This window comes from Mesorhizobium sp. M0909, from assembly GCF_040319515.1.
Taxonomy (GTDB): Bacteria; Pseudomonadota; Alphaproteobacteria; order Rhizobiales; family Rhizobiaceae; genus Mesorhizobium.
The window spans coordinates 57,672-103,052 of sequence record NZ_JAMYOA010000019.1 but is presented as its reverse complement, the minus strand read 5'-3'; the positions used below and the strand labels follow the sequence as shown (position 1 = coordinate 103,052).

The 45,381-nt window shown below is 60.8% G+C and carries 35 protein-coding genes and 10 pseudogenes (1 of these 45 cut by a window edge); 26 read left to right on the top strand and 19 right to left on the bottom strand.

Annotation, left to right across the window (positions count from 1 at the left end; translation table 11 throughout):
* Positions 1-256 precede the first annotated feature (256 nt).
* Positions 257-421 (top strand): annotated as a pseudogene (locus tag NKH83_RS25100) (LysR family transcriptional regulator); the annotation flags it as partial.
* Here NKH83_RS25100 and NKH83_RS25095 read toward each other — a convergent pair.
* Both NKH83_RS25095 and NKH83_RS25090 read right to left on the bottom strand, forming a co-directional pair.
* Positions 408-1,613 carry a beta-ketoacyl-[acyl-carrier-protein] synthase family protein gene (locus tag NKH83_RS25095; protein WP_352453892.1) on the bottom strand — a complete coding sequence of 402 codons (1,206 nt, stop codon included), beginning with the start codon at positions 1,611-1,613 and terminating at the stop codon, positions 408-410. The pseudogene NKH83_RS25100 and the gene NKH83_RS25095 overlap by 14 nt on opposite strands.
* Positions 1,614-1,889, bottom strand: a complete 276-nt coding sequence (locus NKH83_RS25090; protein ID WP_352458906.1) for an acyl carrier protein — start codon at positions 1,887-1,889, stop codon at positions 1,614-1,616. It abuts the gene before it with no gap.
* A gap of 575 nt (positions 1,890-2,464) precedes the next feature.
* Between NKH83_RS25090 and NKH83_RS25085 the strand changes: the two are divergent.
* Both NKH83_RS25085 and NKH83_RS25080 read left to right on the top strand, forming a co-directional pair.
* A pseudogene (locus tag NKH83_RS25085) lies at positions 2,465-2,566 on the top strand (LysR family transcriptional regulator); the annotation flags it as partial.
* Positions 2,567-2,663: 97 nt separating this feature from the next.
* A pseudogene (locus NKH83_RS25080) lies at positions 2,664-4,003 on the top strand (IS1380 family transposase).
* 693 nt (positions 4,004-4,696) lie between these two features.
* Here NKH83_RS25080 and NKH83_RS25075 read toward each other — a convergent pair.
* The 8 genes from NKH83_RS25075 to panB form a co-directional block, all read right to left on the bottom strand.
* Complete coding sequence (locus NKH83_RS25075; protein ID WP_352453550.1) at positions 4,697-4,912, bottom strand: helix-turn-helix domain-containing protein; 216 nt, start codon at positions 4,910-4,912, stop codon at positions 4,697-4,699.
* 460 nt (positions 4,913-5,372) lie between these two features.
* Entirely contained in the window at positions 5,373-7,196 is a 1,824-nt protein-coding gene (glmS, locus tag NKH83_RS25070) for a glutamine--fructose-6-phosphate transaminase (isomerizing) (RefSeq protein ID WP_352807984.1), read from the bottom strand.
* An 815-nt stretch (positions 7,197-8,011) separates the two neighbouring features.
* On the bottom strand, positions 8,012-8,323 hold the full coding sequence (locus tag NKH83_RS25065) for a DUF2285 domain-containing protein (RefSeq protein WP_245278728.1): 312 nt from the start codon (positions 8,321-8,323) through the stop codon (positions 8,012-8,014).
* A gap of 157 nt (positions 8,324-8,480) precedes the next feature.
* The gene (locus NKH83_RS25060; RefSeq protein WP_352484151.1) at positions 8,481-8,855 is read right to left on the bottom strand and encodes a transcriptional regulator domain-containing protein; all 375 of its coding nucleotides are present in this window, start codon (positions 8,853-8,855) and stop codon (positions 8,481-8,483) included.
* Positions 8,856-8,877: 22 nt separating this feature from the next.
* On the bottom strand, positions 8,878-9,510 hold the full coding sequence (locus NKH83_RS25055; protein WP_352807983.1) for an acyl-homoserine-lactone synthase: 633 nt from the start codon (positions 9,508-9,510) through the stop codon (positions 8,878-8,880).
* Positions 9,511-9,603: 93 nt separating this feature from the next.
* Positions 9,604-10,329, bottom strand: a complete 726-nt coding sequence (locus tag NKH83_RS25050; protein WP_352474702.1) for a LuxR family transcriptional regulator — start codon at positions 10,327-10,329, stop codon at positions 9,604-9,606.
* A gap of 94 nt (positions 10,330-10,423) precedes the next feature.
* Positions 10,424-11,284 carry a pantoate--beta-alanine ligase gene (panC, locus tag NKH83_RS25045; protein ID WP_352807982.1) on the bottom strand — a complete coding sequence of 287 codons (861 nt, stop codon included), beginning with the start codon at positions 11,282-11,284 and terminating at the stop codon, positions 10,424-10,426.
* Complete coding sequence (gene panB, locus NKH83_RS25040) at positions 11,281-12,141, bottom strand: 3-methyl-2-oxobutanoate hydroxymethyltransferase (protein WP_352807981.1); 861 nt, start codon at positions 12,139-12,141, stop codon at positions 11,281-11,283. Before panB ends, panC begins: the two co-directional genes overlap by 4 nt.
* 173 nt (positions 12,142-12,314) lie before the next feature.
* Between panB and NKH83_RS25035 the strand changes: the two genes are divergently transcribed.
* From NKH83_RS25035 to NKH83_RS31720, 11 genes and pseudogenes are all read left to right on the top strand, one after another.
* Positions 12,315-13,283 carry an NUDIX hydrolase gene (locus NKH83_RS25035; protein ID WP_023722073.1) on the top strand — a complete coding sequence of 323 codons (969 nt, stop codon included), beginning with the start codon at positions 12,315-12,317 and terminating at the stop codon, positions 13,281-13,283.
* A 66-nt stretch (positions 13,284-13,349) separates the two neighbouring features.
* A complete protein-coding gene (gene nadA, locus NKH83_RS25030) occupies positions 13,350-14,324 on the top strand; it encodes a quinolinate synthase NadA (RefSeq protein ID WP_352610560.1) in 975 nt (324 codons plus the stop codon).
* Positions 14,321-15,862 carry an L-aspartate oxidase gene (locus tag NKH83_RS25025; protein ID WP_352807980.1) on the top strand — a complete coding sequence of 514 codons (1,542 nt, stop codon included), beginning with the start codon at positions 14,321-14,323 and terminating at the stop codon, positions 15,860-15,862. The genes nadA and NKH83_RS25025 overlap by 4 nt, the downstream gene beginning before the upstream one ends.
* Positions 15,862-16,716 (top strand): carboxylating nicotinate-nucleotide diphosphorylase, encoded by an 855-nt coding sequence (gene nadC / locus NKH83_RS25020; RefSeq protein ID WP_352807979.1) that lies wholly within the window; start codon positions 15,862-15,864, stop codon positions 16,714-16,716. The genes NKH83_RS25025 and nadC overlap by 1 nt, the downstream gene beginning before the upstream one ends.
* A 95-nt stretch (positions 16,717-16,811) precedes the next feature.
* A complete protein-coding gene (gene bioB, locus NKH83_RS25015; RefSeq protein ID WP_352807987.1) occupies positions 16,812-17,810 on the top strand; it encodes a biotin synthase BioB in 999 nt (332 codons plus the stop codon).
* A complete protein-coding gene (locus NKH83_RS25010) occupies positions 17,807-18,946 on the top strand; it encodes an 8-amino-7-oxononanoate synthase (protein WP_352807978.1) in 1,140 nt (379 codons plus the stop codon). The genes bioB and NKH83_RS25010 overlap by 4 nt, the downstream gene beginning before the upstream one ends.
* 11 nt (positions 18,947-18,957) lie before the next feature.
* A complete protein-coding gene (gene bioD, locus NKH83_RS25005; RefSeq protein WP_031194973.1) occupies positions 18,958-19,593 on the top strand; it encodes a dethiobiotin synthase in 636 nt (211 codons plus the stop codon).
* A complete protein-coding gene (locus NKH83_RS25000; protein WP_352807977.1) occupies positions 19,593-20,858 on the top strand; it encodes an adenosylmethionine--8-amino-7-oxononanoate transaminase in 1,266 nt (421 codons plus the stop codon). The genes bioD and NKH83_RS25000 overlap by 1 nt, the downstream gene beginning before the upstream one ends.
* Positions 20,855-21,838, top strand: a complete 984-nt coding sequence (bioZ, locus tag NKH83_RS24995; RefSeq protein ID WP_352807976.1) for a 3-oxopimeloyl-[acyl-carrier-protein] synthase BioZ — start codon at positions 20,855-20,857, stop codon at positions 21,836-21,838. Before NKH83_RS25000 ends, bioZ begins: the two co-directional genes overlap by 4 nt.
* Positions 21,839-21,898: 60 nt before the next feature.
* Positions 21,899-22,205, top strand: a pseudogene (locus NKH83_RS24990) (aspartate 1-decarboxylase); the annotation flags it as partial.
* Positions 22,206-22,234: 29 nt separating this feature from the next.
* Positions 22,235-22,441: pseudogene (locus NKH83_RS31720) on the top strand (NrtR DNA-binding winged helix domain-containing protein); the annotation flags it as partial.
* A 722-nt stretch (positions 22,442-23,163) separates the two neighbouring features.
* Here the strand turns inward: NKH83_RS31720 and NKH83_RS24985 are convergent.
* Positions 23,164-24,204, bottom strand: a complete 1,041-nt coding sequence (locus tag NKH83_RS24985) for a S46 family peptidase (RefSeq protein WP_502895618.1) — start codon at positions 24,202-24,204, stop codon at positions 23,164-23,166.
* Positions 24,205-24,479: 275 nt separating this feature from the next.
* On the opposite strand from NKH83_RS24985, the gene groES reads away from it, so the two are divergent.
* The 6 genes and pseudogenes from groES to NKH83_RS24950 form a co-directional block, all read left to right on the top strand.
* The gene (groES, locus tag NKH83_RS24975) at positions 24,480-24,776 is read left to right on the top strand and encodes a co-chaperone GroES (RefSeq protein WP_352453535.1); all 297 of its coding nucleotides are present in this window, start codon (positions 24,480-24,482) and stop codon (positions 24,774-24,776) included.
* A 64-nt stretch (positions 24,777-24,840) separates the two neighbouring features.
* Positions 24,841-26,496: a chaperonin GroEL gene (groL, locus tag NKH83_RS24970; protein ID WP_352566725.1), complete on the top strand. Its 1,656-nt coding sequence runs from the start codon at positions 24,841-24,843 to the stop codon at positions 26,494-26,496.
* Between the two features lie 435 nt (positions 26,497-26,931).
* Positions 26,932-27,090 (top strand): hypothetical protein, encoded by a 159-nt coding sequence (locus NKH83_RS24965; protein ID WP_352492851.1) that lies wholly within the window; start codon positions 26,932-26,934, stop codon positions 27,088-27,090.
* Positions 27,091-27,919: 829 nt separating this feature from the next.
* On the top strand, positions 27,920-29,002 hold the full coding sequence (locus NKH83_RS24960) for an HPP family protein (protein ID WP_352452638.1): 1,083 nt from the start codon (positions 27,920-27,922) through the stop codon (positions 29,000-29,002).
* 1,584 nt (positions 29,003-30,586) lie between these two features.
* Positions 30,587-32,242, top strand: a complete 1,656-nt coding sequence (locus tag NKH83_RS24955; RefSeq protein ID WP_352807975.1) for an MFS transporter — start codon at positions 30,587-30,589, stop codon at positions 32,240-32,242.
* A gap of 32 nt (positions 32,243-32,274) precedes the next feature.
* Positions 32,275-32,825: pseudogene (locus NKH83_RS24950) on the top strand (ABC transporter transmembrane domain-containing protein); the annotation flags it as partial.
* On the opposite strand, the gene NKH83_RS24945 reads toward NKH83_RS24950, so the two are convergent.
* From NKH83_RS24945 to NKH83_RS24935, 3 genes and pseudogenes are all read right to left on the bottom strand, one after another.
* A complete protein-coding gene (locus NKH83_RS24945) occupies positions 32,800-32,952 on the bottom strand; it encodes a cold-shock protein (RefSeq protein ID WP_352807985.1) in 153 nt (50 codons plus the stop codon). The pseudogene NKH83_RS24950 and the gene NKH83_RS24945 sit on opposite strands and share 26 nt — an antisense overlap.
* Positions 32,901-33,398, bottom strand: a complete 498-nt coding sequence (locus NKH83_RS24940) for a cold-shock protein (protein WP_352807974.1) — start codon at positions 33,396-33,398, stop codon at positions 32,901-32,903. The genes NKH83_RS24945 and NKH83_RS24940 overlap by 52 nt, the downstream gene beginning before the upstream one ends.
* Positions 33,399-33,677: 279 nt before the next feature.
* Positions 33,678-33,894 (bottom strand): annotated as a pseudogene (locus tag NKH83_RS24935) (3-methyl-2-oxobutanoate hydroxymethyltransferase); the annotation flags it as partial.
* A gap of 147 nt (positions 33,895-34,041) precedes the next feature.
* On the opposite strand from NKH83_RS24935, the gene NKH83_RS24930 reads away from it, so the two are divergent.
* Positions 34,042-35,004, top strand: coding sequence for an NUDIX hydrolase (locus NKH83_RS24930; protein ID WP_352469024.1), 963 nt, complete (start codon positions 34,042-34,044; stop codon positions 35,002-35,004).
* A gap of 25 nt (positions 35,005-35,029) precedes the next feature.
* Here the strand turns inward: NKH83_RS24930 and NKH83_RS24925 are convergent.
* Positions 35,030-35,356, bottom strand: a pseudogene (locus NKH83_RS24925) (transposase); the annotation flags it as partial.
* Positions 35,357-35,496: 140 nt separating this feature from the next.
* Here NKH83_RS24925 and NKH83_RS24920 point away from each other — a divergent pair.
* Positions 35,497-35,697, top strand: a complete 201-nt coding sequence (locus NKH83_RS24920; RefSeq protein WP_352807973.1) for a hypothetical protein — start codon at positions 35,497-35,499, stop codon at positions 35,695-35,697.
* A 251-nt stretch (positions 35,698-35,948) separates the two neighbouring features.
* On the opposite strand, the gene NKH83_RS24915 is transcribed toward NKH83_RS24920, so the two are convergent.
* The gene (locus NKH83_RS24915) at positions 35,949-36,635 is read right to left on the bottom strand and encodes an isopentenyl transferase family protein (RefSeq protein ID WP_352807972.1); all 687 of its coding nucleotides are present in this window, start codon (positions 36,633-36,635) and stop codon (positions 35,949-35,951) included.
* A 730-nt stretch (positions 36,636-37,365) separates the two neighbouring features.
* On the opposite strand from NKH83_RS24915, the pseudogene NKH83_RS24910 reads away from it, so the two are divergent.
* Positions 37,366-37,706, top strand: a pseudogene (locus NKH83_RS24910) (PIN domain-containing protein); the annotation flags it as partial.
* Between the two features lie 170 nt (positions 37,707-37,876).
* Here the strand turns inward: NKH83_RS24910 and hemN are convergent.
* Entirely contained in the window at positions 37,877-39,271 is a 1,395-nt protein-coding gene (hemN, locus tag NKH83_RS24905; RefSeq protein WP_352807971.1) for an oxygen-independent coproporphyrinogen III oxidase, read from the bottom strand.
* Between the two features lie 1,060 nt (positions 39,272-40,331).
* Between hemN and NKH83_RS24900 the strand changes: the two genes are divergently transcribed.
* Positions 40,332-41,483: a porin gene (locus NKH83_RS24900; protein WP_352807970.1), complete on the top strand. Its 1,152-nt coding sequence runs from the start codon at positions 40,332-40,334 to the stop codon at positions 41,481-41,483.
* A gap of 440 nt (positions 41,484-41,923) precedes the next feature.
* Here the strand turns inward: NKH83_RS24900 and NKH83_RS24895 are convergent.
* Positions 41,924-42,870 (bottom strand): annotated as a pseudogene (locus NKH83_RS24895) (IS110 family RNA-guided transposase); the annotation flags it as partial.
* 381 nt (positions 42,871-43,251) lie between these two features.
* On the opposite strand from NKH83_RS24895, the gene NKH83_RS24890 reads away from it, so the two are divergent.
* Positions 43,252-43,878 carry a hypothetical protein gene (locus tag NKH83_RS24890; protein ID WP_352807969.1) on the top strand — a complete coding sequence of 209 codons (627 nt, stop codon included), beginning with the start codon at positions 43,252-43,254 and terminating at the stop codon, positions 43,876-43,878.
* Positions 43,879-43,968: 90 nt separating this feature from the next.
* On the opposite strand, the gene NKH83_RS24885 is transcribed toward NKH83_RS24890, so the two are convergent.
* On the bottom strand, positions 43,969-44,910 hold the full coding sequence (locus NKH83_RS24885) for a restriction endonuclease (RefSeq protein ID WP_352509341.1): 942 nt from the start codon (positions 44,908-44,910) through the stop codon (positions 43,969-43,971).
* A 157-nt stretch (positions 44,911-45,067) separates the two neighbouring features.
* On the opposite strand from NKH83_RS24885, the gene NKH83_RS24880 reads away from it, so the two are divergent.
* A protein-coding gene (locus tag NKH83_RS24880; RefSeq protein ID WP_352509343.1) for a DUF4238 domain-containing protein crosses the window boundary here: on the top strand, positions 45,068-45,381 show its 5' portion. The gene runs 130 nt beyond the window's last position; the window shows 314 of its 444 coding nt (coding positions 1-314); it begins with the start codon at positions 45,068-45,070; the stop codon falls past the right edge of the window.

The following is a 45,381-nucleotide window of genomic DNA, read 5'->3' as shown; positions in this document are numbered from 1 at the left end:
GGATCTGGAGGCCAGCACGACGGCGCGCTTCGAAGCGTCGGCCAAGACAGGCAAGGTCCGCAGGTTCAAGGAGTTCGTTGACGGCCCCCGCGGCGCGGCCGGGCCGGCAGCACTCAGGCGACTGTAACGGGCGCAGAGCCGACCCTGCGGCTTCCAGACATTGTCGTGTACAGCTTCAGACCCTCAAGCCGAGCCCGCAGGGCCTCGCTTACCTTTTACGGGGCGGCGGTACGTCCAAGCCGCTTCAACAGTTAAGAATTTCGCAAAGACGATACCCCCGGATCGTCGAGCTTCCGCTGCCACTTCCCGCATTCGCCGAGGCGGTCAATCACCCGCCCTTCACAATAGTTATCCGGCAAGCATCTGGATGCGAGAGATAATGTTGCCGGAGGCATCTCTCATGGCTTCTACACCTGCCTGAACGCCAGAACCGCGTTCGTGCCGCCAAAGGCGAAGGAGTTGCTCAGTGCCACGCGCACCTTGCGCTCGCGTGCCACATTGGGCGTGACGTCGAGATCGCAATCGGGGTCCAGCTCACGATAATTGGCAGTCGGCGGCACGACGCTCTCGCGGATAGCCATCACGCAGGCGATCAACTCGAGCGCGCCGGACGCGCCGAGGCAATGCGCGTGCATGGACTTGGTAGAAGAAATGGACATTGAGAAGGCGTGCTGACCGAAGACGCGCTTGATCGCCGCCGTCTCGATCTGGTCGTTGGCCTTGGTGCCGGTGCCGTGCGCGTTGAGATAGTCGACATCCTCGGCGTCCAGCCTGGCATCGGCAAGGCAGGCCCGCATTGCTGCCTCCGGCCCCTCGACAGTCGGCGCGACGATGTCGGACGCATCGGCGGAAAGGCCGGCACCGGCAATTTCGGCAAGGATGGTGGCGCCCCGAGCCAGGGCATGCTCGTAGCTTTCCAGCACCGCCATGCCGGCGCCTTCACCAAGCGACAGGCCCTGGCGATCGGCCGAGAATGGCCGGCAAGTATCGGGCGAAAGCACGCGGATCGCTTCCCATGCCTTCAGCACACCCCATATGAGCGGCGCTTCGCTGCCGCCGGCAAGCATCACGTCGGCCCGGCCGAGCCTGATCTGGTCCACCGCGCAGGCAATCGCATGGTTTGCCGAGGAACAGGCGGACGTGACGCCGAACACCGGCCCGCGCAGACCAAGACTCATGCTGACCTGGCCGGCAGCGGCACCCGGCATCGCCTTGGGTACAGTCAAGAGAGCGGCACGCTTACCGCCCAGAAGGATGGCGCGGTAGGTTTGCTCGATCGCATCCCACCCGCAGCCGCCAACGCCCACCGTCGCACCGAAGCGATAGCTATTTCCCTCTTTGGAGGAAAGTCCGGCCTGACGCATGGCTTCGCGCGCCGCAAGCACAGCGAGCAGGCTGAAGCGGTCCATGGAGATGAGTTGCTTGCCGTCGATGTCATGCTCCGGCAGCGCCTTGATCTCGGCACCGATCCTGACCCTCAATTCATGGAGCTCGGAGTTGACGATTGGGCCGATGGCGGAGCGGCCTTCTCGCATCTCTGTCCAAATGGCGGCGGCGTTGGTCCCAAGCCCGCAAATCCCGCCAATCCCAGTAATCACGACGCGCCTGTCCATTCACACCCCCTTAGCGAGCAAGCTGCGCACGGCTTCCACCATGTCCCCAACATTCTGGAGATCCGACCATGCCTCGGCCGTATTCATCTCGATCTGGATGCCGTAGGCCTGCTCCAGGTCCCAGAGAACGTCCGCCAATCCCAGTGAATCGATACCGAGCGAAGTCAGTCCCGTGGCAGCCGTTATCTCGCCGCCTGTGGCAGGCGCTATGCCGCCCTCCGACGCGGCGCGCTTCTTGATAATGGCGATTATTTCGTTGGCGAGTTGATCTGCCATCTTGTTCCTTTCCAGCTTGCGTTTTCGGCGTCGTTCAAAACCCGAGTCGCGTCGCGTTGCCAAAATTGCCCCTCATAGAGCCTGTGCGACCGACCAAGCCCAATGCCCATAGGAACCGGACGAGTTCCGGCTTCTGCGGCGTCAGCCCGATGACGAAGAAAAGTCGCCGGCCTCCCGCTTTTGCGCCAGCACATCAAGAATCTGCGTGTAAATGGATAGGAACCGTCGTCAAACGTCAGCTAAACGCTGCGACGGTGGGTGCTGTCAGCGTATTCACTCGGCACCTCATATGTAATCGAGATGTTTCATAGCTCCGGACCAGTTGCGATCAACTATTGTACCGGTCCGCCATTCGTCGGAGAGTTCGACATGATCGGAGCGCTGCCTCTCATTCCCAGTACAATCTCCACCGCACGCGACAGATTTCCTCTTTCGGGCTCTTCTCAAGGGACTCGCCACGCGATAGAGGCAGTGATCGGCGCACGTGAGGTCCTGCCAAGTCCATGCGACATTCCGGAAAATTGGTAAAATCGTTTGTTTCAATCAAATGCATCCACGCTATGGATAGCTAAGACATGCGTTTCAAAGGGCTCGATCTGAATCTTCTCGTCGTTCTCGACGCGCTGCTGAGCGAGCGCGGCCTCACGGCGGCGGCACGCCGCATCAACCTAACCAAATTCATGGGGGTTGGTGGATGTGGCGCAAGCCGTTGAAATGACGTAGGATTTGGTTGCCTAAGCCGATCCGAACCATTTCCCGGAGACCACACCCACCATGAACGATCTTGCGCTGCCGCTGAGCGGTTTGTCATCAGTCGGCGGCAAGTCCGTCGTCGCCCGTTTCGACGGCGGCATGCTGTCGTCCAACAGCGGCGTTCTGGCCTTGGCCGAGGTGGAAAAGCGGTTGCGGGTGGCCGAGCGTCTGGCGCGTTGCATCGACGATCCGCGCTGCCCGGACCAGGTCGTCCACAGCCTGGCGGACATGATCGGCTTTCGCATGAAGATGATCGCCGCCGGCTACGAGGACGGCAACGACGCCAACCGGCTGCGCCGCGATCCGGTCTTCAAGATGGCCCAGGATGCGCTGCCGTCGGGTCGGGATCTGGCGTCGCAATCGACGCTGCGCCGGCTGGAGAACCTACCCGGCGTGCGGGAGCTGGTCGCGATGGGACGGGCGATGGTCGATCTCTATTGCGCCTCGTTCCGGCAGGTGCCGAAGCGGATCGTACTCGACATTGACGACACCTTCGACGCTGTGCACGGAGGCCAACAGCTTCGCCTGTTCAATGCCCACCATGACGAGTACGGCTTCAAGCCGATCGTCGTGTTCGATGGTGCGGGACGGTTCGTCAGCGCGATCCTGCGACCGGCCAAGCGGCCGAGTGGGGCTGAGATCCGCCCCCACCTGCGCCGTCTGGTGCGGGCGATCCGGATCAACTGGCCGAACATTCGAATCCTGCTCCGCGGCGATAGCCATTATTGCAACCCGCAGGTCATCGACTGGTGCCGCGCCAACGACGTCGACTTCATCTTTGGCCTCGCGCCCACCACGACCCTGCGCAAGCATGTCGCGGATCTGGAGGCCAGCACGACGGCGCGCTTCGAAGCGTCGGCCAAGACAGGCAAGGTCCGCAGGTTCAAGGAGTTCGTTGACGGCGCCGCTAGTTGGAGCCGCGTCGAGCGCATCATCGCGCGGGTCGAGGTCGGCGCCCAAGGTGGCGATATCCGCTTCGTCGTCACCAACCTTGCCGGTGGGAAGGCCAAGGCGCTCTACGAGGATGTCTACTGCCGGCGCGGCGCGGCCGAGAACCACATCAAGTCGTGGAAGACGCATCTTGCCGCCGACCGCACATCCTGCACCAGAGCGACGGGCAACCAGTTCCGGCTATTCCTGCATGCCGGTGCTTACTGGTTGATGTGGGGCTTGCGGGCCGCGATGCCGAGGCGCTCGAGCTTTGCCGTCGCCCAATTCGACACGCTGCGATTGCGCCTCATCAAAATCGCTGCGCGGGTGGTCGAGATGAAATCGCAAATCCGCCTGCACCTGCCGACATCGTGCCCCGACCAGCGCATCCTGCGCATGTCCTCGATCGCATCCCCCAACTCGCGACATAACGATGGGGGCAGACGCCCCGAAACGAACCCGTCGACCGCAACCTGCAAACCCCCGCCTGCCATCACGACGGAGCAATCCCGGCGCCTGACGAGGCGCGTGGAAAAGCACCGCAACGGCGACCACAACGTCGCTTCAGGCCGTCAAAAGCTTATCGTGTGCATCAAGGCGGCTAGAAGCGCGCCGGCAGCCTGGCGGGGGGCTTGGGGTTAGACTGCCGGCGCACGCCACTCATGAAGAGCGGCCCCTTTTTGCGGTTCCGACACCCATAGTCAACCCGGCAGCGTCTGGATGCCCGCTGTGCTCTTTTCAGAGCGGCTCGCGATGCCGGCCATGTCGGCCGATCCTGCCTAGGATGGGGGGCCACTCTCGTCGGCCGAGTTGATGCTCCAGCCAGTATCACCTTGCCGACCAGCATGGGTTCGCCGTTAGCAATCCATCCTCGCGAGCCAATGCTATCGTGCACGTGTCGCAGCACTCCGGGCGGCTATATCGCCTAAGACAGCATGACGAAGCGTTCCAACTTCCTGTTCGGCGAGCCCGCGTGCAGTTCCTGACTCGGACAGTGGACGAGAATTCTCTTGGCGGTACTGCGCCAGAAGGCATTCGCGTACAACGGAATCAAGCGACGACTATCAGCCGCAAACGTCACATCACAAGAGCGGTCTTCCACCCATTGCAGATTATCCGACTGATCAGGCGGCGTCCGATATGTCCGACTCTGCCTCAAGAATTCCCACAGGTATGGACAGCGATCTCGCTATCCGATTCCGATAGCCCTTATTGTACTTTAGACCCCGCTCGATGTTTTGGATTTCCTGAGCGGCAAGCCCGCACGCGACCGCGAGGTCCTCGATTGAATACCCAAGGTGCTCACGATAAGCGCGGATGATGTGGGTCCCCTGCGACATAGCCGTCAAGACTGGCTCGGGAATGCGCGAATCCTTCATAAACATCTCCAAGAAGATGGGAGCGCCTGACAAATCGGGAGATTTCCTCCCCGACCCTGGCGCACACCCAGCAAATCAAAAAAATGGACGTCCATTCGGCCGGACCGGCCTCATCCATGGAATGGGCCACTTGAAATTGGCAGCCGGGTCGGAATATGGCGGCTCACCTGCTTCTGATCAAGTTCTAAGAACCTGCCCGCCATGAGATGGCCTGATCGGCTGTAGCGCATTCGACCTGCGATCGTACACGACTCATTCTCCCCGATGGCTTTCTTGAACAGCAACTCGAACTCTCACTGACGCCTCCAGTGGCTATTCGCGGCACCGTCCACCCAGCCTCGCGGACGCTGATATCTTCGACCAATTTCCACCGCCGATGCAGCGAAGATGGACAAGCATCGCCACCTATAAAGGTTCACAATCACTCGACCGTGACCGATTTTGCGAGATTGCGCGGCTGGTCTACGTCTGTGCCCATGAAGAGCGCTGTGTGGTAGGCAAGAAGCTGTATCGGCAGCGAGAAGATCATCGGCGCGATAATCTCGTCGACAGCCGGCAACACGAGCGTGTGCATGGTGTTGAGTTTCGATGCGGCTGCCCCTTTTTCATCGGTGATGAGGATAATCCGCCCTCCACGGGCAGCCACTTCCTGCATGTTGGAGACGGTCTTGTCGAAAAAGCGATCATGGGGCGCGATGACGATCACTGGCATGTTGTCGTCGATCAATGCGATCGGACCGTGCTTCAATTCACCCGCCGCATAGCCCTCGGCATGGATGTAGGAAATCTCCTTGAGCTTCAGCGCACCTTCCATCGCTAGCGGGAAACTGGTGCCACGGCCGAGATACAGGACGTCACGACACTTTGACAGTTCGCGCGACAGGAACTCGATCTCCGGCTGGATGCTGTTGAGTACCTGGCCCATGACCCGCGGCACTTCGGCGAGGCTCCTGACGAGCGCCTGCAGCTCGTCTTCGGTTACGGTCCCGCGGGCTCTGGCGGCGCCGATGGCGAGTGCGGCTAGAACCGCAAGCTGGCAGGTAAACGCCTTGGTGGAGGCGACGCCAATCTCCGGTCCGGCAAGGATCGGGAAGACCGCATCGGCCTCCCGAGCGATGGTCGATTCGCAGGCATTGACGATAGCGCCAATTTTCAGCCCACGCTCCTTGCAGTACCTCAACGATGCGAGCGTATCGGCGGTTTCGCCGGACTGCGAAATGAAAAGAGCCGCCGACTGCGGCGACAACGGGATCTCGCGGTAACGGAATTCGGACGCAACGTCGATTTCAACCGTCAGGCGCGCATAGCGCTCGAACCAGTATTTTCCGATCAGTCCGGCGAGATAGGCGGTCCCGCAGGCCGAGATCGCCAAGCTCGGGATCCTGGCGAAATCGATGGCAGAAACCATGTCGGCGCGATTCTCTATGATGTTGCTATAGTGACGGAGAGCATGGGCGATGACTTCGGGCTGCTCGTAGATTTCCTTCTCCATGAAGTGGCGATGATTGCCCTTGCTGGCCAGATCGGCCGCGGCCGTGGAGGTATGGCGCGGACGCTCGACGGGATGGCCGTCGAAATCGAAGATATGGGCGCCCGAATTGCCGACAATGGCCCAGTCGCCCTCGATGAGATAGGTAATTTCATTGGTGAAGGGAGCAAGCGCGATCGCGTCGGAGCCCAGGAACATCTCGCCGTCGCCGTGACCGATCGCCAGCGGTGGTCCGTTGCGCGCCGCCATGATGGTCGACGGATCATCTTCGAAGAGGACGGCAAGCGCATAGGCGCCCCTGACGCGTTTCAGCATGGCACGCATCGCCTCTTGCCGCCTCATGCCCTCCCGGCGGTGTCTTGCCAAGAGATGCGCGATGACCTCGGTGTCGGTATCGGTCTGGAACTCGGCGCCAGCCGCCGCCAATTCGTCCTTCAGCTCGGTGAAATTCTCGATGATGCCGTTATGGACGACGGCGACACCGTCGGCAAAGTGCGGGTGCGCATTGCGTTCCGTCGAGGCCCCATGGGTTGCCCAACGCGTGTGGCCGATGCCGATGTTGCCGCTCAGCGGCTCTTCCTTCAGTCTCCTCTCGAGATTGACGAGCTTGCCCTCGGCGCGCCGGCGGTGCAAGACACCTTCGGTGATCGTCGCAACGCCGGCGGAATCATAGCCGCGATATTCCAAACGCTTCAATGCGTCGACCAACCGATCCGACACCGTCTGTTGCCCAACGATGCCAACAATCCCGCACATGTTCGTCTTCCCATTCTTGCCGGCAGCTTCAGCCTACGCGAGACGGATACCCATCCGGCCGCTTCATTGGGGGATCTTCTAGTAGTATTGGGTAATATTGGTATAATTGATTGTAGGGATAGCTATCATCCACCCCATGGATAAGCCGCGTTTGGGGCCCTGATCTAACTTCCTCGTTGCGCCTGACGTCCTCATGACCGAACGCAAGCCCACACCCCGCGGCACGAAGGAACAATCGGCCATGCGCGATCATCCCGGCCACGCACCTGACCACGAACCGCCGCCGCTCGTGGTCACGCGGTGATCGGCATGATCACACCGCACTGTAGTTAGGCAGCATCAGCGACGCATGGTCGGCATCATCATCATCGGCAACGTCGGCGCCGTCGGCATGATTCACGTGTTCGTCACGTTGATCATAATCATCGTCGCCGCCGATCTAGTTTCTGATTGCCTGCCGCTTTGACGCGGCTTTCGCCGGTAGAGCTTAGCCCGCGATGGCCTATCAATACGCTGTTAGTCGGCATAGCCGAAACCGAGAGTCAGGCGGCGCAGGCCACAGAGCACGTTCAGCGACCGTTTCAGTCAGCGCCGGCTTTGTCGGGGTTCGTAACGGTCATCAGGATTCTCGGGGCATGAATGCACTATCACGAAAACGTTGGTTCTCAGTGCTTCGTCCGTATTACTCAAACCCGATTCCCGCAGCGGAAGAACTAGGCGCGTGTCACGTCTTGTACAAGGCACAATAGCAGTGAGAAATGGAGATTGATGCCTGCGCGTTTTCGAATAAGACAATCACCAAGCTGTCACCCGAATTACATCAGGAACTGTCTATAGCCGCCGCCCATCAGGTAGCGGCCACGTTGGATGGCGCGACGCACCTGATCGCGAAGATGGCTACCTGGATGAGACCAATCTTCTTCGACACGGCGTCTCCCGAACAGGGCAATGGCGATCTCCTGATGAGATGCTCCCGCAAGCGAGCCATCCAAAGCCTGGAGCACGATACGCAGACGCGCTCCGCGGGGTTCCGGCGGAAAGCAAGCAGCTGCCAGGCGGCCGCAACCATTGATGTCGTTCAGGAACTGAAGGGCAGCGACATGGAACTTCAGGTGCTGCGGCTGCACGATCGCGTCGACATATAGCCGCAACGGGCGGAGAACGGATGCACCGGAAAGGGCGATCTGCAGACTCCGGCAGTCCTCCCTCAGCAGCACGTGCTGCACGCCGGCAGGTGTCAGCAGGATGTCCTTGCAGCATGAGAGCGAAGGGAGATCAAGCGGTTCAAAATCGTGGTCGAGCCCAACCGGCTCCGCGGCCGCTCGTAGAATACGGGCGCAGTCGCGCGGATCCCAAAAGACCCTTGCCGACGTAGCGTCCGACTGTGGCGCGTCCGCGAAAAAGGAGGCTCCATTGTCTTAGGAAAGATGATCCTGTCGTCAACTCGATTATCTTCATGTCGGCCTGGGCTCCGACAATGCAGGCGGACGGTGCCATTTTGGCGTGGTCGCGCTGAAATTGTGGATTGCGCCGAAGAAACTCCCAGGCCCAGGCAGTGCGTGGCAATCGTCTGGCGTAGTGGTAAGCTTCGTGACGACGCCAGTCCGGCCAGCATACAAGACCGACCGTCGCTTCCTTGGGCAGACCAGCATCCTTCACGGCTCAGGTGTCCACAATGGCGCTATGCCGACGGGCCTAGAACCGCTTGCCACAGTACCGGTCCGCTCAGACGTCCCCTGCTGCGGATGCGCAAAAGGCTCGCGCGGGAAATCTCGAGAAACCCGGCCACCGCCTCCGTTTTGCCGACGGACTTGGGTTGTCCGATGCGCGACAATGGCCACGTCGCGAGGCGAAGGATCCGTTCCATGCGCGTGTCCGTCACCGTTACTATCCGGGTCAGATCCTTGGCCAAGCCGAACTCGATCATGCCCGCGAAGAGCTCGTAGGTTGCCTGGGCCAGTCCGCCCGCTGCCTTGGGCGCCGACGGAGGGAGATCGAGCGCGAAACGACTGCTCTCCCATATGTCGGAGGTCGAGGGCACGACGTCAGCACCCAGCAGCACCGGGAACGTGTCGCGCAACATTGTGGGTCCGGTGCTGGGCAAAAGACGCACGCAACCGCGAATTCGCCAGTCGGATCCCTTGAGGAGCAGATAGACAGGCTTCAGACCATCAAACGGGTCTGTTTCCATCTGGTCTTCGGTATCAACTTCCCAATCGAGCCTTTCCTTGAACACCCGAAACCTGAGCCCGTGCATCTCTTTGAGCTCGCTTGCGAACTCGTCGTAAAGGTCTGGTGTTATCAGCTGCATCATGGTCGCCTCCGTGCGGGATGTGTTCCCGCCATCGAAGGGCAAAGCCGGCAGCGATGCAGCCTGTAGAGGTTTACAGCTATCGTGGCCGACGAATCAGGATCTCGCCTGGCCGGAGGCAGCCAGTCGTGCAACGGCCTGGTTGATCGTTCGAACGCCAAGCTTTGCCTTGGCGTTTTCCAGATGAAAGGTCACGGTGCGCTTTGAGACGCCGAGAAGCTGGCTGATAACCCAAGCCGACTTGCCGCGCGCCGCCCATTTCAGGCACTCGAACTCCCGCGGGGTGAGCGTTACACCATCCACCACGCGATCGTCGGCGAGCCTGCGCCGGACATGGATATGAAAGTTGATGGCCACCAGCTGCAATGCTTTTTCGTAACGTGTCAGTGACCGCAACAGAGGCGGGCGGGACTCGTCGGAAGCAAAGGTCAGGGCAGCAAACCGGCCGCGATGATCATGCATGGATATCGTCAGGCCGCCGCGGATGCCAAACTCAGCCGCACTCTCCAGAATTTGTTGCTGCGAATTCGGCAGACAGTGCCGAGCGCGATCCACACCCCAATCGAAGGTATCCCAGCCTTGCAGCCCGCGCAGGATGACCGGATCAAGACTGTGGTACCGCTGTTGCAGATAACGTGATGTCCAGGATGAAGGATAGTTTGAGATCAATTGCGGGGCGTCGCCGGGGGCCGACGGGTAAGTGAAATAGGCGAATAGCGGAAAATCGAAGCCGGCTGCAGCGGATGCCATTGCCTCACGGAGATCGGCAGCATCAACACTTGCAGACAGTTGCTCGACGAAGTTCTCAAACACGCGATGCATTTGCGCTTTGCGTAACCTCCGTGATCGCTCGATGCCAGGCAGAGACCTTGTTTTAAACGATCCCGGACGGATACAGCGCGTGCCGAGAACCCCGTTAATCTGTTGAAACCCGTGATATTCTGACGTTGTCTATGAGCCGTGTGCCGCCGAGCCAGGCCGCGACAAGCAAGCGTGCAGGTCGGTCAAGGCTTGTCATGGGTCGCAGATCTGCCTCGTCGCGAAGTTCCAGGTATTCGACCTCGCGATAGCCCGCAGCCAGAATTGCTGCGCGCGCTTCGGCAAGCGTTGGCAGGACGGGCGAGTCGCGGGCAAGCCGCTCAGCCGTCTCGAGCAAGACCGATGATAGCTCGGGGGCAACAGCACGCTCTGCTGGCGAGAGCCGGACATTGCGCGATGATAGTGCAAGACCGTCGGCTTCGCGGACTGTCGGACAAGGAACAATGGTGATTGGAATATCCAGGTCCCGGGCCATACGCCTGACTAGCTGAAGCTGCTGAAAGTCCTTTTCGCCAAAGAAGCCGAAGTCAGCGCTGGTCTGCAGGAAGAGCTTGGCGACGACGGTCGCCACGCCATCAAAATGTCCCGGCCGGAAGGCACCGCACAGGCCCTCGCTGACACCGGACACCGAAACGGTCGTGGCGAAGGCCGCCGGATACATTTCCTCTGCATCCGGCGCATAAAGCAGGTGCGCGCCAAGCGGTGCCAGCTTGGCGGCATCCTCGTCCTCGGTGCTCGGATACGCGGCGAGATCGGCCTGGCTGTTGAATTGCTTCGGGTTGACGAAGAGCGTCACGATCACCCGGTCGGCCTTCTCGAGTGCCGCGCGCACCAGGCTGAGATGGCCCTCATGCAGGACGCCCATCGTTGGCACCACGGCAATCCTCACGCTCTCGCGGCGCCATGCGGCGACAATTTCGCGAAGCTGGGCAACGCTCCTGACAATCGGCACGCTCACGCTGCTTCTCCGCTCTTGGTGGCGTCCGCGTCGGCGGGCTTGCGCGCATCGGCAAACACGTGCTCGGCGGCCGGAAACTGGCGCTCCTTCACTTCCCGCGCATAGGCCGCGATCGCAGCCGCAGCGGCCTCCCCCAATTCAGCATAGCGCTTGACGAATTTGGGCCGGAAGTCGCCGAAGAGGCCCAGCATGTCGTCGACGACGAGAATCTGGCCGTCACAGGCTGCCGAGGCACCGATGCCAATGGTCGGGGTCGCCACCTCCCCGGTGATCCGGCGGGCGAGCGCCTCGGGAACCTTCTCCAGCACGACCGCAAAGGCGCCCGCTTCGCTCACCGCAAGCGCGTCGCGCCTGATGCGCTCGGCATCCCCGCCTCTGCCCTGCACGCGGTAGCCACCGATGGTGTTGATCGCCTGCGGCGTCAAGCCGACATGGGCCATGACCGGCACGCCGCGCGCGGCGAGGAAGCCGATCGTCTCTGCCATCGTTTCGCCGCCTTCGAGCTTGACGGCCGCGCAGCCGGTCTCGGCGATGACGCGCGCGGCATTGCGGAAAGCCTGCTCGGGGCTTTCCTCGAAGGAACCGAACGGCAGGTCGACGACCATCAGCGCCTGCTCGAGGCCACGGCGCACGGCCTGGCCGTGCGTGATCATCATCTCCAGCGTCACACCGAGCGTCGAGGGCAGGCCGTGGAGAACCATGCCGACGCTGTCGCCGACCAGCACCACATCGCAATGGGGATCGACAAGCCGGGCGACTGGCGTCGTGTAGGCGGTAAGGCAGACGAGCGGCGTCCCACCTTTGCGCGAACGAATATCCGGCGGTGTGATCGCCTTGGTGTCACCAAACGCACTCAATGGACCCTCCTTCCCCAACGTTACCAACCGCGGGTGTCGCGTTTGCCACATTTTTGTGCAAGTGCGAAGAGCTAAAAATGGCCGTGCAGCTGTGCGGTGTTGACGTGCGGACAGGCGCGCTTACACTTAAATCGATTCAGGCGCCCCCGAGCTGGCCAACCACTTTCGCGAACATGGACGATCAGGCAAAAGGACCCAGGAAAGACAGAGCCGCCGTCAAGGCCGACGAAGTCAAAGTGGACCTGATCGCCTTTGTCGTCGCCGTAAACGACAGTGAACCCTGTGTCCTCACCATCGGCCAGGCGGACACCCTTCCCTCCGGACCATTTGCGCTTGAGCACCGATCGCTGCAATCCGGTTTGAGGGGGTGGGTCGAGCAGCAGACCGGCCATCCGCTGGGGTATATTGAGCAACTCTACACCTTCGCGGATCGGGATCGCATCGGCGCCGAGCGCCAGCAGCGCGTCATCTCCATCAGCTATCTCGCATTGACCCGCAAGGAACAGGCAGCTGGCTCGCCCAAGTGCGGCTGGCAGAGCTGGTATGAATATTTTCCATGGGAGGACCACCGCTCCGGCACGCCTCCGGTCGTGCTGGACGTTCTGCGACCGCGCCTGATTGAATGGGCAGACGGCGTCAGCGACGCGGCCACGCGACGTGAACGCTGGCAGCGGGCGACGATAGCCTTCGGCTTCGACGACCGCCTTTGGAACGAGGAACTCACGCTTCAACGCTATGAGTTAGTCTACGAAGCAGGCCTGGTCCAAGAGGCCGGAAGCGGACGGGACGCGACGCTGCCTCCGCTGGTGCCCAGCAAGTCTATGGTCGCCGATCATCGCCGCATCGTGGCGACCGGCATTGCGCGGCTGCGCTCCAAGATCAAATACCGGCCGGTCGTCTTTGAGCTGATGCCGCCGGTCTTCACGCTTTTGCAGCTGCAGCGAACCGTGGAGGCGCTTGCCGGCAGGCTCGTGCGTAAGCCGAACTTTCGCCGGCTGATCGAGCAGCAGGAGCTGGTCGAAGAGACCGGAGAGGCAACCGCGGAGACCGGCGGCCGGCCAGCGAAGCTTTACCGGTTCCGCCACGCCGTTCTCGACGAGAGGGTCATCGCCGGGACAAAATTGCCGCTGGCGCGGGGTTGACATCGCTTATACTCACAGCAAGTATATGCTGGTTATTTTCAACTAGAGTATAAGCTGGAGGGGTCGATGAGCGCCGTGCTGCCTGCGACCGCGTTTCTCTACGAGCGCGTCCGACGAGTGATCCCGCCGATCGAATGGCCGGCTTTCGTCGAGGATATCGAGGCGATCCTTGCACTGAAGCGCGAGCGCAACGCCATCATCCTGGCGCACAACTATCAGACCCCCGAGATCTTCCATTGCGTGGCCGACATCGTCGGCGACAGCTTGGCACTGGCCCGCACGGCTGCGACGATCGAGGCGCAAGTCATCGTGCTGGCCGGCGTACATTTCATGGCCGAAACGGCCAAGCTGCTCAATCCGCAAAAGACGGTGCTCATTCCCGACCTGCGGGCAGGCTGTTCGTTGGCGGAATCGATCACGGCAGAAGACGTGCGCTTGATGCGCCAGCGTTATCCCGGCGTGCCGATCATCACTTATGTCAACACGTCGGCCGAAGTGAAAGCCGAGTCGGATATCTGCTGTACATCCGGCAACGCCAAGGCGGTCGTCCAATCCCTTGGCGTTCCCCAGGTGATCATGTTGCCGGACGAATATCTGGCCCAGAATATCGCCGCCCAGACCGATGTGCAGATCATCGCCTGGAAAGGGCATTGCGAGGTGCATGAGCGCTTTACACCGGCCGACATCCGCGAGTTGCGCGAAAGCCATCCCGGCGTGATCGTGCTCGCGCATCCCGAATGCCCGCCCGACGTCGTGGCTGAAGCAGATTTTTCCGGCTCGACCGCTGCCATGTCCGACTATGTCGAAAGGCAAAGGCCGGCACGTGTCGTGCTGATGACGGAATGTTCGATGAGCGACAACGTCGCGTTAGCGCACCCAGAGGTCGAGTTCATCCGGCCCTGCAATTTGTGCCCGCACATGAAGCGGATCACGCTTGCCAACATCCGCATGGCGCTCGAGCAGAACCACCATATCGTAACCATCGAACCCGGGATCGCCGGGCGCGCGCGGCTTGCGGTCGAACGGATGCTGGCAATTTGAGCGCCGATGTCCGCAGCTTCTTGGGGCGGCCCATCATCATCGGCGGCGGCATCGCCGGACTGATGACCGCGCTTCAACTGGCGCCGGAGCCGGTGCTGCTTCTGTCCAGGACGCTGCTGGGAGCTGACAATTCGAGCACCTGGGCACAGGGTGGTCTGGCTGCAAGTTTCGGCGAAGACGACGATCCGGAACTGCACCTGGCCGATACGCTTGCCGCCGGGGATGGTCTCTGCGACACAGACGTGGCGAGCCGCATCCTCCAAGCCGCGCCCAAGGCGATAGAGGGGCTTGCGGGCTTTGGGGTTCCCTTCGACCGTACGTCGAAAGGATCACTGTGCCTCGGATTGGAGGCCGCACACAGCCGACGTCGCATCGTTCATGCGCATGGTGACGGCACCGGGCGTGAGATCATGCGTGCCCTGATCGCGGCTGTGCGTTCCACTCCGTCGATTGTTGTCGTGGAGGGCGTGGAAGCGCGCCGACTGGCGGTGCGAGAGAATGCGATCCGAGGCGTCTGGGCGAGCGGTTCGATAGGACCTGTCTTCTTCGGCTCACGGCGGGTCGTCCTCGCCACCGGTGGGATCGGGGGACTGTTTCTCGACACCACCAATCCTTCGGGCAGTTGCGGACAGGGCCTGGCGCTTGCGGCCCGCGCTGGAGCTGTCCTTGCCGACCTCGAGTTCATCCAGTTCCACCCGACCGCGCTTGACGGCCCGGAACGCCCTATGGCGCTGGTCAGCGAGGCCGTCCGCGGCGAAGGTGCTGCCCTGATCGACGAAACCGGCCAGGCTTTTCTCCAGAGCGTGTCAGGGGCGGAACTTGCGCCTCGTGATGTCTTGGCGCGCGCCGTCTGGAACCATCTTGCCAACGGCCACCGTGTTTTTCTCGACGCGCGGCAACGGCCTGGCCCGGAATTTGCTCGACACTTCCCGACAATTGCATCAGCCTGTCGTGGAGCCGGCATCAATCCCGCGCGCGATCTCATCCCCATTCGTCCGGCCCAACACTACCACATGGGGGGCGTTGCCGTGGACGGCTCCGGTAGGACGTCCGTCAAGGGGCTGTGGGCCTGCGGCGAAGTCGCTTCGACAGGACTGCATGGCGCCAACAGGCTCGCCAGCAATTCCTTGACCGAGGCCGTCGTGTGCGCGCGCTGGGTCGCTGAAAGTGTCGCCGGAACGCCTGCTCGCAGAACAAGGCCTGCGGTTGCGGACGTTCACCCATCGCCCGCTCCGACGCCCGTGCGTGTTTTCCTGTCGCGCGCACTCGGCATCGTCCGGGATGGTGAAGGTCTGAAAGCAGCCGCATATGCCTTGTTGCCGCTCGCCGAAAGCAAGGACGCGGCCTCGGATCCGGCGGCTGTCGGGCTAATGATCGCGGTTGCCGCCCTGTTGCGCGAAGAAAGCCGCGGCGCTCATTACCGGACAGACTTTCCTCATCATGCGACTGTCGCCCGACGGTCCGAAATCACCCTCGAAGCCGCCTTGGCCGCTGCGCGGGAACTCGGACACTCGCCAAGCCTCGAAGGGGCAAAATGATGACGCTCTCACCGCTTCCCACGGTCATGCTTGAGCCGCTTGTAAGGGCAGCTCTTCTTGAAGACCTTGGCAGAGCCGGCGACTTGACCACGGAGGCCATCATCCCGAAGGCACACCAAGCGGGAACCGTGCTGGCGGCGCGCCAGTCCGGAGTTGTCGCCGGCCTCGATCTGGCGATGCTCGCTTTCCGCTTGATTGATCCTGATGTCGAAATTTCGGTGGAGCGGGCAGACGGCTGCAATGTCATGGATGGAGAGGTCATTGCATCAGTGGTTGGCCCTGCCCGGGGCATTCTCACAGCCGAACGGACGGCACTCAATTTTTTGTGCCATCTGAGCGGCATCGCTACAGCAACGGCATCGATCGTCGCTGCGGTTCGTGGATATGGCGCGAAGATCGTCTGCACGCGCAAGACGACGCCCGGATTGCGGGCAGTCGAAAAATATGCCGTGCGCGCAGGTGGCGGATCCAATCACCGCTTCGGCCTCGACGACGCAATTCTGATCAAGGACAACCACATCGCCATCGCAGGCGGCGTTCGCCCGGCGCTCGAGCGAGCACGAAGACGGGCCGGTCATCTCGTCAAGATCGAAGTCGAGGTCGATACGCTGGCCCAGTTGGAGGAGGTACTTGGCTTCGCTCCCGATGCGGTTCTGCTCGACAACATGTCCCTCGCCGATCTTCGCCGCGCCGTCGCAATCGTTGGCGGCCGTGCTATCACCGAGGCTTCTGGCGGGATCGCATCCGATACAGCGCGAGCGATTGCCGCGACCGGCGTTGATCTGATTTCGGTCGGCCGACTGACCCACAGCGCGCCGATCCTGGATATCGGCCTCGACTATTGGGGCTCATGATTGTCTGAGGAACGAACAGGATCGAATCAACTGTCCTTTCCGATCGTCGTCAATCAGACAGCAAAGCAAGGCAGAACCGGAGGAACAGCATGGACATGCAAACAGCCAGTCCAACGCAGACATCGCCACAGGCTCAATCCCCTGACCCTGGAGCGTGGACCCTGGAGAAGGCTCAGGCACTTCACGATGCCCCCTTCAACAATCTCCTCTTCCTCGCGCAAACCGTGCACCGCCAGAATTTCGATCCCAACAAGGTCCAGCTCAGCCGGCTGCTCAGCATCAAGACGGGCGGATGCCCGGAGGATTGCGGCTATTGCAGCCAGTCGGCGCATCACGAGACCGGCCTGAAGGCGTCGAAGCTGATGGAGGTCCGGCGCGTCGTCGCCGAGGCGAAGAAAGCGCGTGACGCCGGCGCAACCCGCTATTGCATGGGCGCGGCCTGGCGAAACCCCAAGGCGCGCGACATGGATGCGGTGGTGGCGATGGTCGAAGGCGTCAAGGCGCTGGGCATGGAGACCTGCATGACGCTCGGCATGCTCGATCGTGAGCAAGCCGCTCGACTGAAGCAGGCTGGTCTCGACTTTTACAACCACAACATCGATACGTCGGAACGCTACTACAGCGAGATCATCAGCACGCGCAGCTTTGCCGACCGGCTCGAGACGCTCGAGCACGTTCGCCAATCCGGCATCAAGGTCTGCTGCGGCGGTATTGTCGGCATGGGCGAGGAGCCGGTGGACCGGATCCACATGCTGGTGACGCTGGCCAACCTGCCGGAACATCCGCAAAGCGTTCCGATCAACATGCTGGTTCCGATCGCCGGCACCCCGCTTGCCGACGCCAAGCCGATCGAGCCGATCGAATTCGTGCGCGTCATCGCGCTGGCGCGCATCATGATGCCGAAATCGCATATCCGTCTTTCCGCCGGCCGTACGGCCATGACCGACGAGATGCAGGCGCTGTGCTTTTTTGCCGGCGCCAACTCGATCTTCGTCGGCGACACGCTGCTGACGGCGGACAATCCCGGTGAGGACAAGGATACCCTGCTGTTCCGGCGCCTTGGCATCGAGCCGATGGAACTCGAGGCGCAATGAACGGGGCACCGCTTGCCCGCTATGAGGCGACCTTGCTGGGACTGGCGCGCAAGGACCGGCTGCGGACGCTGAAGCCGCGCGCCGGGCGCGACTTCTCGTCGAACGACTATCTCGGGCTTGCCGCCTCCAAAAGACTTGGCGAAGCGGTTGCGGCGGCGATTGCGCGTGGCACGCCGGTTGGCGCCACCGGGTCGCGGCTGTTGCGCGGCAATGCGCCGGAACACGAGCAGCTCGAGGCAGACGCGGCGGCATTCTTTGGAGCCGACCGCGCGCTGTTCTTCGGCAGCGGCTACATCGCCAACTTCGCTCTGCTGACGGCGCTGCCGCAGAAGGGCGACCTTTTGATCCTCGATGAGCTCGCCCATGCCAGCATGCATGAGGGTGCGCAGGCCGGGCGCGCACAGTTGGTGCTGGCCGCGCACCACGACGTCGATGCTGTCGAGGATGCGATCACACGTTGGCGCGCCGAAGGCGGCATGGGATGCGTCTGGATCGCGGTGGAAAGCCTTTACAGCATGGATGGCGATTGCGCGCCTTTGGAGAGCCTGGTCGCGCTTGCCGATCGGCACGACGCATTCATCGTCATTGACGAGGCGCATGCCACCGGCGTCTGGGGACCGGACGGCCGGGGGCTGGCCGCCGCTTTCGAGGGCCGCGACAACATCGTCGCGCTCCACACCTGCGGCAAGGCGCTCGGCGCATCTGGTGGGCTCGTGACCGGGCCGAGGACACTGTGCCAGTATCTGATCAACCGTTGCCGGCCATTCATCTACGCCACAGCGCCATCGCCGCTGATGGCGGTCGCGGCGCGCGAAGCGCTCGCAATGCTCGCCGACGAGCCTATGCGGCGTGTTCAGCTACATGAACGCGTTGCCCTCGCAGGCCGCCAATTGGTCGATCGCTGCGGCGTCACGCCCAGCGGCTCGCAAATCCAGCCATTTGTCATCGGCGATGTCAGGCGCACCATGGTAGTGTCGGCGCGCCTGCAGGCCCGCGGCTTCGACATACGCGGCATTCGTCCGCCGACCGTGCCCGAGGGCACGTCACGGCTGCGCATCTCACTGACGCTCAATATCGGCGAAGCCGACATTTCCGCCATGGTCGAGGCGCTCGTCGAGGTGTTGGCCCAGACATGACCGGAGGCGACATGACCAAGCGCATCGTCATCACCGGAACAGACACCGGAATTGGCAAGACGGTGTTTTCGGCCGGGCTTGCCGGCCTGCTTGACGGTTTCTACTGGAAGCCGGTGCAATCGGGCCTCGACGGCGAGACCGACAGCGAGGCGGTTGCGCGACTTGCCGGGCTGCCGTCGGGGCGCGTGCTGCCGGAAGCCTACCGCTTGAAGAGCCCGCTTTCGCCGCATCGTTCGGCCGAAATCGACGACGTTTCGATCGAGGCTGCCGATCTTTCGTTTCCGGTCCTGCCGACACCGCTCGTCATCGAAGGCGCCGGCGGGCTGATGGTGCCGCTGAACCGCCGGACAAGGTTCATCGACATATTCGAGCAATGGCAGTTGCCGGTCATTCTGTGCGCCCGCACCGCGCTCGGAACAATCAATCACACCCTGCTGTCGATCGAGGCCCTGCGGGCGCGCGCTATCCCGCTGGCTGGCATCGCCTTCATCGGCGATGAGATGACCGATACGCAACGGACGATCGTGGAATTCGGCGACGTGCCGCAACTCGGCAGGCTGCCGCACCTCGATCCGCTGACGGACAAAACGCTGAGACAAGCGATGATTGCCGGCTTCGACCTCGCTTTGATTGCCGGAGGCGGATGATGCGGCAATCCCGTGTGTGGCATCCCTTCACCCAGCACGCGCTCGAGCCGGCGATCCCTGAAATCGTCCTGACTGAAGGCGCGTATCTCCACAAAGCCAATGGCGCGCGCATTCTGGACGCCATTTCCTCCTGGTGGGTGGTCACCCATGGCCACCGCCATCCCCGCATCATGAAAGCTATCGAGACGACCGCCTCGAGCCTCGACCAGATCATCTTTGCAGGCTTCACGCACGAGCCAGCCGAATGCTTGGCCAAGGCGCTTGTCGGACTCGCTCCCGCCGGACTCGACTGGGTGTTCTATTCCGACAGCGGCTCGACCAGCGTCGAAGTCGCGCTGAAGATGGCGCTCGGCTATTTCCGCAACATCGGCGCGCCGCGCTCGCGCATCGTCGTCATGGAGCACAGCTATCATGGCGACACGATCGGCACGATGAGCGTCGGTGCCCGTGGCGTGTTCAACGCCGCCTACGAACCCTTGCTGTTCGAGGTCGACACCATTCCCTTCCCGGCCGCCGGCCGCGAGCAGGAAACGCTGGATAGATTCGAGGCCGTCAGCCGCGACCGGCGCGCCGCCGGGCTGATCGTCGAACCGCTCGTGCTTGGCGCCGGCGGCATGCTGATGTATCCGGCCTGGGTTCTGTCCGAGTTGAAAAACATCACTGAGGCCTCCGGCACACTGCTGATCGCCGATGAGGTGATGACCGGCTGGGGGCGCACCGGAACCATGTTCGCCTGCGAGCAAGCGTCCATCTCTCCAGACATCCTGTGCACCTCGAAGGGCCTGACCGGCGGTGCCGTCCCGCTGGCCGCTACGCTCGCCACCGATGCCATCTTCCAGGCTCACTATTCGGCGGATCGCAAGAAGACGTTTTTCCACTCGAGCTCCTACACCGCCAATCCGATTGCCTGCGCGGCCGCACTCGCCAATGTCGAAATCTGGCGCGACGAGCCGGTGGCCGAGCGTATTGCGGCCTTGAGCGCGAGGCAGGCCGCCGGACTTCAACGCTTTCGCCACAATCGCTACTTCACCGATAGCCGGGTGACCGGCACGATCGCGGCCCTCGACCTGCGCGCCGGCTCTGCCGGCTATCTGGCCGAGATCGGGCCGAAGCTGCGCGCATTTTTCCTCGAGCGCGGCCTGCTCGTGCGCCCGCTCGGCAATGTCCTCTACCTTCTGCCGCCCTATTGCATCACCGGCGAGGAACTGGACGGGCTCTATGACGCCATCGAGGAGGCCGGCGAACGCTTCGGTTCGAAGCCATGACCAGGTCGTCGCGCATTCTCGGGTTTGGCCATCATGCGCCTGGGCGCAAAGTGGAGAATGCCGAGATCGAGAACAATCTCGGGCTCGAACCTGGCTGGATCGAGCGGCGCACCGGAATTCGCTCGCGATTCTGGGCAACGGATGAAGATACGCTGTCTGGTCTTGCCACGCAGGCTGGCGACATGGCGCTGGCGAACGCCGGCATTGCGCGCCACGACATCGGTCTGCTGTTGCTTGCCACCTCGACGCCCGACCATCTTCTGCCGCCCAGTGCACCCCTGGTCGCACACAAGCTCGGCCTTGGCCGCGCAGGCGCGGTCGATCTGACCGGTGCCTGCGCCGGCTTCATCTATGCGCTGATGTTTGCGGACGGATTTACCCGCCTGCACGGCAAAGCGAGCCTTGTTATCGCCGCCAACATCCTCAGCCGCCGCATCAATCCCTCTGAGCGCGCCAGCGCCGTGCTGTTTGCCGATGCCGCCGGCGCCCTCGTGATCGGTCCCTGCGAGGATACTGATCGGGGGATTCTCGGTGCCTCCGTGGATTCGGACGGCTCGCGATACGGGCTGATCCAGATTCCCGCAGGAGGAAGCAACAAGCCGTTCCACGGTGACCTCGACCTCGCGCAAACCCGAATGACGATGACCGACGGCCGCGAAGTGTTCGCAAAGGCCGTCGAGATGATGACCGATTGCTCGATAAGCGCGCTAGCCGCTGCCGGAGTGCGACCACAGGATGTCGACCGGTTCGTGCCGCATCAGGCCAATGCTCGCATTTTCGATGCTGTCGGGAGTAACCTCGGCATAGCGGATCAAGCAATTGTCAAGACGATTGCCGAATACGGCAACTCTTCGGCCGCGACGATCCCGCTCTCACTGTCGCTCGCCAATCAAGCGGAGCCGTTTCGGCCGGGCAAGAAAATACTCCTGGCGGCGGCAGGTGCGGGACTCAGCGGCGGGGCGCTCGTCGTCGGGATTTAGCCCAGCGAAGCTGCTCAACATCAGGACTGACTTTGTGAGATGAATAGGACAACGGGACCAATGCGAAAAATAGTCGCCGGCAAGCTGCACGGCATCCACGTCACCGAAGCAAACCTCAACTACCACGGTTCGATAACGCTCGACCCTGACCACTGCGAAGAAGCCGGGATCCTGCCAATGGATTCGTGGAGACATGGAAGACTTCCGGCGCGCGAATCTCGACCTATGTCATCCTCGGCGAGCGCGGCTCTCGATGCTGCATCCTCAACGGCGCGGCCGCCCGGGACCTGCCAGCCCACTCCATCCATCTGGACGAAGCGCGCATTCCTCTCTGAAGCCGCGGATCGTTACGTTCGTCATCAACAATGTCGTTGGCTTCTCGCCGATGGCAATGCGCTGACGCGGACGGCGTTGACGACTACATCGGCAGGGGCGCTTCAGCAGAACTTTCGCCGGTTGATGGAGCAGCAGGAACTGGTGGAGGAGACCGGCGAAAGTGCTTTTGACACCGGCGGTCGGCCGGCGAAGCTTTATCGCTTCCGCCACCATGTCCTCGACGAAACGGCGGTCGCCCGGACAAAATTGCCGCTGGCGCGGGCTTGACATCCTTTATACTCAACGTAGAAATATACCCTTATAATCAATTCGATTATAACGAGAAATTCATTCGCACCGTCCGAACCCACGGTCTCGCTCGGGAAGCCGTATGAGTGGATCGAAGTGATCTTGGAAATGAAACGCCCGAGGACGGGCTTTCAACCTTTGTCGTGAAGGAGGTGCCGCGCGAGTGGGCCAATGCCTTGCGGCAACGGTGAAGGATGTATACCGCCAGTAAACGCATGCGTCAAAGTCGCTATCGAATGTACAGTTCGTCTAAATGTGCGGTTTTGATTTGTGCAAGTAACACTTGGAGAAGTGTCGCATAAAAGAAACGTTTAATTACATAAAGCAGGGCAAGCTAAACTTTAAATTTGCACAAATGAGCGTAGGGCGCCCTATTCCAGGGCGCCTTTTTTAAGGATTATCATTAGACTCTCTCCCGGGGGAACTGTGGGTGAAGAAACAACGCATCGTCCTGCTGGCAGCTGTTTTGGCGTCTGCCTTTGGCTTTTTTTTGCTGATCCTGATCCTGCAGATGGTCAGTTTTTTGGTTGACTAGGCACGCGCAAGCGGGATGGATCGCGCAGAGACACGCGGAAGTTTTTTTCGCCGAAACCCCGACGACCTGATGGGGAGTCGCGCCAGCAGGGTGGGAGCCACGTCCAGTGCCACCGACCATGCGAGATGCCGATTGTTGGCGCGTCTGTCAGTTCGCGCGGTCATATTCATTCTGGTGCCGATCTGTTGCCTTTTCTGCTTTTCCCATGCGTTTTAGGCCGAGCCAATTTGTGAAGCGGGCGGTCAATGGATCTGCGCCTCGCGATTGCCTGCCGTTGCCTTTTGATCTGGGCGGCATAATCCGAGAGCGAACGCTGCAACCGCGGTTCGAATTGCGCGAAGTTGAACCGGACTTCATCCGCCGTCAGGAACTGGTGGGTTGCGCCGGGAAAGCCGGCGACCATCACAAGGTCGCCTTCCTTGACGCCTGCACAGGCTATGGGTAGCCAACTCTTCGGCCGGTAAGGCACATTGTCGCGCGCATATGGCCGGGAGGAACCATCAGGAGCGACATAGGCGCGATAAAAGCCGAAGTCGCCTGTGTGGCGCGGCCACATCCAATTGTCCGTTTCGCCGCCGAAGTTACCGATGCCGAGCGCGGGCGCATAGACAAGGCGCACGTCCTCGATTTCGAGCTTCTGCTGGAGATAGTAGGAGGCGCCGCCATAATAGGCCCCTACGTCGCACCGGCGATTGGGCTGTCCTTCACATGCGGCGATCAGGGCCTTGCGGTTCGTGGCGAGCCGCTCATATCGGGCAAACCCATTCAGCTTGTCCGAGACGCCCTTGAGTATTTCGGCGGTCACATCCCGCATGTCCTCGATCACATGGATTCGGCTGCCTGGCGCCGCGGGCAATTCTTCACCCAGGGCTCTTCGCCAGAAAGCCGTCTGTGAGATAGTCCTGGCCCTCTTTGCTGTGGTATTGGATGGATTCGAACACGCAGTGATGATTGGTTGCGACCAGCCCTTGTGGACTGACGAACGAGGCGGAGCATCCGCCCAGTGATACGATCGCGTTGAGCGGGTCAGCGTCCAGACGGCCGCATGGCCGCGCCCACTTCCGCAGTCTGGCCCGGCATCCACATACCTTCGTCCGCCGACGTAGCCGTGACCGTCCAGAGCAAGGCGATGGCAGTTGCTTTGGCCAAACATTTCAAATTCGAGTTCATGCTGATGGCGTTCACCTCTCATATTTGTCGCGCGCAACGTTTGCGGATCATCCGCTGCACCAATCGTGCCAAATGAATAAAGCCTTCAGTTACAAATGGTGAGCCGCCCCATCCATGTCCGATCTCCGACGTCTTTCACGTAAAGGGCTCGGTGCTTCCACGCTCGTTTGCTCTTCGCCCGTCCCTCTTCCGTCTTGACTAGCAGGAGCCTACGGCCTATCTCACTGCCGCGTTAGCACTCGCTTCTGGTGAGTGCTAACCACGCTCCGGCAACGGAGAACCGTTCAACATCCGCACCAGGGAAATCCAAAAATGGCAAAGTCGAATTTCCGGCCGCTGCATGACCGCGTGGTCGTTCGCCGCGTCGAGTCCGAAGCGAAGACCGCCGGCGGGATCATCATCCCCGATACGGCTAAGGAAAAGCCGCAGGAAGGCGAGATCATCGCCATCGGTTCCGGCGCCCGTGACGAGGTCGGCAAGCTCGTCCCGCTGGACGTCAAGGCCGGCGACCGCATCCTGTTCGGCAAGTGGTCGGGCACCGAAGTCAAGCTCAATGGCGAAGACCTTCTGATCATGAAGGAAGCGGACATCATGGGCGTCATCGGCTGACACGCCGCCGCCTTCATCCGCACCATCCAATCTGAATTTCGGGCGAAATGCCCAGGAGTAAAAAATGGCTGCCAAAGACGTAAAATTCTCCCGCGACGCTCGTGAGCGCATGCTGCGCGGCGTCAACATCCTCGCCGACGCGGTGAAGGTCACGCTCGGCCCCAAGGGCCGCAACGTCGTCATCGACAAGTCGTTCGGCGCACCGCGCATCACCAAGGACGGCGTCACCGTCGCCAAGGAAATCGAGCTTGAGGACAAGTTCGAGAACATGGGCGCGCAGATGGTCCGCGAAGTTGCTTCGAAGACCAACGACATCGCCGGCGACGGCACCACCACCGCGACCGTTCTGGCACAGTCGATCGTCCAGGAAGGCCACAAGGCGGTTGCCGCCGGCATGAACCCGATGGACCTCAAGCGCGGCATCGACCTCGCCGTCGCCGACGTCGTCGCGACGCTGATCAAGAACGCCAAGAAGATCAAGACCTCGGAAGAGGTTGCCCAGGTCGGCACCATCGCCGGCAATGGCGACGTTTCGGTCGGCTCGATGATCGCGGAAGCGATGCAGAAGGTCGGCAATGAGGGCGTCATCACGGTCGAGGAAGCCAAGACCGCCGAGACCGAGCTCGAAGTCGTTGAAGGCATGCAGTTCGACCGCGGCTATCTCTCGCCCTACTTCGTCACCAACGCCGAGAAGATGGTTGCGGATCTGGAAGACGCCTACATTCTTCTCCACGAGAAGAAGCTCTCCAACCTGCAGGCCATGCTGCCGATCCTCGAGGCCGTCGTGCAGACCTCGAAGCCGCTGGTCATCATCTCGGAAGATGTCGAAGGCGAGGCCCTGGCCACGCTGGTCGTCAACAAGCTGCGTGGCGGCCTGAAGATCGCTGCCGTCAAGGCGCCGGGCTTCGGTGATCGCCGCAAGGCCATGCTGGAAGACATCGCCATCCTCACCGGTGGCCAGGTCATTTCCGAAGACCTCGGCATCAAGCTCGAGAATGTCGGCCTGAACATGCTCGGCCGCGCCAAGAAGGTGTCGATCTCCAAGGAGAACACCACCATCGTCGACGGCGCCGGCAAGAAGGAAGAAATCCAGGGCCGCGTCGCCCAGATCAAGCAGCAGATCGAGGAGACCACCTCGGACTACGACAAGGAGAAGCTGCAGGAACGTCTCGCCAAGCTGGCGGGCGGCGTTGCCGTCATCCGCGTCGGCGGTGCGACCGAGATCGAAGTCAAGGAAAAGAAGGACCGCGTCGATGACGCCCTCAACGCGACCCGCGCGGCCGTCGAAGAAGGCATCGTTCCCGGCGGCGGCGTCGCCCTGCTGCGCGCTTCGCTGGCCATCACCGTCACTGGCGCCAACTCCGACCAGACCGCCGGCATCGCCATCGTGCGTCGCGCGCTGCAGGCTCCGGCCCGTCAGATCGCGGCCAACGCCGGTGCGGAAGCATCGATCGTTGCCGGCAAGATCCTTGAGAACAAGGGGGCAACCTTCGGCTACAACGCCCAGACCGGCGAATATGGCGACATGATCGCCATGGGTATCGTCGATCCGGTCAAGGTTGTGCGCACGGCTCTGCAGGACGCGGCCTCGGTCGCCGGCCTGCTGGTCACCACCGAAGCCATGATCGCGGAGGCTCCGAAGAAGGAGTCGGTTGGCGGCGGCATGCCGGCTGGTATGCCCGGCGGTGGCATGGGCGGCATGGGCGGTATGGATTTCTAATCCAGCCCCCTATCAACCTACAGCGGAAAGGGCGGCAGCAATGCCGCCCTTTTTTGTGTGCCGAGCATGATCGACAGCTTTAGACGTGCAAGTCCTCTACCCAGCCTGATGGCGGCGAAGCGCAACGGCGTCGTCGTGAGACGGGGTCTGGCCGTGTCCTTTCGTTCAGCCGCTGGTCGAAACTCGTGCTGCCTTCCGCCGTGCCGTCGATCTTTACAGGGCTGAAGGCCTTGCCAACGGCTGGCAAACCCTGGTTGCGGTAGAACTCATCGCATCGTTCGAAAGGCTCCGATACCTGATCGCCTATGGTCGTCAGCTCTTTCAATTGGAACTCGTTCTTTCGGCCATGATCGTGGTCGGCCTGACCGGATTGGGACCCACGGCCTGCTCACGCTTGCCTAAAACCATCTGCAACGCTGGCGTCCGGAGACCCAGATGAGCCTGATCACGATTACAGGTCTGGATAGGCTGTCGCACGGCGCTTCCATCGCACCGCCGCCCTTCCGCTTCATCGGCCGACATCTGCGGCCGCTTGCGGAGCCGATGGCGCTGCTCGCGATTTTGGGAGTTGCTCGCCCATGCCGGCGCTGCTGACCCACGTTTTCTACCGCGGCTGGAAGAGGTGGCGGCCGCGGCATGGCAGAGTTCAGCCGAGGTGGCCTTGGCTCCAATCTTCTGGCGAGCCTGGAACGTGACCTGATCGGTTTCGTGTGTGGCAGTGTGGCGGAAACGCGTTTGGTCTGGTGATCGGATTTTCCCGCCTCATCGAACGCCTGAGAGGCTCGTGGTCGCGGTTGTATTACCGCTATTACGTGACCTGATCACGTTGACGATGCCAGCACCTTCATTGGCCACTTTCTGGACCATGTACGTCACATCAGGCTCCCCCGCCCGATCGACACGAGCCGGCTCTGTAACCAAGCCGCCGTCATATAGCGGTTCCACGACGGCACTGGCGGCAGTCGTCTTCTCAGCGGCTACAGGTGGACGTTTCAGCATGACGCCACCGAATCCGATGGTGGCAAGGACAGGCAGACCAAGCACCGCGTAGAAGCTGTACTCCGCTGGAGTTCGCCTCGGAAGTGGAGCGACAAGGGCCTGATTTGTCTTGCCATGCCACATTGTCAGCACGCTTTTCGAAGCCTCTGAATTCCCTAGTGTCCATCCCAGCTCGACCTCCGACCATCCCCATTTCCGGCTGCCCGCGGCACGGCAGCCCTTGGCCTCTAGCTGCGCTCGAGCGGATCAGCGTGCCGTCTGCCTTCTCTGGCCGATCAAAATGTCTGCACCCATTTGGCAATGGCCGTTTCGCGCAAAAGTATTCCCCCGTGAGCCGACTTTCCGAATTGGCTTAACTTCCAAATCTGTGGCTTTGCCTGCATTGCGGAGCGCGGAGTTCCGACCACTCGCCCAAGGGTATGCCATGGCGTTTCGTCTCTTTGTTCCGATCCTTGCCGGTGCAACGCTGCGCGAGCGGCTGCTCGCCTGCATCGGGGCCATGATCGGCATCGCATTGACTGGCGTGATCAGTGCGCTGGCGAACGGGTCTGGCCCACATGTCGCACTGCTAGTTGCTCCAATGGGAGCATCGGCCGTGCTGCTCTTTGCCGTGCCTTCAAGCCCGCTGGCGCAACCTTGGTCGATTATCGGTGGCAATACGATTTCGGCGCTGGTCGGGGTGATCGTGGCGCATTTCGTGCGTGAACCCGTTCTTGCTACCGGCATTGCGGTGGCGCTGGCCATCGCCGCCATGTCGTTCACGCGCTGCCTGCATCCGCCGGGTGGCGCCGCCGCCTTAACTGCGGTGTTCGGCGGACCGGCCGTCTTCAGTTCCGGCTTGCTGTTTCCCTTCGTTCCGGTAGCGCTGAACTCGATCGTGCTGGTTGCACTCGGCTACGGCATCCATAAACTGTCGCGGCGCAACTATCCACATGTGGCGGCCCCCGCCCTTAAAAGCGCGCATGGAACCATCGATCCGCCGGCGCGGGAGCGGGTCGGCTTCCAGCCCGAGGATATCGATGCCGCGCTCGGCGCGCTGGAGGAAACCTTCGATATCGACCGCAACGATCTTGAGCGGCTGCTGCGGCAGGTCGAGTTGCAGGCGATGGTGCGCTCCCACCGCACCCTGCTGTGCGAGGACATCATGTCGCGCGATGTGATTTCGGTCGATGAACATGCGCCTGCCGACCAGGCGCGTCATTTGCTGCTCGATCACAACATCCGGACGCTGCCGGTGACCGACGCCGACGGCGGGCTGGTCGGTGTAGTTGGCCTGCGCGAGCTGACGAAGGCGACCGACGCGGTGAGGGCTGTAATGTCGAAGGCTGGCACCGCCTCTCCCGATACGCCGGCGATGAGCCTGCTGCCGGTGCTCACCGACGGCCGCAGCCATGCCGTGGTCATCGTCGATGCCGAGCGACGCATTATTGGGCTGATCACCCAGACCGACCTGCTGGCAGCGGCAGCGCGCGTGCACATGGCGGACACAACGCTGGCAGCGGCATAAAATAGTGATCCGGACTTGCTCAATCCGGGAACCCGACGGGGCGCCAATAGGATAGTGGTATTAAGTGCGGCCTTCCGCCTAAGACAATTCCTTTTTACGAGTAGATCAACCCTGAAACGCGACCGCGTGCTCAGGCATCTGGTTCACGTAGGCCAAGTACGACTGCAACAACGGAACACTCTTCAACCTTGCCGGTGGCCAGAGCCAGTCCGCTATGTCGACCAAAGGCGCGGACTACAAATGGAACCATCTGGTGGACGGCTCCTCTGCAACGATGGTAGCGCGGTTCGCATGTCCAAGGCTGGCTTGAAGCTCTACGTCGCGGGTTGAATGATCCTTGGCAAGGTCGCGACTCAGACGCCGAGGACCCGGTTCGCAATTCCATGCAGGTGGTCCTTTCCTTTGGTTCCTGCATTTCGCCTATGGTGAGGCGCCGCCGACTCCCGTCATGCATCACGCCGACGACCGCCGCTTCCTCGCCGCGCCAAGGGTTTGACTAGGCCGACGATAGACCCTGAGATAAGCAATTCCGAAACGATGTGGCTTCCTTGCGCGAAGTCGGCTCTGTCGAACAGCGATGTCAACATGATCCTGAGTTCCGAGGGTTCGCCGCGCATCAATCCTATAACCTTGATGACGTTCCTGACTAGGAGGATGAGGCTGCTCCAACACGTCCACGGTGTTAGGAATTGCCATTGCACGAGTTGATCTCGGACTTCTTCGTCGCGCGTCGCCAATTTCCAGCCCAATACCGCGCCTACGCTTGGTACCCGAACCACGCGCCCTATCGCCCTCATGCCCACTTCGAGGACCCTCCAGGATCGGGCCTGTTCGGATAGGTGTGGGAGGCCGAAGCATCAGAGGGAACGGCCAGACGCTACCATGCGGATGCGCCATCTGCCGAAGAGCCGTACCGTTACCTTCGTCACTGTGCGGAACGCGGGGCGACCGCCGCGTCAGCCATCCGGCTTTGGGTGTCATTTCTCCCCTGGCGGAGTCCACCGCCCCCGACAAAAGCCTGACCTTTGCCAGTCTTCTACGGGCAAGCGTTCGCGCCAAAAGTTCAAAGCCGCGTCCATAACATTCAACAATGAAAGCCAGCCTCATCAGATCGAGCAGAAAGTCGTCGATGGCATGTGTGAGCGCGTCAGACTTTTGTTCAAGCTGAAGCAGCAAGGCGCGCGCCTCTTCGATCGCGGCCCGGCAACCGTCTGCGTATATCAGCAATCAATCCTGTCTAAGATCTGCAAGCCCTCACCTCGCCCCAAGCCAGACTCAGCGCATCGAACGCCGTTGGAGAGAGTTTCCGACGAAAGAACATCGTCGCGTTTCGCGAAAAGGCATCGCTCGGCAAAGTGCCCGTTGATGAAGCATGCTGTGTCAAACGACAAGCAAGAATCCGGGCTCCACCCCGTGATGTCTTCGAAGGCGGGGTGAGCCGGCTCGGGCATGCGTCTCGGCCGCAACCCTTAATCACGAGGAACTGTGCCGCAAGGCAAACAGTTTCTCTCTATTCTTCTAGCCGCCACGGTTCAGCCTAGATTACATGGGAAACGGCAATAACGCAAAGCAAAGGTTGGCAAAATGAGTAGGGTGGCTGGATCAAATGATGATTTGGCTGCACCAACGACCTTTGCGCCACTTTTGCAGCCCACCTTTCGTTCGATCTGGCTCGCCACGCAAGTCTCGAGCCTCGGCTGGTTGATGCAGACTGTTGCCATCAGTTGGCTGATGGCTACCATCTCGACTTCCGATCTGATGGTTGCGCTGGTGCAGGCTTCATCGAACCTGCCCGCTTTCATTTTGTCCGTGTTCGCCGGGGTTCTCGCTGACAATTTCAGCCGTCGCAGGGTTATGTTCGCGGGCCGCTGCCTTATGGTGATAGCATCTGCGATGCTGACCGCTGTTGTAGCGCTGGGCTTTCTCGACCCATGGATGATTCTCGGCTTCAGCTTTTTAATCGCATGCGGCGGCGCTCTCAACGATCCCGCCTGGCAGGCGTCGGTTGGCGATATGGTGGACCGGCGCGATGTTCCCGCTGCCGTTACCCTGCTTTCCGTTGGCTTCAACACCGTACGGACCGTGGGCCCGGCGCTCGGCGGCATCGTGGTTGCCTCCTTCGGGCTTTTGGCCGCTTTTACCGTGACCACCCTCACCTATTTGGTACCCTTGGCCACCATATGGCGCTGCAAGTGGAAGGTCCGCTCGTCGCCTCTTCCGCGCGAGTCGATGAGGAGGGCCATCTATGACGGGCTGCGCTTCACGGCGATGTCATCGGAAATCAAAGCGGCGATCGCACGCGGAACCCTCTTTGGCCTGGCGAGCATCGCCATACTCGCGCTGCTGCCGCTGATTGTCCGCGACCAGTTGGGAGGAGGCCCGCTCGCCTATGGCACGCTCATGGCAGGTTTCGGAACAGGCGCGGTCTTCGCCGGCCTCTCCAACAGCCTGTTCAGACGGAGCTTGTCGCAAGAAAAGCTGATGAGGCTCTCCTGCGTCGCCTGCGCGGCGTGCTCCCTCTCCCTGGCGCTTACCTCTTCGATCGGCGTGGCGGCAATTGCACTTGCTTTGGGCGGCGCAGGCTGGGTCACTGCCTGGTCCGGGGTTGGCGTGAGCGTGCAGCTGGCAAGCCCGCGCTGGGTCGTGGGGCGCACGATCTCCATCTACTATGCATTGATAGACGGCGGCATAGCGGCCGGCAGCTGGGTGTGGGGCACCGTTTCCCAGAACAATTCGCTGACCTGGGCGCTAGAGGGTTCCGCTGCGGCCCTGCTGCTCGTTGCTGCAGCCGGCGTTCTGTTTCCTCTTCGCGAGCGCCGCGAGTCCGAGCCCGATCCTTTGGAGGAATTCGACGCCCCAGCTGTCGCTCTCAGTTTGAAGCCGAGAAGCGGCCCGATCGTGGTCAAGATCGAATATCTGATAGCCGAGAGAAATGTCGAGGCCTTCCTCGACCTCATGCGGCAGCGGCGTCATGTACACAGCCGCGTCGGTGCTCGGAACTGGACGCTCCAGCGCAACCTTCAGAAGCCTATGCAGTGGACAGAAACGTTCCGAACGCCGACCTGGACCGACTACCTTCGCCTCAATCATCGTCTCACGGAAGTAGACAAGGAACTGGACGAGCGTGTCTTCCAGTTACACGCGGGAGAAAAAGCGCCTCAAATGACGCTTTCGATTGAGCGGCCGACAAGCTCGGCCCGGAAACCCGACCAGTCAATCCTTCACCTTCCCCGTCATTGAAGCCTGACCTTCCCATATCTGGGCATCAGCGATCGTTAAAGATCCGGGTGATGGATGAGAATCTCGGCGGCATCCGTGTCGTGCGTGCCTTCGCCGCGCAGCCGCACGAGCTGGAAAAGTTCGACCGCGCCAAGCAGGACGCGCCTTGATCTCGCCAATGAGCGCGTTGACATCCGTGTCGGCAACACCAGCGCCATGAATTTCTCGTTCCTGACCGCCATGGGCCTGGTGCTCTGGTTCGGTGGCCAGAAAGTGATCGCAGGTCAAATCAGCGTCGGCACGCTGGCCCTGTTGCTCACCTTCATGACCATTCTGCAGATGCCGGTGCGCTAGCTCGGATTTGATGGTCAACTCGTTCGCGCGCGCCTCGACCTGCGGCACGCGGCTGTTCGAGTTGCTCGACGCCGAACTTGACATCGAGGACGCGCCGGGCGCCAGGGATCTCGTCGTCACCGACGGCGTGCTGCGCTTCGACAATGTCGGTTTCTGCTACGCGGGCTCGGGCGGCCGCCCGACGCTCTCCGGCATCTCCTTCGAGGCGAGCAATGCATCGCCGTCTAGGCAAGGCGAATGCTCCGGACTTCCCAGCCTTTCTTGCCCTGCCCGCATTCGACAAACACCTTCTGTCCCGCCACCAGCACGCTGAGCCCTGAGCGCGTCAGGGCGCTGGCATGAACGAAGACGTCCTTCTCACCGTTGTCAGGAGCAATGAAGCCGAAGCCCTTTTCGGGTTTGTACCACTTGACCGTGCCCCGCTCTCCAGCTGCGCACCGGTTTCAACGAAGGTCCCTCCAGCGACGCGCGTATGTGACGGAGTTTTCGCGCGGTGATCGCCGATCTCCAGCACCTGCGCGACTTGATGACCTTTTGGACTTTTTTCGACCGTGATCTTGAGAGGCGTTCCCGCGGCAACATCCCGGCTTCCGGCCGCCTCTAACACTCGCACATGCAGATAGGCCTCCGTGCCGTCCGACAGTTTGACGAAGCCAAAACCCTTGCTGACTGTGAACCACAATACCTCCGCATCGACAGGATCTGCCGTCACGGTCGGCGGGCGCTGAAAATAGCTTGGCTCGGAAGTCCGTTCCGAAAAGGAAACGGGGTCATCGTCATAGCGATGCCGGCGTGGCTCGCGATGGTCTCGATATTTGCCCATGATCATCTCGACTGGCATGGATGGCGCACTGCGCTACCGTCAAGATAATCTCAATCGGGCGACGCGTTTATGTCAAAAAGGCTGTGAAGACCGCAGCTGTGCCCGGCCTGTCGGCCGAACCCTCTGAAACTAGATTCATTTCCCCTGAAACAATAGTGCCGGCGAGTCGATTTACTGACTCGCATAGGTTGTGTTGGAGCGAGAGTGCGATGATGCTGGCGCGGGCGCACTGGAAGGGCTTTATCAGGCATTGCGGAAAGCCTGCTCCGGGTTTCTTCAAAAGGAACCGAACGGCGGGTCGACGACCATTTGCGCCGGCTCCAGGCCACGGGGCAGGCCTGACCGTGCATGATCATCATCTCCAGCGTCACGCCCAGCGTCGACGCCAAGCCGTGGAGAACCATGCCGCGCTGTCGCCGACGAGAACAACGTCGCAATGTCGATCGACGAGCTTTGAATCGGCGCACTCAATGGGCCTCCTTCCCCAAGCACGGATGTCGCGTTGGCACTTTTTGTGCAGCTGCGAAGAGCTAAAATCGCCTCGACGGGTGGTGTTGACGCGCCGACAATTATCAGACAAAAACGGAATTCAATCGGTTCAGCCGCCTACGCGGCAGGGCTCTGCTCAACGACGTCGGGGACCATGGACGATCGCGCAAAAGGGATTAGGAAAGGCGGAGCTGGAGGCAAGGCCAACGACGTCAATGCGGACTTGATCGCCGTTGTGGTCGCCATGGACAGCAGCGCCCCCTGCGTTCTGACCATCCCGCAGGCAAACGCCCTGCCCTCCGGCCCGTTCGAGCTTGCTCACCGTTCGCTGCAGTCGGGCCTCAGGGGATGGGTGGAACAACAGACCGGCCAGCCGCTCGGCTATATCGAACAGCTCTACACCTTCGCCGATCGCGACAGGGTTGGCGCTGACGACCGCGTGGTCTCTATCAGCTATCTGGCGCTCACCCACCAAGACGAAGCTGGCGACCCGGCCGGGCGACACTGGGGAAGCTGGTACGACTATTTCCCGTGGGAGGATCACCGCTCCGGCACACCGGCGGTCGTGTTGGACGAATTGCGGCCGCGCCTGATGGAATGGGCGGATGGCACTGACGACGGTACGACACGCCTCGACCGACGACGGCGGGCGGCGATCGCCTTCGGCTTTGACGACCGCCATTGGAACGAGGAACTCGCGCTTCAACGTTATGAGCTGCTCTACGAAGCCGCCCTGGTGGAGGAAGCAATACGCGCCGGACATTCCGCTGCGCCCACCTCGGTGTCGGGCAGATCGATGATCGCCGATCATCGTCGCATCTTGGCGACCGGCATTGCGCGGCTGCGCTCCAAGATCAAATACCGGCCGGTCGTATTCGAACTGATGCCGCCGGTCTTCACGCTTTTGCAGCTGCAGCGCACCGTGGAGGCGCTTGCCGGCAGGCTCGTGCGTAAGCCGAACTTTCGCCGGCTGATCGAGCAGCAGGAGCTGGTCGAGGAGACCGGTGAGACAACCGCGGAAACCGGCGGCCGGCCGGCGCAACTTTATCGCTTCCGTCACGCCGTTCTCGACGAGAGGGTGATAGCCGGAACAAAATTGCCGCTCTCGCGGGCTTGACCCGCCTTGCGCCAGCAGCCCTGACGATGTCGCGGACGGCTTGGCCCTTGTGAGAACCGGGATTGTCGAGAATGACGATGTCGCCCGGCTTCAGTGTTTTGTTGAGTTCGGTTTCGACATAGACGCGAAAGGCCTGCGTATTGATGGGTCCGTCAATGACCCAAGGTGCCTCCACCCAATCATGCCGCAGCGCGGTGATGAAGGTCATCGTCTTCCAATGGCCATATGGTGCGTGGGCCATCAGCCGCTTGCCGCGCACACCCCAGCCGCGCAACGGCGCCATGTTGGTCTTGACCCATGTTTCATCCAGGGAGACCAGGCGCGTAGGGTCAATGCGGGTTTGATAGCGCATCCATTGCGCACGCCCGCGCATCAGCTTTGGCTTGAGCTGCTCGGCCGGCAGAACGGTTTTTTTGAAGCTCTTGCCCTCGCGGTGCAGGAAGCGACCGACACTCGCAGGAGACCACGTTCAGCCAGTGCCGCCGTCAATTGATGAAGCGTCATGTTGGCATCTCGCTCAACCTCGCCCAGGACGAAAGCACGGTGCTCCCCGTCGATCAGATAGGGCCGATGACCACCAATCTTGCCGGGTGCCGCACTGCCACGGCGACGCTTGCGGCCTCGGGCGTTTCCTGGGCGAAGGCGGTGGCGATGAAAGCCGAGACGACGCCACAGACTGTGGCTGGCGGATAGTAGTTCGCGAGTCAGCCACGGTAGCGGTCGCTACGAAGCGCGCAGCACTTTGTCATCGGTACATTCCGTCCCATGCCTGAAATGAGCAGTGCAGCCATGTCGCCTCCTCCGCAGTCACCGTGGCGAAAGCAATCCTTCCGCTGCCACACGGACCTAATGTCGCCTGGCACTAGCTTGCTTCAGCAAACCACTTAGCGCAATTCTCAGGAGCTACCGTGCCCGCACCGCAGGCGAGGTCCGGGGAGGCTTGCTCACTCAGTTTGCCATTCTGGAAAGTCGCGTTCTTGCCAACGCGCATATTCGAGATATTCTCTCGCAATCGCCTCTGCAAGATCTTGTTGGAGCTCTTTGCGAAGGCACGGCATTTCGCTGATTGCCAAGCTGTGCTCTCTCGCAAAACGAATGGCGCAACGATATCCGTCAACGTCTTCCAAAGTGGGACGGACTGCATCTTCCTTCCACTGATCCGCAAGTTCCTGCAGCAATGAAGGTTGTCCTTCTCTTGTGACAAACATGTCTGTGACCCGACGCTTGGCTCTCTCCAGAAAGGCGTCCGAGTTGCCGAGCCGCAACCGCCTTACATGCCACCGAAAAGCGCCATCCCAATGCTGACTTCGCGCCATTAAATTGAGAAGGGAGATCGAACCGCCTTCGAGGATGAGCCCCGGCTGGGAACTACGCTCATCCACTTGCATTATCAGCTTACGATGGGCGGTCTCGGCGTCGATGATGCCCGCGGTTAGCGGGCGCGAATCCAAGTAGATCCGCTGGGTAGATTGCAGTTCGGAATCCGAGGGACGCCCGCTGCCGGTGGCGATTTGAGGACAGCATTGTACACGATCCAGCGCAATGACCGGCCATCCGGTCTCTCGTGCAATTTGGATTGCCGCGTCTGTTTTGCCGCTGCAGGTCGGCCCGTAAATCAAATAGATTAGCATGTGTATGCCGCTTAGTTTATCGGAACTAACCGCCCCCCAAGCACAAGATACTCGGTAGGCTTTCACCGGACTTGTCGCAAACATTTTGACAAGCGGCGATTATGCCCTGAAACGACGCCATTTTCGAACCTTGTGAAGTCCCAAAGGGCGCAAGCAGCCCGTTCTGGTCGTTCAGTCCAGTCACCAACGCCTCTGTTTGACGTTTGACGACGGTCCACTTTGCACATCTCATGCCGACTGTGACGCAACGCGGCACCTCAGGATGGTGACCTCGTTGTCTCCGGCAAAAGATCCTTGCGCGTCTTGGGTTAATCGAGGCGGCGGCGCACGGGCGCCTTATTGTCTCGGAACATGGCCAGGAAGGCGGCTGATCAACAAAAGTGGAAGACGGTGTCCCGACGACCTCACCGATTTGTGAGGCGACCGAGGATCTGCCCGACATCGTCGATCTCGTCCTCGAGGTGGGCCGTGTGCCGGCCGCCCCGCCAAAGCCTCCTCCCCTGCCGGTCCGGCTGGAAGCCTCGTCGAAACGGCGGAGTACACCAAAGCCGCCAGCGCGCAAAACACACAGACCCTCGGCGCCAAGGATTTGGCGCTTTTTGCGTGGCGTCCGCTCCGATCTTCCGGAAGGGGAGCTGGCTGCTGTTTTGGGCACTCGCTGCGCATCGCCGCTGCGCAACGCCGAATTGGACATCGAGCGGCTACGCGATGAACCGCATGGTCTGCCATTGTGAGGCTCTTGCTCGACACCAATGTCCTCTCCGAGGTGACGAGGCCGAGCCCTGACGTGCGCGTGCTGGAATGGATGGACGGGCTCGATGACGACCGCTCATTTATCAGCGTTGTGTCGATCGCCCAGATCCGGCGCGGCGCTGCCCTCATGGACAAAGGTCGGAAACGTGACGCACTGGCCGAGTGGCTCGCCCGGGACCTGCCGCAGCGCTCGAGCCGAGAGTCCTGCCCGTGGACGAACTGGTTGCCTTGGCCTGGGGCGACCTGACTGGCCTCGGGAAGCGGCGTGGCCGGGGTCTGTCATCGATGGACGGGCTGATCGCAGCCACCGCGATCTCCTGACCCATCACATGGCGGGGATCTTCATGCGCTGAGGGCGAAACACCCAGATATCCCGCACCTACCACGATCAATATGGAAACGCCTCGGTGGCAGCCACGAGTCGATGTCATTGAAGATGAGGTGATATAGGCGGATCAGCTCTGCTTTTCGCATCCTTGACGCGCGCTTCATGACAGGCCTCGGAGGGCGTCGAGTTTAGCTTCCGGTTGGATGCTTGCCCTCACCTGTGGGCTATGCTTACGGCCATCCCGATCGAGAAAAGCATCGAACGCGGCAGCGACAGCGCGAATCACAAAGCGATGCTCCCGCCGTACGCGGACAAAACCGTTTTCGAAGTCCACTATCCCGTCCTCGGCCAGCATCGCCAAGCGTTCAGCTGAATCGAGAAGACGGATCGGATCAGATCCGTGGGCGCCACAGATTGCCTGCACATCGGCCTCGAGATCGCACATTAGTCGCTCGATAATTGCGGCTCGCACGCGGTCGTCGTCGGTGAGGCGATAGCCCTTTGACGTCGCCAGACGGCCAGCTGCGATGTGCTGGATGTAGGAATCCCGTGTAACTTCGTTTTGGACGTACCCCTCGCCGACGCGGCCGATAGCCGACGCGCCGAAACCGATCAGGGTTCTGCAGGTGGTGGCCGAGTAGCCCAGCGAGTTACGCCGCAGGCGACCCGTTTTCTGTGCCAGCGCGAGCTCGTCGTCCGGCAAGGCGAAATGGTCGAGCCCGATCTCGCGGTAGCCGGCGGCAATCAGCGTCGCGGCCACGGCCGCATACTGTTCGGCGCGGGCAGCGCTGCCCGGAAGAACTGCCTCCTCGATGAGGCGCTGATTCTTTACAACCGACGGGATGTGCGCATAGCCGAACACCGCAAGCCGGTCGGGGCGCATTGCGACCGCCGCCCTCGCGGTCTCGACGCAGGACTGCACCGTTTGATGCGGGAGACCGAAGATGAGATCGAAGTTGATGCGGCTTACTCCATGCCGGCGCAGCATTTCCACGGCAGCAGACGTCTGCGCCTCACTCTGAACCCGGTTGATTGCTTTTTGAACAATGGGATCGAAGCTCTGCACGCCGAGACTCACACGGTTCACGCCGGCTGCACCTAAGGCCTCGACCATCTCGGCCGTGAACGTGCGCGGATCAATCTCGACGGCAACCGTAGCTGTTTTCGTGAGAGCGAAGCGGCGTCGCAGGAATTCCATCAGAGCGAGGAACTCGGCTGGTCCTATGAGAGACGGCGTTCCGCCGCCGAAATGCATGTCGCTCACGGGCAGCCTCTGCGGCGCTCGCTCCGAGACCAAACGGATCTCGTCACGCAGCGCCGCCACATAGTTGAGGATCGGCGCATCATGGCGGGTGATGGTGGTGGGGAAGCCACAATACCAGCACGCTGATCGGCAGAACGGAACGTGGAAATAGAGCGACACCGGATCGTCAGCCGGCAGGTTCCTGAGCCATTCCTCATAAGCCTCGGCGCCGACCGCCCCAGAGAACTCCGACACGGTCGGATAGATAGTGTACCAAGGCAGGCCGGCCTCGCGATATTTTGTGGTCTGCAACAGTTACCGTCCCATGCTGATACCACCAACCTTACCGCTGCCCTCGCCTGTGTCTTTGCGCTATGTCAGTCCGTTCCGCTTTGGGCTCGAAACTTCTATTTCGCGGCAAGGCGCTGTTCAGTCTTGGCTGGACAGCGATGGTCTGAGCACTCGGGCAGCAACTGACCATGGCTGTTCCCGCCGAGATCCTCACGCGCACCGTTTAGTTCCACTATCCCTTCCCTTCAGCTTGCGCCTGGTCGAGAAGATTCTGCTGAGCGCGGCTGCCGCATCCGACGAGATAACACGGCGTTGGGACCAGACTTAGCTCGCCAGCTAGCGCCGCCCTTTAGTGATCTCTGGCATCTCGATGAGCTCGTTTTGTGAATTGCTGGCAAGAAGCATTAGCTGTGGCGCGCCGTCTATCAGGACGAGAGCCTGCTCGACGCGACCGTCAGGTCCGCCGCAATGCCAAGGCCGGCGCGCGCCTAGTGACTCCGTGGTGGAGGCAAGGCTGCGCGTTCAGCGCGTGATTATCGACCATCGCGCTCGCTAAAATGACCGCGTCGTACCGAGCGGTGCCGCCGCATGATGTCTCAACGTCGGGGCTCACAGCAAACAAAGCTGTCGCCATTGAACGAAACTGTCGCGAAGCGAACAGACGAACCGTAGGCGAAACGTTTGCCGTTCGTGCTTGGGTTGATCCGCAAGGCAAAAAGGAAGGAAGAGCGAACCAAGGTCCGCCGGCACACTTGAGCTTCAAGCCGCAGCGCGTCGTCAGGATGGCACGCCATTTGCAGTAGCCTTTGTGACGGCCCGCCCACAACTAGCGGAGATGACGGTGGTGATTTGTACAGAATTGTTGAATGGCGTCGTTTCCGCGATAATTATATTCGTAATAACAATTGCATATCTGTAGCAATACTACCCAATCATATTCTCAATTTCTCATGAACATCTGGCATGACGAGCGCATCAAAACTGCTCAAATTCACTCAATGCGCATCGTTATCGACTGTTTCCTTAGCAAGAATTCATTCACTGACGTCAATTACTTTTACTCTTTGAACGGAGATCAACAATGAACATTAGGAGCCTCCTCCTCGGCTCAACTGCGGCACTGATTGCCGTTTCCGACGCTCGCGCCGTGACCGCCGTTGCCGAGCCTGACCCGACTGAGTACGTTAAAATCTGCGACGCTTACGGCTCGGGCTACGTCTATATTTCAGGCACTGAGACCTGCCTGCGCATCGGCGGCTATGTCCGTTACCACGTCGGCTTGGGCCATGTGGTTGATCACGCAAGAACCTCGGATGTGAGGACTGGTGAGGATCAGGGCACATGGCAAAACAACACGCGCTTCACATCGAAAACTTGGACCGGCCAGGAGACCGAACTCGGCACGTTGAAGACCTACACCGAAACCCGCATGAACTTCGGTAACCGCGACGCTTCGGTTTCGGACAGTTCTCGGTCCTATGCCTTCAACGGAGACAGCACCTTGACTTTCGCCTGGATTCAGCTTGGTGGCCTCCGAGTTGGTAAGGACTGGTCGGCCTTCGACATGTTTATTGGCGGCGCGGGTGACGTACTCAACCAGACGCCGGTTCCGTACGGCGCTTTCGATACCAATGTGGTTCAGTACTACTTCGACGCCAGGAACGGCTTTTCGGCCGTGGTTTCGCTCGAAGAAGGCTCAGGCGTGGTCGGCACAATCGACAGCTACGCTCCGCACGTAGTCGGCGGCTTGAAATACACACATGGCTGGGGCGCGATCACCGGCGTTGCCGCTTATGATAGCAACTACGAATCGGTGGCCGCCAAGGTCCGTGTCGACATCAATGTCACCAACGAACTGTTGCTGTTCGGAATGTTCGGCTACGGTTCCAATGGCAAGCTCATCGACGACTCCACGAACGCGATCGACGCTCATGGTCGCGGCTTCTATAAGATTTGGGGCGGGAACTGGGCTTTCTGGGCTGGCGCCGCTTACGAGCTCAACGAGACAACTTCGTTCAAGCTTCAGCTCTCCGGTGATCAGCTCAAGAACCATGGTGTCGCTGCAAACGTCGCCTATGCGTTTCTTCCAGATTTCACAGTTACGGCGGAACTCGACTATGGCCGCTACGGCAACTTCGCCGTCGGCAAGGTGGACGCTTCCAACGTGAACTGGACCAACGCCAACAAGAAGAGCAGTGTCGGCGGAATCCTGCGTTTCGAACGCTCATTCTAACGCGATGAAAGGGTTGAGCTCCGGTTGAGCGGACCAATCCCGCAACACTCCAAGAGAACGTCGCATGGAAGCTATACAAGATTGGAGCATCGATCTCGGGGCCGGACGATGTTTCAATCAGATCTGGTCCGGATGATCGCGCCGGCGATATTCATCGGTCGATTATGTGTTTTGATCTGCAGCTCTTTCATTTCCTCATCCTTCCGCCCGCTTGACGGACCCTGCCATCCAGCAGTACCCGGCCAGGTTTCACGTCCGAACTTGAAGTCCCAGTCGGGTCAGGACGTGTTCAACTTGTTGAGCGATTGTGGGGGTGCGGCCCGACGCACTGGAAATCGCAAATGGATCGCCTCCGTTCACCCATCCCCGCGGAAATTCGGGCGCTACGGCGTCGGCCTGCCCGCGGCCGGATCGCCGATATAGAAGGTCCCGTCAGTCTAGATCGCGTGCATGATCACCGCCAGCTTGCGCGCCACCGCGACGCAGGCCTTGCGGTAGCAGCGTTTGGCGATCGCCTGGCCCCAGCTCTTGACCTTGTCGGAGCCCTTGAAGCGCGTCATCAGGCCTGACGCCGCCTCGTAGAGCGCGCGCCGTACGTCCGCATCGCCGACTTTCGAGATGCGCCCCTGAATGTCGATCGTTGAGCCGGATTGCCAGCGTCGCGACGTCAGCCCGAAGTAGGCGGCGACGTCGCGCGAGCGGCGGAAGCGCGACGGGTCGTCGATTGCCGTCATGAACGAGAGCGCCATCACCGGGCCGACGCCGGGGATCGCCATGAAGCGCCTGCATGGCTCGCTCTTCGCGACCATCCTGACGACGAGATCGTGCAGCCGACAGTACTGTTTCCACAGCGCGGAGCGCCGTCAGCATGGCGTCGATCAGTTCGGCCGACAGCGGATCGTCCGCAACGGCGGCGCGCACCGCCTGCTCGAAAGCGCCGCATCCGACCTTGCTCAGGCGGATGCCGAACGCCTTCAGTGAGTGCCGGATGGCGTTTTCCAGGTCGAGGAACTTGGCCTTCAGGTTGCGCCGGTGGGTCAAGAGAAGCTTCGTCCGGTAGCAGCTTTGCGACTTGATGTAGGCCTGGCGGAACCAGCCGGTGCGCATCAGATGGGCGATGCCCCAGCGCATCGGCCTTGTCGGTTTTGTTGCCCTGCGCCGCCATCGCGGCGCGCACATGCACCGTCTCCAGGCAGATCGCCGGCAGGCCGAGTTTCTTGAGCTCGGGATGCAGCCAGGGCGACAGCGATCCTGCCTCTTGGCCGACGCGGCGCAGGCGCCCCAGGTACGGTTTGAGGATCTCGAGGATCGCCTCGGGATCGGTCACCACCGCCTGCAGATGCACCGCGCCCTCCCCGTCCACGACGCACACCGCCGTCTCGTCCATCAACACGTCCAGCCCACAAAGAATTCCATCAGCTGCCTCCTGTGTTGTTTCACAGGAGATTTTTTAGCAAGCCGGCGAGAAGCGCGATGCGGACGTGAAAGATGAAGGAGCGACCTGCCGATTACGGGCCGCAATCGTCCCGTTGCCTGTGTAAACGTCCGGACCCTGAACGTATTTGGGCTAGTGGAGGCTGTTCGTCCCTTCAGATCGGCCGGTGGGCGTGCGAACGGTTAATCCATTTCAGATTGCGCGATCCGATCGACATGGATAACCTTCATGCGGCGATTCCTGCCAGACCTGTCGCCAGGTCAAAGTGGACATGGACTACCTGCAAACGTGAATCGATCCTTTGGGTCGTCTCGTAATTGGCGACAGACGATCATGAAAAAGGAACGGTCACATGGCCTCTATTCTGCTAACCCTCGACAATATCGATTTTGTGAAATCCGAGTTGCGCAAGGCAATGCCGGGGGGGGGAATTCTGCGCACCTCACCGAAGCGCTTGCATTTGGCGTTGGATATGACACGCACGCAGCTCTGCTGGCGGCGATCAAGACCTGCACCCGGCATCGTCCTATTCTGGCGAAGGTTGACGATGAAAAGATTGCCGCACGACTAGCCGCGCTTGGGAACAACATGTTTGGTGTCGTTTCCACAGGGACTACCCTCAGGTCGCCCTCAATGCCCGAGCACATATGGGTGGAATTCCGCAACGGTAATGTCAATGCCAACAATTACTGGTTCCGGGAATGCCGGAACCGCGACATTCCCAACTTGCGTATTTCCAAGCGCACCAAGTACGTCAAATTGAACTGGGATTGCATATCTCTGGACGGCCGTAGCGAGGCCCACGTGATGGGCGAGAGCGGAAGCGCCCTGACAAAAGCTATGTTCAAAACGTATCAAGGAATCGCCCGCCGCATACCGGGAAAGTCGTTATTCTCTGGCTCGAGCTTCGTGGGTTCTGTGGATCCACTACTGCCGGAATTAAGCTTGCGATCTTGCTGATGAATTCTTCGCTATGCTCTACGAGCCTACGCGAGGGCAAGCACTCGCAGCCTGAATGGTCGGAAGAGAGGGGCGCCGACCGGACGCCCCTTATCCGACTTCGACGTGAAACTTCGGATAGGCATCCCTGAATGCCGCGAGGGCACCGGATCGGATCTGGTTCAACCTGACCGCGACATCTGAGTCGACAGTGAATACGGGGCAATCCGGATTCCCGCACCCGCAAGGCCTGATGGTCTTGTCACGCAGACCGGACGCAAAAGCGCGTCGCAATTGATCTACCAGTTGCACGGAACGACTCACGCTCGTCTTTTTATGCCGATCCCGCAGATGATGGAGGGAGGGGATACGCCTTATCTCGTCGCCCTCGCGCGTTCGCCAAATGCCCGTATTCAGCGCGGAGATGGTATCGTCAATGGCCTGCCTAAACGCGTGTAGCGAACACTCTTGCTGAAATGGCGTGCGAAATGCCGGGCGATCAAACACGATGGCCATCTGAGCAAGAGCATCCATATCCGACAGACCCGCAAAGTCCTCAGCAAACCGCGTCAGTTCGGCAGCCTTGTCAGGAAATTCCTCTCCCTCGCAAAATCGCTTCAGCAGGTCTTCGCCGATCAAGCGCAAATGCTCCTCCAGCTCCGCGCCGCCCCAGATTGACAAATTATCGATACCGTTCGCCTTGGCAAATTTCTGAACGGCATCGCGGCGGCTAGCGGATACGGCGCCCCGCGTCACAAATTTGAGAGCTTCGAATTTCGTTGGAGAGGACAGCAGCCTTTGAATGTCATGCTCGGCCTTGGCCTGAGTGAGACTGCTGCGATTGACGCACTGGATAACGCTCCGGCGTGGCGGGCCATCGTCCAGCCGTTCAACTCCGACAATATCGCGTCCATGATCGCCTCCGGCTTGCCCATACCATGCGACATCGGTCCATCCGGCCCTGACATGGTAGGCAAAGACCAATCGTTCGAATTCGGGTCCGCCGAAATCCTCAAAATGGATTCTCTGAACTAGCTTCGAGATTTTTGGCATGTGTGATGCCGTCCCCAAATTCAGCCCAATTCAGCCATTCAGGAGTGCTATAAAAGGGCTAGGAATCGATAGCCTAAAGTCATGAGCCAACAAAAATATAAACGCAATCACTGGGTCCCTAAGGCATACTTGCGGGCGTTCGCCTGCGATAGTAGCTGTGAGAAAAATTTGGACTTTCGGGAAGTCAGGCGGCGATCCCCTCAAGCGATCTATCTCAAAGGTCGCCGTGAAATTTTACCTTTATGCCCCCGTCGAAAACGGCCAGCGCAATTACCAACTCGAACAGAAGCTCAGCAATCTTGAGCAGCTTTTTGGCATGCCGTTCTGGTCAGAAATCAGCACGGGGTATATCGATCTCAGTAACAAGGTTACGCGCGAGGGCATCGCTCTTCTGACGGCGGTTATGTACCTGCGCAATCCATCCTTCTTCAATCGGACCGCTGAAATTTATCAGCATCTTCGATCCTTCTA

Excerpts from the sequence above, each read along its gene's own strand:
- NKH83_RS25095 (WP_352453892.1), bottom strand. The coding sequence starts at position 1,613 with ATGGACAGGCGCGTCGTGATTACTGGGATTGGCGGGATTTGCGGGCTT.
- NKH83_RS25090 (WP_352458906.1), bottom strand. The coding sequence starts at position 1,889 with ATGGCAGATCAACTCGCCAACGAAATAATCGCCATTATCAAGAAGCGC.
- NKH83_RS25075 (WP_352453550.1), bottom strand. The coding sequence starts at position 4,912 with ATGTCGCAGGGGACCCACATCATCCGCGCTTATCGTGAGCACCTTGGG.
- glmS (WP_352807984.1), bottom strand. The coding sequence starts at position 7,196 with ATGTGCGGGATTGTTGGCATCGTTGGGCAACAGACGGTGTCGGATCGG.
- NKH83_RS25055 (WP_352807983.1), bottom strand. The coding sequence starts at position 9,510 with ATGATGCAGCTGATAACACCAGACCTTTACGACGAGTTCGCAAGCGAG.
- NKH83_RS25050 (WP_352474702.1), bottom strand. The coding sequence starts at position 10,329 with ATGCATCGCGTGTTTGAGAACTTCGTCGAGCAACTGTCTGCAAGTGTT.
- NKH83_RS25035 (WP_023722073.1), top strand. The coding sequence starts at position 12,315 with ATGGACGATCAGGCAAAAGGACCCAGGAAAGACAGAGCCGCCGTCAAG.
- nadA (WP_352610560.1), top strand. The coding sequence starts at position 13,350 with ATGAGCGCCGTGCTGCCTGCGACCGCGTTTCTCTACGAGCGCGTCCGA.
- nadC (WP_352807979.1), top strand. The coding sequence starts at position 15,862 with ATGACGCTCTCACCGCTTCCCACGGTCATGCTTGAGCCGCTTGTAAGG.
- bioB (WP_352807987.1), top strand. The coding sequence starts at position 16,812 with ATGCAAACAGCCAGTCCAACGCAGACATCGCCACAGGCTCAATCCCCT.
- NKH83_RS25010 (WP_352807978.1), top strand. The coding sequence starts at position 17,807 with ATGAACGGGGCACCGCTTGCCCGCTATGAGGCGACCTTGCTGGGACTG.
- bioD (WP_031194973.1), top strand. The coding sequence starts at position 18,958 with ATGACCAAGCGCATCGTCATCACCGGAACAGACACCGGAATTGGCAAG.
- NKH83_RS25000 (WP_352807977.1), top strand. The coding sequence starts at position 19,593 with ATGCGGCAATCCCGTGTGTGGCATCCCTTCACCCAGCACGCGCTCGAG.
- bioZ (WP_352807976.1), top strand. The coding sequence starts at position 20,855 with ATGACCAGGTCGTCGCGCATTCTCGGGTTTGGCCATCATGCGCCTGGG.
- groES (WP_352453535.1), top strand. The coding sequence starts at position 24,480 with ATGGCAAAGTCGAATTTCCGGCCGCTGCATGACCGCGTGGTCGTTCGC.
- groL (WP_352566725.1), top strand. The coding sequence starts at position 24,841 with ATGGCTGCCAAAGACGTAAAATTCTCCCGCGACGCTCGTGAGCGCATG.
- NKH83_RS24965 (WP_352492851.1), top strand. The coding sequence starts at position 26,932 with ATGAGCCTGATCACGATTACAGGTCTGGATAGGCTGTCGCACGGCGCT.
- NKH83_RS24960 (WP_352452638.1), top strand. The coding sequence starts at position 27,920 with ATGGCGTTTCGTCTCTTTGTTCCGATCCTTGCCGGTGCAACGCTGCGC.
- NKH83_RS24955 (WP_352807975.1), top strand. The coding sequence starts at position 30,587 with ATGAGTAGGGTGGCTGGATCAAATGATGATTTGGCTGCACCAACGACC.
- NKH83_RS24940 (WP_352807974.1), bottom strand. The coding sequence starts at position 33,398 with ATGGGCAAATATCGAGACCATCGCGAGCCACGCCGGCATCGCTATGAC.
- NKH83_RS24930 (WP_352469024.1), top strand. The coding sequence starts at position 34,042 with ATGGACGATCGCGCAAAAGGGATTAGGAAAGGCGGAGCTGGAGGCAAG.
- NKH83_RS24920 (WP_352807973.1), top strand. The coding sequence starts at position 35,497 with ATGAAGCGTCATGTTGGCATCTCGCTCAACCTCGCCCAGGACGAAAGC.
- NKH83_RS24915 (WP_352807972.1), bottom strand. The coding sequence starts at position 36,635 with ATGCTAATCTATTTGATTTACGGGCCGACCTGCAGCGGCAAAACAGAC.
- NKH83_RS24900 (WP_352807970.1), top strand. The coding sequence starts at position 40,332 with ATGAACATTAGGAGCCTCCTCCTCGGCTCAACTGCGGCACTGATTGCC.
- NKH83_RS24890 (WP_352807969.1), top strand. The coding sequence starts at position 43,252 with ATGAAAAAGGAACGGTCACATGGCCTCTATTCTGCTAACCCTCGACAA.
- NKH83_RS24885 (WP_352509341.1), bottom strand. The coding sequence starts at position 44,910 with ATGCCAAAAATCTCGAAGCTAGTTCAGAGAATCCATTTTGAGGATTTC.